The organism is Kitasatospora sp. NPDC058444, assembly GCF_042721415.1.
Lineage (GTDB): Bacteria > Actinomycetota > Actinomycetes > Streptomycetales > Streptomycetaceae > Kitasatospora.
In genome coordinates this window covers 1-57,671 of sequence record NZ_JBHXLL010000033.1, presented here as the reverse complement: position 1 = coordinate 57,671, position 57,671 = coordinate 1, and the positions used below count along the sequence as shown (strand labels likewise).

Annotated in this window: 7 protein-coding genes (1 of these 7 running past the window's edge); 1 reads left to right on the top strand and 6 read right to left on the bottom strand. The window is 76.0% G+C overall.

Going from position 1 to position 57,671, the window contains the following annotated elements; translation table 11 throughout:
* Window positions 1–2,319, bottom strand: partial view of an FHA domain-containing protein gene (locus tag ACFWP2_RS28275; RefSeq protein WP_380456493.1) — the 5' portion only. The gene continues 162 nt to the left of window position 1, outside the view; only the first 2,319 of its 2,481 coding nucleotides appear in the window; its start codon is at window positions 2,317–2,319; its stop codon lies beyond the left edge, outside the window.
* A 454-nt stretch (window positions 2,320–2,773) separates the two neighbouring features.
* Complete coding sequence (locus ACFWP2_RS28270; protein WP_380456491.1) at window positions 2,774–4,117, bottom strand: GH1 family beta-glucosidase; 1,344 nt, start codon at window positions 4,115–4,117, stop codon at window positions 2,774–2,776.
* Between the two features lie 220 nt (window positions 4,118–4,337).
* Between ACFWP2_RS28270 and ACFWP2_RS28265 the strand changes: the two genes are divergently transcribed.
* On the top strand, window positions 4,338–4,922 hold the full coding sequence (locus ACFWP2_RS28265; RefSeq protein WP_380456489.1) for an NADPH-dependent FMN reductase: 585 nt from the start codon (window positions 4,338–4,340) through the stop codon (window positions 4,920–4,922).
* 46 nt (window positions 4,923–4,968) lie between these two features.
* On the opposite strand, the gene soxR is transcribed toward ACFWP2_RS28265, so the two are convergent.
* The 4 genes from soxR to ACFWP2_RS28245 form a co-directional block, all read right to left on the bottom strand.
* Window positions 4,969–5,421 (bottom strand): redox-sensitive transcriptional activator SoxR, encoded by a 453-nt coding sequence (gene soxR, locus ACFWP2_RS28260; RefSeq protein WP_380456558.1) that lies wholly within the window; start codon window positions 5,419–5,421, stop codon window positions 4,969–4,971.
* A 170-nt stretch (window positions 5,422–5,591) separates the two neighbouring features.
* On the bottom strand, window positions 5,592–29,852 hold the full coding sequence (locus ACFWP2_RS28255; RefSeq protein ID WP_380456487.1) for a type I polyketide synthase: 24,261 nt from the start codon (window positions 29,850–29,852) through the stop codon (window positions 5,592–5,594).
* 15 nt (window positions 29,853–29,867) lie between these two features.
* A complete protein-coding gene (locus tag ACFWP2_RS28250; RefSeq protein ID WP_380456556.1) occupies window positions 29,868–40,922 on the bottom strand; it encodes a type I polyketide synthase in 11,055 nt (3,684 codons plus the stop codon).
* Window positions 40,923–40,997: 75 nt separating this feature from the next.
* On the bottom strand, window positions 40,998–57,653 hold the full coding sequence (locus ACFWP2_RS28245; RefSeq protein ID WP_380456554.1) for a type I polyketide synthase: 16,656 nt from the start codon (window positions 57,651–57,653) through the stop codon (window positions 40,998–41,000).
* Between the last annotated feature and the right edge of the window lie 18 nt (window positions 57,654–57,671).

The window sequence follows — 57,671 nt, the reverse complement described above, 5'->3', positions numbered from 1 at the left end:
GCCGGGCGAGATGGCGTGCAGATCGACGGTGGCGGCCATCGCCGCCATCGCCCAGCGGGACGGCACCAGCCAGGAGAGCTGTTCGAGTCCCGGCACCCCGTACAGGCGCAGCTGGGTGCCGGTGAAGACGACCTGCACGATGGCCAGCAGCACCAGCAGCGGCATGGTGGCCTCTTCCTTGCCGACCAGCGCCGAGACCAGCAGTCCCAGCATCATTCCGGCGAAGGCGAGCAGCGCCATCACGATGACGATCTCGGCGAGCGGCGGCAGGAAGACCCCGCTGCCGCCCTCGGGTCTGAGCCGCACTCCCGCCAACGCGACCATGGTGAGCACCACGGCCTGAACCACCGTGACCGTGCCGAGTACCACCACCTTCGAGCAGAGGTACGCCGATCGGGAGAGCCCGACGGCGCGCTCCCGCCGGTAGATCACCCGCTCCTTGACCAGCTCGCGGACCGCGTTGGCGGCACCGGTGAGCACCCCGCCGACGCAGAGGATCAACAGCGCACTGAACACACTGCTGTCGGTGAGCTTGCCGCCGGCCAACGCCCGGGCCAACACGCCCATCACGAACGGCAGCGCGATCATGATCACCACGAAGGTGCGGTCGGCGGCCAGTGCGGCGGTGTAGCGGCGCACCAGGGTGCCCAACTGGCGGTCCCAGCGCTGCGGCTGAGGGGGCGGCTCGGCCGGTACGGGCCCGGCACGGCGTCGCGCGGGCAGCGGGGGCCTCAGGCTGCGCTGCCCGGACGGTGCAGAGGGCACACCACTCCGCTCGGCCGGCCCCGACGGCGGCACCCCGTCCGACTCGGCCGGCCCCGACGGCGCGACCGGGGCTCGGGGCCGTTCCATGGGGTCGATGTACCGGCGGTACGCGGGCGAAGCCCGGTACTCGCCCATCCAGTCGCGGTCCTCCTGGGTCTCGAAGTTCTCGAACGCTTGCGGCCACTGCGAGCACCCGAAGTACTCCAGAGCGTCGCCGGGCGGTCCGTAGTACGCGGTGCGACCACCCGGGGCGAGCATCAGCAGACGGTCGCAGAGATCGAGGCTCAGCACGCTGTGCGTCACCACGACGACGGTGCGACCGTCGTCCGCCAGGTCCCGGAGCATCTGCATCACCGAGCGGTCCATCCCCGGGTCCAGGCCGGAGGTCGGCTCGTCGAGGAAGAGCAGCGACGGCTTGGTGAGCAGTTCCAGTGCCACACTGACCCGCTTGCGCTGGCCGCCGGAGAGGCTGGCGACCACCAGGTCGGCCCGCTTCTCCAGGCCCAGTTCGGCGATCACCTCGTCGACCCGGGCGTTCCGCTCGGCCGCCCCGGTGTCACCGGGGAAGCGCAGCTCGGCGGCGTAGCCGAGCGCACGCCGGACGGTCAGCTGGGTGTGCAGGATGTCGTCCTGCGGCACCAGGCCGATCCGGTGGCGCAGTTCGGCGTAGTCGCGGTAGAGGTCGCGACCGTCGTAACGCACCGTGCCACCGTCGGCGGGCCGCAGCCCGGTGAGCGCGTTCAGCAGGGTCGACTTGCCCGAGCCACTCGGACCGGTGACCGCCAGCAGGCAGTCCTGGCCGACCGGAAAGCTGATCCCGTCGAGCAGCCGGCCGTCGCCGACCGTGACCACCAGGTCGGCCACGTCGAGGGTGATGTCGCCGGTGTCGACGAACTCCTGGAGTTCGCCGTCGACCAGGCAGAACTCCGAGTGGCCGATGCCCAGCAGGTCGCCCGGGCCGATCACGGCCTCCACCACCGGTTGACCGTTGAGGTAGGTGCCGTTGTGGCTGTGCAGATCGGTGATCGCGTACCGGCCGTCGGCGGTGGTGTGCAGTTCGGCGTGGTGGCGGGAGACCTCCAGGTCGGCCAGGACCAGGTCGTTGTCGGGTGCGCGGCCGATCCGCAGGGTGCGGGCGATCAGCGGATGGATGCTGGTGGGCGGCCGGTACGAGCCGGTGATCGCAGTCAGCGCAGTGGGACGCGGGACGGCGGACTGCTGCGGGGGTGCCACGGTGAGCTCCACCTCCGGGCCGTCGCCGGGGCTGCCGAACCGGATGACACTGTCGGTGCCGAGGTCACCGAGATCGAGGCGCGAGATCCGGCGCCCCCCGGACCATGTGCCGTTGTCACTGTCCAGATCGTCCAGCATCCAGTGTCCGTCGCCGAGGTGCAGCACCGCGTGGTGCCAGGACACCCGGGGGTCACTGAGCGGGATCTCGCTGACCGGGTCGCGGCCGACGTGGTACGAGCGGCTCGGGGTGAGGACCCGCGAGTCGCCGGCAGTCGTCAGTACCAGGTCCGGCGCCATGGGTGCGACCTGTCGCTCTCCCATGTATTCGACCATAGCCCCTCCGGCCCGCGAAGGGCTTCCGCTGGTCGAGGGGCCCGCCGGGCGAACGTTCCCGGTCGGCGGCCGCACCGGGGTACTCCCGTCGTCGCCCGGATGAACCAGTGCGGTTCGCCGGGGGTGTCGACGGGGTGGGTCGGGGTAGCCACCGGGACTCGGACGTGTCGTTGCGGGTCATCCGGCGTCTCCACGGCGTGCGGCAAGACACGGCCGAGCAGGATGAGGCCGGCCACGGTGACGTCGTCCTGGCGTCTGGAACGGGCCGCCGGGGACCGGCCCTCCGCCCGCTCGGGCCACTGGCGAACCGCCGGTGAAGACCACCGGATCCGTCGAATCCCCTGCCATGGCCCCCTCGAGTACGCCGAGCGGCCATGAGCCTGATTCGCAAGGACCCCCGGACCTGCATCGAACCTGTCGGACGGCACACCCGATCCGGATCTCAACCACCGTGCCTGCCCGTCCGATGGGCGTCGATGAGGTCGCGGTACCAGGCGTAGGAGGCCCTGGGGGTGCGTTGCTGGGTCGCGAAGTCGACGTGGACGAGGCCGAAGCGCTGGTGGTAGCCCTCGGCCCATTCGAAGTTGTCGAGGAGGGACCAGGTGTAGTAGCCGCGGATGTCGACGCCCTCGGCGATGGCCCGGGCGAGGGCGTCGAGGTGGGTGGCCAGGTAGTCGATGCGGGGCTGGTCGGGGACGGTCTCCTCGGCGACGGAGCAGCCGTTCTCGGTGATGGTGACGGGCGGGAGCGCCTTGCCGTACGACTCCTTCAGCTGGACGAGGAGTCGGCGGAGGGCGTCGGGGACGACGGGCCAGCCGAAGGCGGTGTGGGGGACGTCGGGGATGTCGACGAGGTCGAAGGGGAGGCCGGGGTCGGTGGGGGCGGCGACGCGGGTGGGGTTGTAGAAGTTGAGGCCGAGGCCGTCCAGGCCGGGGGTGTGGATGAGGTCGAGGTCTCCGGGGTGGACGGCGCCGAAGATGTCGTCGGGGACGCCGAGGGCGGAGAGGTCGGGGTAGCGGCCGAGGAGGACGGGGTCGGTGAACAGGCGGTTGTGGAGGGCGTCGTAGGCCACGGCGGCGGCCGCGTCCTCGGCGGAGTCGGAGGCCGGCTCGACCGGGGTGAGGTTGTTGGAGAGCATCGCCTCCAGGCCCCGCTCGTGGAGGACCGAGGCGGCCAGGCCGTGGGCGAGGAGCTGGTGGTGGGCGGCCGGGAGGGCCTCGAACATCAGGGTGCGGCCGGGGGCGTGGGTGCCCAGGGCGTAGCCGAACACGGTGTGGACGAAGGGCTCGTTGAGGGTGATCCAGGCGGGGACGCGGTCGCCGAGGCGGTCGGCCATGAGGGCGGCGTACTCGGCGAAGCGGTACGCGGTGTCGCGGTTGAGCCAGCCGCCCTCGTCCTCCAGGGTCTGCGGGAGGTCCCAGTGGAAGAGGGTGGGCAGTGGGGTGATGCCCGCCTCCAGCAGCGCGTCCACCAGCCGGTCGTAGAAGGCGAGGCCGGCGGGGTTGACCGCGCCGCCGCCGGTGGGCAGGACGCGGGGCCAGGCGATGGAGAAGCGGTAGCCGTCCAGCCCGAGGCCCTTCATCAGGGCGATGTCCTCGGGGTACCGGTGGTAGTGGTCGCAGGCGACCGCGCCCGAGTGGCCGTCGCGGATGGCGCCGGGGCGGGCGCAGAAGGTGTCCCAGACGGACGGTCCGCGGCCGTCCTCGGCCACCGCGCCCTCGATCTGGTAGGCGGCGGTGGCGGCACCCCAGCGGAAGTCCACCGGCAGGTCGAAACGGTCCGGCATGGCAGCCTCCTGGCATGAATATGAGGGGTACTCATGTTAGTGCCGCGCCGCCGGAACACCAGAGGCACTCGACCGATCCGGCGCACCCGCCGCTGGGCGGCCGGCCGCTCGACCGGTCGGACCGGCCGAGGAAGCGGCTTGACTGTAACCCCGCTTCAACTTTGATCATTGGGACATCGCCCCGAACCGGGGTCGCGTCCACAGAAAGCCGAGGAACCCCATGTCCGCCCCCGCACTTCGCGTCGCCGTGATCAACAGCAGCGTCCGGGAGGGACGGTTCGGCCCGACCGTCGCCAACTGGATCACCTCGCTCGCCAAGGAGCGCGAGGACCTGCTGGTCGATCCGATCGACCTCGCCGACCACCCGCTGCCGCACGAACTGTCCTACGAACCCGGCGAGAAGGCGGCGCAGGCGCTCGCCAAGGTCACCCCGCGGCTGGCCGACGCCGAGGCCTTCCTGGTGGTCACCCCCGAGTACAACCACAGCTTCCCGGCCTCGCTCAAGACCCTGATCGACTGGCACCGGGCGGAGTGGGAGACCAAGCCGGTGGGCTTCGTGTCCTACGGCGGTCTCGGCGGCGGCCTGCGCTCGGTGGAGCAACTGCGGCAGGTCTTCGCCGAGTTGCACGCCGTCACGGTCCGCGACGTGGTCAGCTTCCACAACTGCTGGGGGCAGTTCGACGAGACCGGCGCGCTGAAGGAGCCCGCTGCCGCGACCGCCGCCGCCAAGACGCTCTTCGACCGGCTCTCCTGGTGGGGGCTCTCCCTGCGCGAGGCCCGTGAGAAGCGGCCTTACGGCAGCTGACCGGGGCCGACCCCGGTGGACAGGAGAAGGGCAGACCGGGGAAGCGCTAGGACTGGAGCCCGCCGGCGCCCGGTCCGGCTCCGCCGAGGACGTCGCACGGGTTGACCAGGGCGCAGCGTTCCAGCGAGAGGCAGCCGCAGCCGATGCAGTCGGTGAGCTTGTTCTGGATGCGCACCAACAGGTCGATGCGGCGGCCGAGTTCATGGCGCCACCGCTCGGAGACCTGGGCCCAGTCCTTCCCGGTGGGGGTGCGTGCCTCGGGCAGCAGGCCCATGGCCTCACGGATCTCCTGGAGCGGGATCCCGACGCGCTGCGAGGCCCGGATGAAGGCGACCCGACGGAGCGTGTCACGGGTGTAGCGCCGCTGGTTGCCGGTGGTGCGGCGGCTGTGGATCAGGCCCTCGCGGTCGTAGTAGCGCAGCGTGGAGGCGGGAACACCACTGCGGGCCGACAGCTCACCGACCGTCAGTTCCCTGGATCTCACCGCGCTGCCCGCCATCTCCGCCATGTCACTCATCGTAACCCCGGCGTCGGCCACCGCCGGCACCGGCGGGCACGTGCGGAAGGCGGTACCGCCGATCGACTCGGTGGTACCGCCTTCCGGCGCGTCCCGGGACGGGCTTTCGGACCGCCCTGAGGCCCGAGGGCCCGTCCCGGGGCGCGGGGCGCTCAGCCCAGGTCGCTGTTGCCCAGCTCCTCCCGGACCAGGTTGAGCAGTTCCTCGTCGTCCGCGGCGTCGAGGAGGTCGGCGATGGTGTCCTCCTCGGCCGGGGCCCCGGCGGACCACCGGGCCAGGAAGGCCTGGAGGCGCACCGTCACCCGGGAACGGGAGAGCTCGTCCAGCGCGTCGACGGCCATCGCCGCCTCCAGCCCGTCGAGCATCCCAAGCAGCGGCTCGACGTCCGTGGCCGACTCGGCACCGCCCGGCAGCACACCGTGCAGGTGGTCCGCCAGGGCGACGGGGGTCGGGTGGTCGAAGACGATCGTCGCCGGGAGCGGCACACCGCACTCCCGCGCCAGCCGGTTGCGGAACTCCACGGCCGTCAGCGAGTCGAAGCCGAGGTCGCGGAACGGCCTGGTCTCGTCGATCTGTTCGGCCGCGGAGTAGCGGAGCACCTCGACCAGCACGTCCCGGACCAGTTCCAGGAGGACGGCCGTCCGCTCCTTGGCGTCCAGCCCGGCCAGCCGGGAGCGCAGCGCGCCACCGTCCGTAGAGCTCTCCGCCCCGCCGTGCTCCGCCGCCGGTGCGCCGGCCGGGGCCAGGGCCTCGGCCGCCTCGGGCAGTTCGCCCAGCAGCGGGCTCGGCCGGCCCGAGGTGAAGGCGGGCGCGAACCGGGCCCAGTCCACGTCGGCTACGGTCAGCGCGCTCGCGCCGCCGTCCACGGCCGCCGCCAGGGCGGAGAGCGCGAACTGCGGGTCGAGCGGCGTCAGTCCGCGGCGGCGCAGGTACTCCTCCGCCCCGTCGGCCGCCATCCCGGCGCCCGCCCACGGGCCCCAGGCGACCGACGTCCCGGCCAGACCGCGGTCCCGCCGGTTCCTGACCAGGGCGTCCAGGTAGGCGTTGCCCGCCGCGTAGAGCGCCTGCCCACCGCTGCCCCAGGTGGCGGCGATGGAGGAGAAGACCAGGAACAGCTCCAGGTCCGCCTCCGCGGTGAGCTCGTCGAGGTGGGCGGCGCCGTCGACCTTGCCGCCGGTGATCCTCGCGATGTCCTCGACGCCGGTCTGCGCGAGCGTCGCCGCCTGGGCGACACCGGCCGCGTGCACCACCCCCAGCAGCGGGCGGTCGGCCGGGACGGCGGCCAGCGTCGCCGCCAGCGCCTCCCGGTCGGCGGCGTCGCACTCGGCCACCGTCACCCGGGCGCCGGCCGCCGTCAGTTCGGCGGTCAGCTCCTCGGCGCCCGGGGTGCGGGAGCCGCGCCGGCTGGTGAGGACCAGATCGGTGACGCCCCGGTCGACCAGCCAGCGGGCGACGACCGCGCCCAGCGCTCCGGTGCCGCCGGTGACCAGCACCGTGCCGGGCTTCGACGGACGCCAGGGCTCCGCCGGCGCCGCTCCCGCATCGGTGCGGGCCAGCCGGCGGGCAAGGACCCGCCCGCCGCGCAGGGCGAGCTGGTCCTCCCCGGTGGCCCCGCCGAGCACCGCCGCGAGCGCCGCGAGGGTGCCGGAGTCCGGCTCGGCGGGCAGGTCGACCAGCCCGCCCCAGCTCCGCGGGTGCTCCAGCGCGGCCGCCTGGCCGAAGCCCCACAGCTGCGCCTGCTCGGGGTGGGTGACCCGGTCCGAGGCGTCCACGGCCACCGCGCCCCGGGTGACCGTCCACAGCGGCGCCTCCAGCTCCGCGTCGCCGAGGGCGTGCAGGAGGGCGAGGCTGCCGGTCAGCCCGGTGGGCAGGTAGGCGATCCCGCGTGCCTTCTCGGCCAGCGCGCGCAGCCGGTCCGCCAGTTGGCTCCGGTCGAGCTCGCCGATGGCGAGTCGGACCGGGGCGGTGTCGGCGGGCAGCCGCGCGAGGAGGGCGTCCGCGAGCACGCCCTCGTCCTCGGTGTCGGTGACCACCAGCCAGCCGCCGTCGAGGCTCGCCGGGGAGACCTCGACCGGCTTCCAGTCGATCCGGTAGAGGCAGTCCTCCAGGACCGGTGCGGCACCGGAGGCCCGGCCGGCCGCCGCGAGCGGCAACCGCGGCCAGTACCGGTCCCGCTGGAAGGCGTACGTCGGCAGGTCCACCGGGCGGCCTTCCGGCAGCACGGCCGACCAGTCGGCCTCGGCGCCCGCCGTCCAGAGCCGGGCGAGCGCCTCCAGGGCGGTGCCCCGATCCTCGCGGCCCTTGCGCAGCAGCGGCGCGAACACGCCGTCCGCGACGCTCTGCTGCGCCAGCGCGCAGAGCACGCCGTCCGGGCCGAGCTCGGCGAAGCGGGTGACGCCCTGGCGGTGCAGGGCCTCCACCCCGTCGGCGAAGCGGACGGCCTCGCGGACCTGGCGCACCCAGTACTCCGGAGTGGACATCAGCCCGGGCCCGGCGAGTTCACCGGTCAGGTTGGAGACGACCGGGATGCGCGGCTCGGCGAAGGTCAAGTCACCCAGGACGGCGGCGAATTCGGCGAGCATCGGCTCCATCAGGGCCGAGTGGAAGGCGTGCGAGACGGTCAGGCGACGGGTCTTGCGACCCTCGGCCTTCCAGCGGCCCGCGAACTCCTCGACGACCTCGGTCGGACCCGAAACCACCAGCGCGGCAGGGCCGTTGACGGCGGCGACGTCCAGCCGCTCGCCGATCTCCGCCCGCACCTCGGCCTCGGAGGCCTCGACCGCCAGCATCGCGCCGCCCTCGGGCAGCGCCTGCATCAGTCGGCCGCGCGCCGCCACCAGGGCGCACGCGTCCGCCAGCGAGAACACACCCGCCACATGGGCGGCCGCCACCTCACCGATCGAGTGCCCGAGCAGGAAGTCCGGCACCACGCCCCAGGCTTCGAGCAGCCGGAACGACGCCACCTCGACCGCGAACAGCCCGGCCTGCGCCCACACCGTACGGTCCGGATCCTCCACGCCCTCGAACACCACCTCCCGGACCGGCCGGTCCAGGCGCAGGTCCAGTTCCCCGCAGACCGCGTCGAAGGCGTCCGCGAACACCGGGAACGCCTCGTACAGCCCCCGGGCCATGCCCGCCCGCTGCGCGCCCTGCCCCGTGAACAGGAACGCCGTACGGCCCGCGGCCGCGACGCCCGACACCACGGCGCCGGACGGCCGGCCCGCGGCCAGGGCGCCCAGCGGGGCGTCCCGGTCGGCGCCGAGGACCACGGCGCGGTGCTCCAGCCCGGCGCGGGAGAGCAGCGACCGGGCCACGTCCTGCGGCCGCAGCCCACCCTGCCGCGCCACGAAGGAGCGCAGCCGCTCGGCCTGGGCGGCGAGCGCCCCGGCCGAACGCCCGGACAGCAGCCAGGGCAGGGCTTCCGCCGGAGTGGCGGCCGCGGTGGCGGCCGGGGCCTCCACCGTGTCCGGCACGGGGGCGGCCTCCAGGATGACGTGGGCGTTGGTGCCGCTGATCCCGAACGAGGAGACACCCGCCCGGGCCGGCCGGTCCACGGCGGGCCAGGGCCGGCGCTCCGTCACCAGCTCCACGGCGCCCGCCGACCAGTCCACCTGCGGGGTCGGCTCGCCGACGTGCAGGGTCGGCGGCACGATGCCGTGCCGCAGGGCGAGCACCGTCTTGATCACCCCGGCGACGCCGGCGGCGGCCTGGGTGTGCCCGAGGTTGGACTTCACCGATCCCAGCAGCAGCGGGAGTTCGCGATCCTGACCGTAGGTCGCGAGCAGCGCCTGGGCCTCGATCGGGTCGCCGAGCCGGGTGCCGGTGCCGTGCGCCTCGACCACGTCCACGTCGCCGACCGACAGCCCGGCGTCCGCCAGGGCCTGCCGGATCACCCGCTCCTGCGAGGGACCGTTCGGCGCGGTGAGGCCGTTGGAGGCGCCGTCCTGGTTGACCGCGCTCCCCCGCACCACCGCCAGCACCCGGTGCCCGTTGCGGCGGGCGTCGGAGAGCCGCTCCAGCAGCAGCACGCCCACGCCCTCGCCCCAGCCCGTGCCGTCGGCGTCCGCCGAGAAGGCCTTGCAGCGGCCGTCGGCCGCCAGCCCGCCCTGCCGGTCGAACTCCGCGAACACCACCGGGGTCGACATCACCGAGACGCCGCCCGCGAAGGCCAGTTCGCACTCGCCGCGGCGCAGCGCCTGGGCCGCGAGGTGCAGGGCGACCAGCGAGGAGGAGCAGGCGGTGTCCACCGTCATCGCCGGGCCTTCGAGCCCGAAGGCGTACGCCACCCGGCCGGAGAGCACGGAGGCGGCGTTGCCGGTGGCCACGTGGCCGTCCACGTCCTCCTCCGAGGCCGCGAGCACCAGCGGGTAGTCCTGGCCGTTGGTGCCGGCGAAGACGCCGACCGGCCGGCCGCGCATCGCCCGCGGGTCCACTCCGGCGGACTCGAAGGCCTCCCAGGAGGCCTCCAGCAGCAGGCGCTGCTGCGGGTCCATCGCCAGCGCCTCGCGCGGCGAGATCCCGAACAGCCCGGCGTCGAACTCGGCCACGTCCGCCAGGAATCCGCCCCGGGCGGCCGCGTCCACGCCCGTCCAGCCGGCCTCCCAGCCGCGGTCGGTCGGGATGCCCGTCATCGCGTCGACGCCGTCGGCCAGCAGCTCCCAGAGCGCGTCCGGCGAGCCGGCGCCCGGGAAGCGGCAGGCCATGCCGACGATCACGATCGGCTCGTCCTCGGCCCGGGCGCCGTCCGTCGCCTCGACGGCCACGGCCGGCCCGGCCGTGCCGAACAGCTGCTCGGCGAGGTGGCGCGCCAGGGCGGCCGGGGTCGGCCGGTCGAAGACCAGGGTGGCCGGCAGCGCCAGCCCCGTCCGGGCGCTCGCCAGGTTCCGGAACTCCACCGCCGTCACCGAGTCGAACCCGAGGTCGCGGAACGCCTGCTCGGTGCCGACCGCGTCCGGCGAACCGTGGCCGAGCACCGCCGCGGCCCAGGACCGTACGGCGTCCAGCAGCAGCCCGGGGCGCCTGGTCTCCGGCGCCGCCGCCAGCTCGGCCCGCAGTTCCTCGGCCGGTCCGGCGCCGCGGGTGCTCTCCGTGGCCCCGGCGGCCTCCGGCAGGTCGGCCAGCAGGGCGCTGGGCCGCGGCCCGCCCACGCCGGCCGCGAACAGCGACCAGTCGACGTCGGCGACCACCAGGCCGGCCCCGTCGTGGCCGATCGCCCGGGTGAGGGCGGTGACGGCGAGCGCCGGGTCCATCGGCGGCAGGCCGCCGCGCCGCAGCCGCTGCACCAGCGCCGGATCGGCCGCCATGCCCTCGTTCGCCCACGGGCCCCAGGCCACCGAGACGCCCGGCAGGCCGCGCTCGCGCCGCCCCTCCATCCAGGCGTCCACGAAGGCGTTGGCGGCGGCGTAGTTGCCCTGGCCCGCGCTGCCGACGATGCCCGCCAGCGAGGAGAAGGCGAGGAAGAACTCCAGCTCGTGGCCCCGCGTCAGCTCGTCCAGGGCGACCAGGCCGGCCGCCTTCGCGGCCAGCACCGTGCTCAGCCGCTCCGGCGTGAGCGCGTCCAGCGCGCCGTCGTCCAGCACACCGGCGGCGTGCACCACCCCGGTCAGCGGGCGGTCGGCCGGCACCTCGGCGAGCACCCGGGCCAGGGCCGCCCGGTCGGTCACGTCGCAGGCGGCGACCACGGCTTCGGTGCCGCGCTCCGCGAGCTCCGCGACCAGCTCCGCCGTGCCCGGCGCGGCCGTCCCGCGACGGCCCGTCAGCACCACCCGGGCCACGCCGTGGTCGGCCAGCCAGCGGGCGACCGTGGCGCCCAGCGCGCCCGTCCCGCCGGTGACCAGGACGGTCCCCGGGGCGGCGGGCGACCAGGACGGCGCACCGTCACCGGCCGTCGCCCGGACCAGCCGGCGCCCGTAGGTGCCGGAGCCGCGCACGGCCACCTGGTCCTCGCCGTCGCCGGCCAGCACCGAGGCCAGCCGGGAGCCCGCCCGGGCGTCCAGCGTGGCCGGAAGGTCGATCAGACCGCCCCAGCGGTCGGGGGACTCCAGCGCCGCGACCCGGCCCAGGCCCCAGACCTGCGCCTGTCCGGCGTCGGCGGCCCGGTCCGAGCGGCCGACGGACACCGCGTGCCCGGTCAGCGCCCAGTACGGGGCGGTGACGCCCGCGTCGCCGAGCGCCTGGAACAGGGCCAGGGTGAGCTCCAGGCCCGGCGTCAGCGCCGAGTCCGGGGCCGGCTCCCCGGCGAACGCGGCCAGCGACAGCACGCCGGCGAAGGTGCCCGGGGCCGCCTCGGCGAGCTGAGCGGCCAGGGCCGCCCGGTCGGTGCCGGCGGGTTCGAAGCGGACCACCTCGGCGCCCGCCGCGCGGATCGCCGCCGCCACCTCCTCGGCCGGCTGCCGCGCGGCGTCCGACGTCGGGACGACCAGCAGCCACCGTCCGGTCAGCGCCGGCGCGGAGGCCGGGCCGGCGAGCGGGCGCCAGGTCGTGAGGTAGCGCCAGGAGTCCACCACCGAGTCGACCTTGCGCCGCTGCCGCCACGTGGAGAGCAGCGGCAGGGCCGCGCCGAGCAGTTCGGCCGGGTCCGGGGTATCCAGGAGTTCGGCCAGATCGCCGAAGTCCTCGCGCTCCACCGCGTCCCAGAACCTGGCCTCCACCGCGTCGCCGGCGGACGCCGAGGACTCGGCGGCACCGGCCTGCGGCCAGAACCGCTGCCGCTGGAAGGCGTACGTCGGCAGCTCCACCCGCCGGCCCTCGGGCAGCACCGCGGCCCAGTAGGCCTCGGCGCCGTCCGCCCAGAGCCGGGCCAGCGCCCGCAGCGCGGTCCGGGAGTCCTCCCGGCCCTTGCGCAGCAGCGGCGCGAACACGCCGTCCGCGACGCTCTGCTGCGCCAGCGCGCAGAGCACGCCGTCCGGGCCGAGCTCGGCGAAGCGGGTGACGCCCTGGCGGTGCAGGGCCTCGACGCCGTCGGCGAAGCGGACGGCCTCGCGGACCTGGCGCACCCAGTACTCCGGGGTGGACAGCTGTCCGGGCCCGGCGAGTTCGCCGGTCAGGTTGGAGACGACCGGGATCAGCGGCTCGGCGAACGTCAACCCGCCGAGCACGGCGGCGAATTCGGCGAGCATCGGCTCCATCAGCGCCGAGTGGAAGGCGTGCGAGACGGTCAGGCGGCGGGTCTTGCGGCCCTCGGAGCGCCAGCGCGCCGCGAACTCCTCGACCACCTCGGTCGGACCCGAAACCACCATCGCGGCAGGGCCGTTGACGGCGGCGACGTCCAGCCGCTCGCCGATCTCGGCCCGCACCTCGGCCTCGGAGGCCTCGACCGCCAGCATCGCGCCGCCCTCGGGCAGCGCCTCCATCAGCCGCCCGCGCGCCGCCACCAGGGCACACGCGTCCGCCAGCGAGAACACCCCGGCGACGTGCGCCGCCGCGATCTCACCGATCGAGTGGCCGAGCAGGAAGTCCGGGACCACGCCCCAGGACTCCAGCAGTCGGAACGAGGCCACCTCGACGGCGAACAGCCCGGCCTGGGCCCAGACCGTACGGTCGATGCCGATGCCCTCGAACACCGCATCGGTGAGCGGTCGGTCGAGCCGGAGGTCCAGCTCCGCGCGGACCGCGTCGAAGGCCTCCGCGAACACCGGGAAGGTCTCGTACAGCCCGCGCCCCATGGCGGCGTACTGCGAGCCCTGGCCGGTGAACAGGAAGGCGGTCCGGCGGTCGGCGACCGCGCCGCGGACCACCGCGGCGTCGGGCGCGTCACCCGCCAACGCGGCCAGGCCGCGCAGGAGTTCGGCGTGGTCCGCGCCGACGACCACGGCCCGGTGGTCGAGCGCCGCCCGGGTGCCGGCCAGCGACCAGGCGACGTCCCGGACGTCCGCACCGGCCTCGGCGAACGCCCGCAGGCGCGCCGCCTGGGCGCGCAGGCCCTCGGCCGTCCTCGCCGAGACGGCCCAGACGGGCAGCACCGGTGCCGCCTTCGGCTCCTCCACCGGGGCCGGCGGCACGCTCTCCAGGATGACGTGGGCGTTGGTGCCGCTGATGCCGAAGGAGGAGACGCCCGCGCGGCGCGGACGGTCCAGCTCGGGCCAGGGGCGCGCCTCGGTGAGCAGTTCCACCGCGCCGGCCGACCAGTCCACCTCGGCGGTGGGCTGGTCCACGTGGAGGGTGGCGGGCAGTACGCCGTGGCGCATCGCCTGCACCATCTTGATCACGCCCGCGACGCCGGCGGCGGCCTGGGTGTGGCCGATGTTGGACTTGATCGAGCCCAGCCAGAGCGGCTGGTCGGCGGGGCGGTCCTGGCCGTAGGTGGCCAGCAGGGCCTGGGCCTCGATCGGGTCGCCCAGCGTGGTGCCGGTGCCGTGCGCCTCGACGGCGTCGACCTCGGCGGCCGACAGCCCGGCGCTCGCCAGGGCCTGCCGGATCACCCGCTGCTGGGCCGGACCGTTCGGGGCGGTGAGCCCGTTGGAGGCGCCGTCCTGGTTGACGGCGCTGCCGCGCAGCACGGCCAGCACCTGGTGGCCGTTGCGGCGGGCGGTGGAGAGTCGCTCGACCAGCAGGACGCCGACGCCCTCGCCCCAGCCCGTACCGTCCGCGCCGGCCGCGAAGGACCGGCAGCGGCCGTCCGAGGACAGCCCGCCCTGGCGGTCGAACTCGGCGAAGGCGGCCGAGGACACCATCACCGTCACACCGCCGACCAGCGCCGTCTCGCAGTCGCCCTCGCGCAGGGCCTGCGCGGCCCAGTGCAGGGCCACCAGCGAGGAGGAGCAGGCCGTGTCCACGGTGACGGCCGGGCCCTCCAGCCCGAACACGTACGACACCCGGCCGGAGATCACGCTGTTCGCCGAGCCCGCCAGGACGTGGCTCTTCGCCTCCTCCAGGCCGCCGACCGCGTTGTAGCCGGAGTTGGAGGCACCGACGAAGACGCCGATCTGCCGGCCGCGCACCGAGCGCGGGTCGATTCCGGCGGACTCGAAGGCCTCCCAGGAGGCCTCCAGCAGGATCCGCTGCTGCGGGTCCATCGCCAGTGCCTCGCGCGGGGAGATCGCGAACAGCCCGGCGTCGAACTCCGTGACGCCCTCCAGGAAGCCACCGCGCGCCGCGGCGGCGGCGATGCCCTCGGCCGACCAGCCGCGGTCGGCCGGGAAGCCGGTGACCCCGTCCGTCCCGGCGGCCACCAGCTCCCACAGCCCGGCCGCCGACCGCACCCCGCCCGGGTAGCGGGCGCTCATGCCCACGATCACGACCGGGTCCTCGGTGGCGGACACCGCCGCGCGGGACACCTCGGCCGCCGCCTCGGGCACCGATTCCAGCAGGTCCTCGGCCAGTCGGCCCGCCAGCGCCAGCGGCGTCGGATAGTCGAACACCAGCGTGGCCGACAGGGAGAGCCCGGTCTCCTTCACCAGCAGGTTGCGCAGGGCCACCGCCGTCAGCGAGTCGAAGCCGAGGTCCCGGAACGCCTGCCCCGCGTCCACGGCCTCCGCCGAAGCGTGCCCGAGGACGGCGGCCGCGCAGGACCGGACCAGGTCCACCAGCATCCGCTCCCGGCGCCCCGCCGCGGCCTCGGCCAGCCGCTCCCGGAACTCCGAGGACCGCTCCAGGCCCTCAACCACCGGCGCCTGCGCGCCGACGGCCTCCGGCAGCTCCGCCAGCAGCCGACTGCCACGGACCACGGTGAAGGCCGGCGCGAACAGCTGCCAGTCCACGTCCGCGACGGTCACGCAGACCTCGTCGCCGTCCACCGCCCGCGCCAGCGCGGACACCGCCAGCCCCGGCTCCATCGTGGCCAGGCCACGGCGGCGCAGCTGCTCGGCGGCCTCCCCCTGGGCGGCCATGCCCTCACCGGCCCACGGGCCCCAGGCCACCGAGGTGCCCTTCAGACCGCGCGCACGGCGCCGCTGCACCAGGGCGTCCAGGTGGGCGTTGGCCGCCGCGTAGACGCCCTGACCGCCACTGCCCCAGGTCGCCGCGACCGAGGAGAAGACCACGAACAGATCGAGCTCCAGACCGGCCGTCAGCTCGTCCAGCAGGTCGGCGCCGCCGGCCTTGCCGTCGAGCACCCGGGCGATCTCCGCCTCGTCGGTGTCCGCCAGCGGCACGGCGCCCTGGCCGACCCCGGCCGCGTGCACCACGCCGGTCGGCCGGTGCTCGGCGAGCAGCGCGGCCAGCGCCTCCCGGTCGGTGGTCGCGCAGGCGGCCACCACGACCTCGGCGCCCGCCTCGGTCAGCTCGGCGACCAGCTCGGCGGTGCCCGGCGTGTCCGCGCCCCGACGGCTGGTCAGCACCAGCTTCGGCACCCCGCGCCCGGCCAGCCAGCGGGCCGTCTCCGCGCCCAGCGCGCCGGTTCCGCCGGTGACCAGGACCGGACCGGACGGCGTCCACGGCGCGGCGGGCGCGGCGTCGGAGGCGGCCCGGGTCAGGCGGCAGCCGTACGCCCCGGCGCCGCGCACGGCCACCTGGTCCTCGCCGGAGCCGCCGCCGAGGACGGCGACGGCACGCTTGGCCGACTGCGGGTCGAGGACGGCCGGGAGGTCGAGCAGACCGCCCCAGCGCTGCGGGTGCTCCAGCGCCGCGACCCGGCCCAGGCCCCAGAGTTCGGCCTGGACCGGATCCCGCAGCGGGTCGGAGCGGCCGATCGAGACGGCGCCGCTGGTGACCAGCCAGAGCGGGGCGTCGATTCCCGCCTCGCCCAGCGCCCGCAGCAGCCCGACCGCGCCGGACACCGGGGCGTCCGGGGGGAGCAGCGCGATGACCCCGGCGGCCTCGGGGGCCTCGGCCGGGACGGCGTCCACGTCGAACGGGAGCACCTCGGCGCCGGCCTCGCGCAGCGCGGCAGCCAACACGGCCCCGGTCTCGGAGCCGGTGGGCGCGGCCAGCAGCCACGTCCCGGAGAGGCCGGCCCCGGTGAACCCGGTGAGCGGCTTCCAGACCAGCCGGTAGCGCCAGGAGCCGATCGCCGCGTCCTGGCGGCGCGACCGCCGCCAGGCGGTGAGCACCGGCAGGACGGAGTCCAGGCCTTCGGGCGCCCGGTCGACGTCCAGGGTGTCGGCGAGGCCCTCCAGGTCCTCGCGTTCGACCGCCGCCCAGAACCGGGCCTCGGCCGGGTCGGCCGCAGCGCTCGTCGGCTGGACCGCCTCGGGCCAGTAGCGCTCGCGCTGGAAGGCGTACGTCGGCAGGGCGACGCGACGGCCGGCGGGCAGCACCACGGACCAGTCGATCGCGGTACCCGTCGCCCAGAGCCCGGCCAGGGCGGCCAGGGCGCTCTCGTGGTCGTCCCGGTCCTTGCGCAGCAGCGGCACGCCGACCGGGTCGGGGGCGCTCTGGGCGGCGAGTGCGGTCAGTACGCCGTCCGGGCCGAGCTCGACGAGCCGGCCGACGCCCTCACGGCCCAGGGCGTCCACGCCGTCGGCGAAGCGGACGGCCTCGCGGACCTGACGCACCCAGTAGTCGGGCGTGGTGAGCAGCCCGGGCTCGGCGATCTCGCCGGTCAGGTTGGAGACGACCGGGATGTCGGGCTCGACGAAGGTCAAGTCGGCCAGTACGGCGGCGAATTCGGCGAGCATCGGCTCCATCAGGGCCGAGTGGAAGGCGTGCGAGACCGTCAGGCGGCGGGTCTTGCGGCCCTCGGCCTTCCAGCGGTCCGCGAACTCCTCGACGACCTCGGACGGTCCCGAAACCACCAGCGAGGTGGGCCCGTTGACGGCGGCGACGTCCAGCCGCTCGCCGATCGCCTCGCGGACCTCGGCCTCGCCGGCCTGTACCGCGAGCATCGCGCCACCGCTCGGCAGCGCGTCCATCAGGCGGCCGCGCGCCGCGACCAGGGCGCAGGCGTCCGCCAGCGAGAGGACGCCCGCCACATGGGCGGCCGCCACCTCGCCGATCGAGTGCCCGAGCAGCACGTCCGGAACCACGCCCCAGGACTCCAGCAGCCGGAAGGACGCCACCTCGACCGCGAACAGACCGGCCTGCGCCCACACCGTACGGTCCAGGTCCTCGGCGCCCGCGAAGACGACCTCGCGCACCGACCGTCCGAGCTTTCCGTCCAGCTCCGCGCAGACCGCGTCGAAGGCCGCCGCGAACGCCGGGAACGCCTCGTACAACCCGCGTCCCATGCCGACCCGTTGGGCGCCCTGCCCCGTGAACAGGAACGCCGTCCGGCCCTCGGCGGCGACACCGGTGACGACCCCGCCCGAGGGGCGGCCGTCCGCCAGCGCGGCCAGGCCGTCCAGCAGGGCCGCCCGGTCACCGCCGAGCACCACCGCACGGTGGGCCAGCCCGGCCCGCCCGGTCGCCAGCGACCACGCCACGTCCTGCGGACGGGCGCCGGACTCCAACTCCTCGGCCAGCCGCGCCGCCTGGGCCTTCAAGGCGCCGGCACTCTGCGCCGACACCACCCACGGCAGCGGCCCGGCGGCCTCCTCCAGCGGCGCCGCGTCCTCGACCGGCGCCTGCTCCAGCACCACATGGGCGTTGGTGCCGCTGATCCCGAAGGACGAGACACCGGCCCGGCGCGGACGGTCCGCCTCGGGCCACGGCCGGGCCTCGGTGAGCAGCTCCACCGCACCCGTCGACCAGTCCACCTGCGGCGTCGGCTCGTCCACGTGCAGGGTCGCGGGCAGCACACCGTGCCGCATCGCCTGCACCATCTTGATGACACCCGCCACGCCGGCCGCCGCCTGGGTGTGGCCGATGTTGGACTTCACCGAGCCCAGCAGCAGCGGGAGTTCACGGTCCTGGCCGTAGGTGGCCAGCAGGGCCTGCGCCTCGATCGGGTCACCCAGCCGGGTGCCCGTCCCGTGCGCCTCCACCGCGTCCACCTCGGCGGCCTCCAGGCGGGCGTTGGCCAGCGCCTGCCGGATCACCCGCTCCTGCGAGGGACCGTTCGGCGCCGTCAGACCGTTGGACGCGCCGTCCTGGTTGACGGCGCTCCCCCGGACGATGCCGAGCACCTGGTGCCCGTTGCGGCGCGCGTCCGCCAGCCGCTCGACCAGCAGCAGGCCGACGCCCTCGGACATCCCGGTGCCGTCGGCCTCGGCCGCGAAGGCCTTGCAGCGGCCGTCCGAGGCCAGCCCGCCCTGGCGGTCGAACTCCGTGATCACGCCCGGCGTGGCGAGGGTGGTCACACCACCGGCCAGCGCCAGGTCGCAGTCGCCCGTCCGCAGCGCCTGCACCGCGAGGTGCAGGGCGACCAGCGAGGAGGAACAGGCGGTGTCCACCGTGACGGCCGGGCCCTCAAGACCGAACACGTAGGCCAGCCGGCCGGAGGCGATGCTGGTCGCGCTGCCGGTCATCAGGTGGCCGAGCGCGCTGTCCGGGATCTGCATGCCGAGGCCGTAGTGGGACGCCGCCGCGCCGACGAAGACGCCGGTGGACCGGCTGCCGAGGTCGGCGGCGACGATGCCGGCGTCCTCGAAGGCCTCCCAGGCGGTCTCCAGCAGCAGGCGCTGCTGCGGGTCCATCGCCAGCGCCTCGCGCGGCGAGATCCCGAACAGTCCGGCGTCGAACTCGGTGGCGCCGTCGACGAACCCACCGCGGGCGGCCTGGCCGTGCACCACGTCGAGGGGCCAGCCGCGGTCGGTCGGGAAGGCGGCGGTGCCGTCCTCCCCGGCGGCCACCAGCCGCCAGAGGTCGGCCGGGGAGGCCACGCCGCCGGGCAGGCGGCAGGCCATGCCGACGATCGCGATCGGCTCGTCCGGCCCGGCCGTCGGCGCCGGTGCGGCGACGGCGGGGGCCGGTGCGCTCTCGCCCAGCAGCCTGGTGGCCAGGTGGTCGGCGAGCGCGGTCGGGTTGGGGTGGTCGAACACCGTGGTGGCGGGCAGCCGCAGGCCGGTCGCGGCGTTGAGCCGGTTGCGCAGCTCGACGGCGGTCAGCGAGTCGAAGCCGAGGTCGCGGAAGGCCTGCCGGGCGCCGATCGACTCGGCGTCGGTGTGGCCGAGCACGGTGACGGCGTTGCCGCGGACCAGGTCGAGCAGGATCTGCCGGCGCCGGCTCGCGGAGGCGTTGCGCAGCCGACCGGCCAGGGTGCCGGTGTCGCCGGCCTCCCGCTCGGCGGCGCGGCGCACGGTGGGCCGGATCAGGCCGCGCAGCAGGGCCGGGACCTCGCCGCCGCCGGTGCGGTCCAGGGCGACCGGCACCAGGTGCGGGGCGGGCAGGGCGGTGGCCGCGTCGAAGAGGGCGAGCCCCTGCCCGCTCTCCAGGGCCGTACCGAGCTTGTCGGTCCGCGCCTCGGTTCCCGGGTTCAGGTGCCGGGTCATCTCGCTGGCTTCCTGCCACAGGCCCCAGGCGAGCGCCTGCGCGGGCAGCCCGAGTGCGCGCCGGTGGGAGGCGAGGGCGTCCAGGAAGGCGTTGGCGGCCGCGTAGTTGGCCTGGCCGCCGGTGCCGAAGGTGGCCGAGGCCGAGGAGTAGAGCACGAACAGGGCGAGGTCGGTGCCGAGGGTGAGTTCGTGCAGGTTGACGGCGGCGTCGACCTTGGGCCGCAGGACGGCCTCGACCCGTTCGGGGGTCATCGCGTCGAACACGCCGTCGTCCAGGGTGCCGGCCGCGTGCACCACGCCGGTGAGCGGGTGTTCGGCGGGGATCGCGGCGAGGACCGCGGCCAGCGCCTCGCGGTCGGCGGCGTCGCAGGCCGCGACCGTCGCCTCGGCGCCCAAGTCGCCCAGCTCCGCGACCAGTTCGGCCGCGCCCGGGCTGTCGGCGCCGCGCCGGCTGAGCAGCAGCAGGTGCCGCACGCCGCGCTCGGCCACCAGGTGGCGGGCCAGCAGACCGCCCAGGGTGCCGGTGCCGCCGGTGATCAGCACGGTGCCCTCGGGATCGAGCGGCACCGGCACGGTCACCACGTTCTTGCCGACGTGCTTGGCCTGGCTGATGTGCCGGAACACGGCGGGCGCCTCACGGACGTCCCAGGCGGTGATCGGCAGCAGCCGCAGCGCACCCGACTCGAACAGGGAGAGGACCTCCGCCGTGATCTCCCGGACGCGCTCCGGGCCCGCCTCGGCGGGATTGAACGCCCGGTAGCGCGCACCCGCGTGGTCGGCGGCGACCCGCTCGGGGTCGCGCGGGTCGGCCTTGCCCATGTCGGCGAAGCGCCCGCCCTCCGCGAGCAGCCGCAGCGAGGCGTCCACGAACTCGCCGGCCAGCGAGTTCAGCACGATGTCCACCCCGCGCCCACCGGTGGCCGTACGGAAGGACGCCTCGAAGCCGAGGTCACGCGAGGAGGCCAGGTGGGCGTCGTCCAGTCCGGCCGAACGCAGCACCCCCCACTTGCCGGGGCCGGCGGTGCCGAACACCTCCAGGCCCAGATGACGGGCCAGTTGGACGGCGGCCATGCCGACACCACCGGCCGCCGCGTGCACCAGCACCGACTCACCCGGCCGCGCACCGGCCACATCGACCAGACCGTAGTAGGCCGTCAGGAAGGCCACCGGCATCGAGGCGGCCTCCGCGAAGGACCAGCCCGACGGGATCCGGGCCAGCAGCCGCCGGTCGGTGACCGCCCGGTTGGCGAGGCCGCCGCCGTCGAAGTGGCCGAACACCCGGTCGCCGACGGACAGATCGGTGACGTCCGCGCCGACCTCGGCCACCACGCCGGCGGCCTCGGCGCCCATCACGGCCCGGTCGGGGTACATGCCGAGCGCGAGCAGCACGTCACGGAAGTTCACCCCGGCCGCGCGGACGGCGACCCGCACCTCGCGGGTGCCGAGCGGGGCGTCGGCCTCGGCGGCGGGCACCAGGGCGAGGTTCTCCAGGGTGCCTTCCTCGGTGACGTCCAGGCGCCAGGCGCCGGGCCCGTCGGGGGCGGTGAGGTCGTCGGCGGCGCCCTGCCGGACGAGCCGGGGGACGCGGGCCCCGCCCGCGCGCAGGGCGAGCTGCGGCTCGTCCTCGACGGTGGCCCAGGCCTGCCAGTCGGCGTCCTCGCCGGCCGGGTCGCGGTCCACCAGCAGCAGCCGGCCGGGGTGCTCCGACTGCGCGGCGCGCAGCAGGCCCCACACGGCCGCGCCGGCCAGGTCGGTCACCGGCTGCCCGGGGGCGGCCGGGACGGCGCCGCGGGTGAGGACCACCAGCCGGGTGTCGGCGAAGCGGTCGGCGGCCAGGAACTCCTGGACGGTGCGCAGGACTTCGGTGGTGGCCCGGCGCACGGCCCGGGCCGTCCCGCCGTCGGACGCGGCGGACTCGGCGGACTCGGCGGACTCGGCGGACGGCACGGTCAGCACGACCACCGGAGGCGTCGCGCCGGCCTCGACGGCGTCGATTCCCCGCCAGCCCGAGGTGTCGGGCCGGGCCGGGACCTGCCGCGTCAGCGGGGTCCAGTCGACGGTGAACAGGGCCTCGTGGACGGCGCGTTCGCCGGCCCGCCGCAGCGCCGCGGCGGCGACCTCGCGCAGGGTCAGCGAGGCGATGCCGATCACCGGTGCGCCGGTGGGGTCGGCGGCGTGCAGCGCGACGCCCTCCGGACGGACGGTCATCGCCACCCGGAGCACGGTGGCCCCGGTGGCCCGGAGGTGGACGCCGTCGAAGGAGAACGGCAGCCTCGTGCCGGCGTCGGGGTCGGCGGCGAGGGCGATGGCGTGCAGGGCGGCGTCCAGCAGCGCGGGGTGAACGCCGAAGCCGTCGGCCTGGACGTCCTGCGGCAGGGCGACCTCGGCGTAGACCCGGTCGCCGTCCCGCCAGGCGGCGCGCAGCCCCTGGAAGGCGGGGCCGTAGCCGTAGCCGGCCGCCGCCATCGCCGGGTAGAAGCCTTCGACCTCGACCGGCGTGGCCCCGACCGGCGGCCAGACCGCGAGGTCGGGCCCGTCCTGCGGGGCGGTGGCGGCCGGGGCGAGGACGCCGGCGGCGTGGCAGACCAGCTCGGTGCCGGCGGCGTCCGGGCGGGAGTACACCTCGAAGGCGCGGCCGCCGGTGCCGTCGGCGGCGCCCACGTTCACCTGGACCGCGACGCCGCCCCCGGCGGCCAGCACCAGCGGTGCCCGCAGCACCAGTTCAGACAGCACGGCGCAGCCGGCCTGCTCGCCGGCGGTCAGCGCCATCTCGACGAAGGCGGTGCCCGGCACCAGCACGTCGCCGTGCACCGCGTGGTCGGCCAGCCAGCCGTGGCCGGCCGTGCTCAGCCGCCCGGTCAGGACCAGGGCCCCGCCGGGCAGCGGGACGGCGGCGCCCAGCAGGGCGTGCTCGGTGACGACCTGGCCGACCGTGCTCAGGTCGCCGGCGGCGACCAGGGCCCGCGGCCAGTACCGCTCGCGCTGGAAGGCGTAGGTGGGCAGCTCGACCCGGCGGCCCGCGGGCACGACCGGGGTGAAGTCGACGGGCGCGCCCGCGGTCCAGGCCTCGGCCAGCGCCGCCAGCAGCTGCCCGGGGCCGCCCTGGCCGCGCCGCAGCGTGCCCAGCGCGGCCGCGTCGGCGCCGACGGCGTCGGCGGTCTCCAGCACGCCGACGGTCAGCACCGGGTGGGGGCTGCACTCGACGAACACCGTGCGGCCGTCGGCCAGCAGGGCGCGGGTGGCCTGCTCGAACAGGACGGTGGACCGCAGGTTGTCGTACCAGTACCCGGCGTCCATCCGCGCGGTGTCGATCGGCTCGCCGGTCAGCGTCGAGTACAGCGGAACCCGGGAGGTCGTCGGACTGATCCCCGCCAGGTCCGCCAGCACCCGCTCACGCACCCGCTCCACCTGGACCGAGTGCGAGGCGTAGTCCACCGGAATCCGCCGGGCCCGCACCCCGCTCGCCTCACACAGCGCCATCAGCTCGTCCAACGCGCCCGGCTCACCGGAAACCACCGTGGACGAAGGCCCGTTGAACGCCGCCACCGACACCCGGCCGTCGAAGGAAGCGATCAGCTCCTCGACCACCGCACTCCCGGCGGCCACCGACACCATCCCGCCGTCACCGGCGAGTTCGATCAGCGCCCGGCTGCGCAGCGCGACCACCCGGGCCCCGTCCTCCACGGACAGCGCACCCGCGACCACCGCCGCGGCGATCTCACCCTGCGAGTGCCCGACCACCGCCGAGGGCTGGACGCCGTGCGCCCGCCACACCTCCGCCAGCGACACCATCACCGCCCACAGCACCGGCTGGACCACGTCCACCCGGGACAGCAGCTCCTCGTCGTCCAGGGCCTCGGTCAGCGACCAGTCCGTGTACGGGGCGAGCGCCGCCCCGCACGCGGCCAGCCGCTCGGCGAACACCGGGACGGCGGCGGCGAGTTCGCGCGCCATGCCGAGCCACTGGGAGCCCTGGCCGGGGAAGACGAACGCCACGTCACCGGGGACGGCCCGGCCCTTCACCACGCCCTCGCCGTCTAGGGTGCCCAGGCCGGCCAGCAGGGCGGCCCGCTCCGCGCCGAGCACCACGGCGCGGTGCTCCAGGGCGGCCCGGGAGAGCAGCGAGCGGGCCACGTCCGGCACCGCGAGGTCCGGGTGCCCGGCCGCGAACTCCCGCAGCCGCTCGGCCTGCGCGGTGAGCGCGGCCGGGGTGCGGCCCGACAGCAGCCAGGGCTGCGGGCCCTCGGTGGCCGCGGACTCCGCGGCCACCTCGGCCGGGACGGACTCCAGGATGATGTGGGCGTTGGTGCCGCTGATGCCGAAGGAGGAGACGCCCGCGCGGCGCGGACGGTCCGCGGCGGGCCACGGCCGCGCCTCGGTGAGCAGTTCCACCGCGCCGGCCGACCAGTCCACGTGCGGGGACGGCTGGTCCACGTGCAGCGTGGCGGGCAGCAGGCCGTGCCGCAGCGCCTGCACCATCTTGATCACGCCGGCCACGCCGGCGGCGGCCTGGGCGTGGCCGATGTTGGTCTTCACCGAACCGAGCCAGAGCGGCTCGCCGGCCCGCTCCCGGCCGTAGGTCGCCAGCAGCGCCTGGGCCTCGATCGGGTCGCCCAGCTTCGTCCCGGTGCCGTGCGCCTCGACCGCGTCCACCTCGGCGGCCGACAGCCCGGCGTTGGCCAGCGCCTGCCGGATCACCCGCTGCTGGGCCGGGCCGTTGGGCGCGGCGAGGCCGTTGGAGGCGCCGTCCTGGTTGATCGCGCTGCCCCGGACCACCGCGAGCACCTGGTGCCCGTTGCGGCGGGCGGTCGACAGCCGCTCCAGGACGACGATGCCGACGCCCTCCGCCCAGGAGGTGCCGTCGGCGGCGGCCGCGAAGGCCTTGCACCGGCCGTCGGCCGCCAGGCCGTTCTGCTTGTCGAACTCGGCGAACACGCCCGGGGAGACCATCACGGCGACACCGCCGGCCAGGGCCAGCTCGCACTCGCCGCGGCGCAGCGCCTGCGCCGCCAGGTGCAGGGCCACCAGCGAGGAGGAGCAGGCCGTGTCCACGGTGACCGCGGGGCCCTCCAGGCCGAAGGTGTACGCGATCCGGCCCGACAGCACGCTGCTGACGGTGCCGGTGAGCAGGTGGCCCTCGACGTTGGCGGGCATCTCCATGCCGAGGCCGTAGCCGGAGGCGGAGGCGCCGATCACCACGCCGGTGGACGAGTGCGCGAGGGAGTACGGGTCGATGCCGGCGTTCTCGAACGCCTCCCAGACCGTCTCCAGCAGCAGCCGCTGCTGCGGGTCCATCGCGAGGGCCTCGCGCGGCGAGATGCCGAACATGCCGGCGTCGAAGTCGGTCGCGCCCTCGACGAAGCCGCCGCGGCGCACATAACCGCCGCCCTCGGGCCAGCCGCGGTCGGTGGGGAAGCCGGTGACGCCGTCCCGGCCCTCGGTGACCATCGCCCACAGCTGCTCGGCCGAACGGACACCGCCCGGGTAGCGGCAGCTCATGCCGACGATCGCGATCGGCTCGTCGTCCGCCACGGCCACCACCGGACGCGGCGCCGGGGCCTGCTCGGCCGTGTCGAACAGCTCGCCGAGCAGGTACTCGGTCAGCGCGGCCGGCGTCGGGTGGTCGAAGACCAGCGTCGCCGCCAGCTTCAGGCCGGTCTCCGCGCCGAGCCGGTTGCGCAGCTCCACGGCGGTCAGCGAGTCGAAGCCCAGGTCGCGGAAGGCCCGGCGCGGCTCGACCGCCTCGGTCGTCGGGCGTCCCAGCACCAGCGCGGTGCGGTCCCGGACCACCTCCAGCAGCAGCCGCGAGCGCTCGCCCTCGGGCGCGGCGGCGAGTGAGTCCCGCAGCTCCGAGGAGACGGCGGACGGGCCGGTGCCCGCGGCGGGTGCCGCCTGGTCGACCAGGGCGGCCAGCAGCGGGCTGGGCCGGCCGGAGACGAAGGCCGGTCCGAACCGCTCCCAGTCGACGTCCGCGACGGCCACGCAGCCCTCGTCCCGGTCGACGATCCCGGCCAGCGCCCCGATCGCCGCAGTGCGGTCCAGCGCGGACAGGCCGCGGCGGCGCAGGAAGTCCTCGAAGTCGGAGTCCGCGGCCATGCCGGCCTCGGCCCACGGACCCCAGGCGACCGAGGTCCCGGCCAGACCGCGGGCCCGCCGGTCCTCCACCAGCGCGTCCAGGAACGCGTTCCCGGCCGCGTAGGCGCCCTGGCCGCCGCTGCCCCAGACCGCGGCGATCGAGGAGAAGACCACGAACAGGTCGAGGCCGTCGGTCAGTTCGTCCAGGAGCGCGGCCCCGGCGGCCTTGCCGCCGATCACCTCGGCGACGGCCTCGGCACCGGTCTCCATCAGCGGGCCGGGCGCGCCGACCCCGGCGGTGTGCACCACACCGCGCAGCGGGTGCTCGGCCGGGATCCCGGCCAGCAGGCCGGCCAGCGACTCCCGGTCGGTCACGTCGCAGGCGGCGACGGTCACCCGGGCGCCCAGCGCGGTCAGTTCGGCCACCAGCTCGTCCGCCCCCGGCGCGGCCGGGCCCCGGCGGCTGGTCAGCAGCAGGTGCGGCACGCCCCGGCCGGCCAGCCAGCGCGCGACGTCCCCGCCGAGGGCGCCCGTGCCCCCGGTGATCAGGACGGTGCCGTCGGTGGTCCACTCCCCCGCCGGCGCCCCGGTCAGCGGCGCCCGGACCACCCGGCGGCCGAGCACCCGCGCCCCGCGCAGGGCCAGCTGGTCCTCGCCGCCCGCGCCCGCGAGCAGGGCCGCCAGTCGAGGGCCGTCCTCGGCGGTGACGGCCGGCGGCAGGTCGATCAACCCGCCCCAGCGGCCGGGGTGTTCCAGCGCGGCGACCCGGCCGAGGCCCCACAGCAGCGACTGCTCGGGCGTCCGCGACCGGTCCTCGTCCTCGTCCCCGGTCGACACGGCGCCCCGGGTCAGGCACCAGAGCGGAGCCCGCGAGCCCGCGTCGCCGAGGGCCTGGAACAGCAGCAGGAGGGCGGCGAGGTCGGCGGGCACCGGCAGGCCCGCGGCGGTCGAACCCGCCACGAACACCACGCCGTCGAAGTCCTCGGCGGCCAGGCGGCCGGCGAGGGCGGGGCGGTCCCCGGTCAGCGCCAGTCGGGTGACCTGCGCGCCGGCGGCCAGCAGGGCGGCGGCCACGTCCTCGGCGGGCGCGTGCTCGGCGGCCACGTCCTCGGCGGGCGCGTGCTCGCCAACGGTGTGCCCGTCCGCGATGACGAGCAGCCAGGTGCCGCTCAGGCCGGCGGTGTCCGGCAGCGTCAGCGGCTTCCACTCCACCCGGTAGCGCCAGGAGTCGACCACCGCCTCCTGCCGGCGCGAGCGACGCCACGCGGAGAGCGCCGGAACGACGCCGTCCAGGACCTCCGGGGTGTCCGACAGCCGCAGCGTGGCGGCCAGCTCCGGGACGTCCGCACGCTCCACGGCCGCCCAGAACCGGGCGTCCTCGGCCGAGCCGGGCGCGTCGAGCGGGGCGTCGGGCCAGTAGCGCTCGCGCTGGAAGGCGTAGGTCGGCAGGTCGAGCCGGCGGCCCTCCGGCAGCACGGACCGCCAGTCGAGTTCGGCGCCGGTGGTCCACAGGGCGGCGAGCGCGGTCAGCGCGGTCTCGGACTCGGAGCGGTCGCGGCGCATCAGCGGGGCGAACACACCGTCCGCGGCCTGCTGCCCGGCCAGGCCCGACAGCACGGCGTCCGGGCCCAACTCGACGTAGCGGGTGACGCCCTGGCGGCCCAGGGCCTGGACGCCGTCGGCGAAGCGGACGGCCTCACGGACCTGGCGCAGCCAGTAGCCGGGCGTGGTGAGCAGCCCGGGCTCGGCGATCTCGCCGGTCAGGTTGGAGACGAGCGGCAGCTGCGGCTCGGCGAAGGTCAACTCCTCCAGGACAGAGGCGAATTCGGCGAGCATCGGCTCCATCAGCACCGAGTGGAACGCGTGCGAGACGCTCAGGCGACGGGTCTTGCGGCCCTCGGCCGACCAGCGCGCCGCGAACTCCTCGACGGTTTCCGTCAGACCCGAAACCACCACCGAGGCAGGACCGTTGACGGCGGCGACGTCCAGCCGCTCGCCGATCTCCGCCCGCACCTCGGCCTCGGTGGCCTCGACCGCCAGCATCGCCCCGCCGCTCGGGAGCGCCTGCATCAACCGACCGCGCGCCGCCACCAGGGCACACGCGTCCGCCAGCGAGAGGACGCCCGCGCAGTGCGCCGCCGCCACCTCACCGATCGAGTGCCCGAGCAGGAAGTCCGGCAGCACGCCCCAGGATTCGAGCAGCCGGAACGAGGCTACCTCGACCGCGAACAGCCCCGCCTGCGCCCAGACCGTACGGTCCAGATCCTCGATGCCCGCGAAGACGACCTCGCGCACCGACCGCTCCAGCAGCCGGTCCAGCTCCGCGCACACCGCGTCGAAGGCCTCGGCGAACACCGGAAAAGCCTCGTACAAGCCTCGGCCCATGCCGGCCCGCTGCGCACCCTGCCCCGTGAACAGGAACGCCGTCCGCCCCTCCACCGCGACACCCGAGACCACCCGCGCCGACGGCTCGCCCGCCGCCAGCGCGCCCAGGCCCTCCAGCAGCGCCGCCCGGCCGTCGCCGAGCACCACCGCACGGTGCGCCAGCCCGGCCCGGGTCGTCGCCAGTGACCACGCCGCGTCGCCCGCGTCCACGTCCGGCCCGAGCCATCCGGCCAGCCGCGCCGCCTGGCCCCGCAGGGCCTGCGCGGTCTGTGCCGACACCGGCCACGCCACCGGGCCGGTGCCCCGCGCGGGCGCCTCCGGCTGCGGCTGCGGCTCGGCGCCGACCGGGCTCTCCTCGATGAGCACATGGGCGTTGGTGCCGCCGACACCGAACGCGGAGACACCGATCCGCCGGGTCCGCTCGGCCTGCGGCCAGGACCGGGCCTCGGTCAGCAGCTCGACGCCGCCGCCCGTCCACTCGACGTGCGGGGTCGGCGCGTCCACGTGCAGGGTGGCGGGCAGCACGCCGTTGCGCAGCGCCAGCACGCTCTTGATCACGCCGACCGCGCCGGCGGCGGCCTGGGTGTGGCCGATGTTGGACTTCAGCGAGCCGAGCAGCAGCGGCCGGTCGGCCGTGCGGCCCCGGCCGTAGACGGTCTGCAGCGCCTCGGCCTCGATCGGGTCGCCGAGCCGGGTGCCGGTGCCGTGCGCCTCGACCGCGTCGACGTCGGCGGCCTCCAGGCGGGCGTTGGCCAGCGCCTGCCGGATCACCCGCTCCTGCGAAGGGCCGTTGGGTGCCGTCAGACCGTTGGACGCGCCGTCCTGGTTGACCGCGCTGCCCCGCACCACGGCCAGGACCTCGTGCCCGTTGCGGCGCGCGTCGGAGAGCCGCTCCAGCAGCAGGACGCCGACGCCCTCGGACCAGCCGGTGCCGTCCGCCGCCGCCGCGAAGGACTTGCAGCGGCCGTCGGCGGCCAGGCCGCCCTGCTTGCCGAACTCGGCGAAGGCCGCCGGGGTGCTGATCACCGCGACGCCGCCGACCAGGGCCAGGCCGCACTCGCCCTGGCGCAGCGACTGGACGGCCAGGTGCAGCGCCACCAGCGAGGAGGAGCAGGCGGTGTCCACCGTGACGGCCGGGCCCTCCAGCCCGAACACGTACGAGAGCCGGCCGGAGAGCACGCCGTTCGCGGTGCCGGTCAGGTGGTAGCCGGCGGTGTTCTCCGGCAGTCGGCCGGCGCCGTCGTAGCCGGACGGGGAGGCGCCGACGAAGACGCCGGTCGCCGTGCCGGCCACGGAGTGCGGATCGATGCCCGCGCGTTCGAAGGTCTCCCAGGCGACCTCCAGCAGCAGCCGCTGCTGCGGGTCCATCGCCAGGGCCTCGCGCGGGTTGATGCCGAACAGCTCGGCGTCGAACTCGGTCGCGTCGCCGAGGAAGCCGCCCCGGCGGGCGTAGGAGCGGCTGCCGGGGAAGGACTCCTCCCAGCCGCGGTCGGTCGGGAACCCGCCGATCGCGTCGGTGCCGTCCGCGACCAGCTTCCACAGGTCGTCCGGACCGGTCACGCCGCCGGGCAGCCGGCAGCCCAGCGCGACGATCGCGATCGGCTCGCGGGCCGCCGCCTGGATCTCCCGGTTCTGCCGGCGCAGCCGCTCGACCTCCTTGAGCGAGGCCCGGAGCGCTTCGACCGCCTTGTCACCGCGGGTGTTCATCGATTTCTCCATGGCTCAGGCGTCGTCCCGTTCGGTGTTCAGTGCGATTTCGATCAATGCGTCGGCGTCGAGGTCGTCCAGGTCGTCCAGCCCGTCGAGGCCTTCCAGCCCGCCCAACCCGTCCAGCCCGTCGGGGTCGTCCGGGTCGTCGTGCCGCTCCGGTGTGCCCGACGCACCGGACGACGCCGGAGCCGCCAGGCTCAGCAGGGTGTCCATCAGTCCGGCCTCCCGCAGCCGTTCGAGCGGGATGGCCGCCAGGGCCGCGCGGACCGCCGCCTCGTCCGGCCCGGCGGGCCGCTCCTCGGCCAGGACTCCCAGCTCCTCGCCGAGGAAGGCGGCCACCCGCTGGGGGGTGCGGTGGTTGAACACCAGGCTCGGCGGCAGGCGCAGGCCGGTCACCCGGCTCAGCCGGTTGCGCAGCTCGACCGCGGTCAGCGAGTCGAAGCCGAGGTCCTTGAACGCCTGGCCGGCCGCGACGGTGCGGCCGTCCTGGTAGCGCAGCACGGTGGCCGCCTCGGCGCGCACCACGTCGACCAGGATCTGCGGGCGCTGGCGCGGCGGCGCCGCCGCCAGCCGGGCGGCGAGGGCTGACGCCTCGTCGGCGTCCTCCGCGGCGCTCGGCTCGGTGGTCCCGGCCTCGGGTTCGGCCAGCAGCTCGCGCAGCAGCGGGCTGGGCCGGCCGGAGGTGAACGCCGCGCCGAAGACCTCCCAGTCCACGTCGGCCACGGTCAGCCCGCTCTCCGCCCGGTCGACGGCCCGGGCGAGGGCCTGGACGCCGAGTTCGGGGTCCATCGGGGTGACGCCGCGCCTGAGCAGGCCGGCGGTGTCCCCGCTGACGGCCAGTCCGGCGCCCGCCCACGCTCCCCAGGCCACCGAGGTACCGGCCAGGCCGCGGGCCCGGCGGTGCTCCACGAGCGCGTCCAGGAAGGCGTTGCCCGCCGCGTACGCGCCCTGCCCGCCGCCGCCCCAGACCGCGGCGATCGAGGAGAAGACGACGAACTGCTCCAGGTCGAGCCCGTCGGTCAGTTCGTGCAGGTGCACCGCTCCGGCGGTCTTCACGGCCAGCACCGCGTCGAGCCGGTCGGGGTCCGTCTCGTCCAGCCGGCCCGGGGCGTCCACTCCGGCGGCGTGCAGCACGGCGGTCAGCGGCAGGTCCCGCGGTACGGCGGCCAGCACGCCGGCCAGGGCGTCGCGGTCGGCCACGTCGCAGGCGGCGAGGGTGACCCGGCTGCCGTACCCGGCCAGTTCGGCCGCGAGCTCCCGCGCACCGGGGGTGTCCTCCCCGCGACGGCCGAGCAGCACCAGGTGCGGGGCGCCGCGGCGGGCCAGCCACCGGGCGGACTCGGCGCCGAGCGCGCCCAGCCCGCCGGTCACCAGGACCGTGCCGGTGGGCCGCCAGCCGGCGGGCACCGGAAGGGCGGTGTCCTGCGGTGCGCGCACCAGCCGGCGGGCCAGCAGGCCCGTCCCGCGGATCGCGACCTGGTCCTCGCCGAGGTCCTCGCCGAGCAGGACCGTCAGCAGGTCGCCGGCGCGGGTGTCCACGGTGGCCGGCAGGTCGACCAGGCCGCCCCACCGTTCCGGGTTCTCCAGCGCGGCCACCCGGCCGAGGCCCCAGACCGCCGCCTGGGCCGGGCTGTCCAGCGGCTCCTCCGGCCCACCGGTGTGGACGGCGCCCCGGGTGACCACCCAGAGCGGCGCCTCGATCCCCGCCCGGCCGAGCGCCTGGAGCAGCGCCACGGTGGCGGCGGCACCCTCGGGCAGGGCCGAGCCGGGCAGCGCGGCTCCGACGGCGGCGGTCAGCGACAGGACGCCGGACACCGCGCCCGGCGCTCCGGCCGCCTCGGCGAGCCGGGCGGCCAGCGCGTCCGGGCCGGTGCCGGGGTCGACCAGGACGGTCACCTCGGCCCCCGCGGCGCGGAGCGCGGTGGTCGCCCACTCGGTGAGCTCGGAGTCCCGCGGGGCCACCACCAGCCAGCCGCCGTCCAGCAGCCCCGTGGCGGGCAGGCCGGTCAGCGGCGTCCAGTCGACGCGGTAGCGCCAGCCGTCGATCGTCTCGTCCCGGCGGCGCCGGGTGCGCCACGCGGCGAGCGCGGGCACGACCGGGTCCAGCGCCTGCTCGCCGAGGTCCAGGGTGTCGGCCAGCTCCGCCAGGTCGCCGCGCTCCACGGCGGCCCAGAACCCGGCCTCCGCCGGGTCCGCCGAGCCGGCGGCCTGGGGTGTGCCGGCCGGGGCCTGGGCCGGGTCCGGCCAGTAGCGGTCCCGCTGGAAGGCGTAGGTCGGCAGGGGAAGGTGCCGGGCCGCGGGCAGCAGCGCGGACCAGTCGACTCCGGCGCCCGCCGTCCAGAGCACGGCCAGGGCGGTCAGGGCGGTTTCGCGGCCGTCCCGGTCCTTGCGCTGCAGCGGCACGCCGACCGCGTCGGGAGCGCTCTGGGCGGCGAGTGCGGTCAGCACGCCGTCCGGGCCGAGTTCGGCGAAGCGGGTGACGCCCTCGCGGTGCAGAACCTCGACGCCGTCGGCGAAGCGGACGGCCTCGCGGACCTGCCGGACCCAGTAGTCGGGGGTGGTGAGCAGCCCGGGCCCGGCGAGTTCGCCGGTCAGGTTGGAGACGACCGGGATGCGCGGCTCGGCGAAGGTCAAGTCAGCGAGCACGTCGGCGAATTCGGCGAGCATCGGCTCCATCAGCGCCGAGTGGAAGGCGTGCGAGACGGTCAGGCGGCGGATCTTGCGGCCCTCGGCCCGCCAGCGCTCCGCGAGTTCGTCGACGGCTTCCGCGGGACCGGAGACCACCAGCGATTCCGGCCCGTTGACGGCGGCGACGTCCAGTCGGCCGCCGGTCGCCTCGCGCACCTCGGCCTCGGTGGCCTGCACCGCCAGCATCGCCCCGCCGCTCGGCAGCGCCTCCATCAGCCGGCCGCGCGCCGCCACCAGGGCACACGCGTCGGCCAGCGAGAACACCCCGGCCACGTGCGCGGCGGCGATCTCACCGATCGAGTGCCCGAGCAGGAACTCCGGGACCACGCCCCAGGATTCGAGCAGCCGGAAGGAGGCCACCTCGACGGCGAACAGCCCGGCCTGGGTCCAGACCGTACGGTCCAGATCCTCGGCGCCCTCGAAGACGACCTCCCGGACCGGACGGTCCAGGCGCAGGTCCAGCTCCGCGCAGACCGCGTCGAACGCCGACGCGAAGGTGGGGAAGGCCTCGTACAGGTCCCGGCCCATGCCCGTCCGCTGCGCGCCCTGCCCCGTGAACAGGAACGCCGTCCGCCCCTCGGCCGTGGCGCCCGAGACCACCCGCGCCGACGGCTCGCCCGCCGACAGTGCGGCCAGGCCGTCCAGCAGTTCCTCCCGGCCGTCGCCGAGCACCACGGCACGGTGCTCCAGCGCGGCCCGGGAGAGCAAGGTCCCCGCCACGTCCACAGGCGCGAACTCCGGCTCGCCGCCGAGGAATTCGGCCAGCCGCCCGGCCTGCGCGGCCAGCGCGCCGGCCGACCGGCCCGACACCGGCCACGGCAGTACGCCCTGGACCTCCGCCGTCTCCTCGGCCTCGACCGCCGGGGCGGCCTCGAGGATCACATGGGCGTTGGTGCCGCTGATCCCGAAGGAGGAGACACCCGCCCGGCGCGGACGGTCCGCCTCCGGCCACGGCCGGGCCTCCGTCAGCAGCTCCACCGCGCCCGCCGACCAGTCCACCTGCGGGGACGGCTCGTCCACGTGCAGCGTCGCCGGGAGCACGCCGTGGCGCATCGCCTGCACCATCTTGATCACGCCCGCCACACCGGCCGCCGCCTGGGTGTGCCCCAGGTTGGACTTCACCGAGCCCAGCAGCAGCGGGAGTTCACGATCCTGGCCGTAGGTGGCCAGCAGCGCGTGCGCCTCGATCGGGTCGCCCAGCCGGGTGCCCGTCCCGTGCGCCTCCACCGCGTCCACGTCGGCCGCCGAGAGACCGGCGTTCGCCAGCGCCTGGCGGATCACCCGCTGCTGGGCCGGACCGTTGGGCGCCGTCAGACCGTTGGAGGCGCCGTCCTGGTTGACCGCGCTGCCCCGCACCACGGCGAGCACCCGGTGCCCCTTGCGGCGCGCGTCCGACAGCCGCTCGACCAGCAGCACGCCCACGCCCTCGCCCCAACCCGTGCCGTCCGCACCGGCCGCGAAGGCCTTACAGCGGCCGTCCGCCGCCAGCCCGCCCTGCCGGGCGAACTCGGTGAACACCCCGGAGCCGGTCATCACCGTCACACCGCCCGCGAGCGCCAGCTCGCACTCGCCGGAGCGCAGCGCCTGCGCCGCGAGGTGCAGGGCGACCAGCGAGGAGGAGCAGGCGGTGTCGACCGTCATCGCCGGGCCTTCGAGGCCGAAGGCGTACGCCACCCGGCCGGACAGGACGCTGGTCGCGCCGCCGGTCAGCCGGTGGCCCTCGGTGTCCTGGGGCAGGTCGACGTCGACGCCGTAGTACGAGGGCGCGGCGCCGGCGAAGACGCCGACCGACTCGCCCTTGAGCGACCGGGGGTCGAGGCCCGCGTCCTCGAAGGCCTCCCAGGCGGCCTCCAGCAGGATCCGCTGCTGGGGGTCCATCGCCAGCGCCTCGCGCGGGGAGATCCCGAACAGGCCGGCGTCGAAGTCCGCGGCGTGGTCGACGAAACCGCCCAGGGGGGCGTAGGCGCCGGACTGTCCCGTGAGGTCCCAGCCGCGGTCGGCCGGGAAGTCCACGATCCCGTCCTGGCCCGTGGCGACCAGTCGCCACAGGTCGGCCGGGGAGGACACGTGGCCGGGGAAGCGGCAGGCCATGCCGACGATCGCGATCGCCTCGCCGGGGTCGGCCGGGGCGGCCGTCGCGCGGGGCCGGTCGGCCTCCTCGGCCGCGCCGAGCAGGCGGGTGGCGAGGAAGTCCGCGAGGGCCGCGGCCGTCGGGTAGTCGAACACCAGGGTCGCGGGCAGCCGCCGGCCGGTGGCGGCGTTCAGCCGGTTGCGCAGCTCCACCGCGGCCAGCGAGTCGACGCCGAGGTCCTTGAACGCCTGCCGCGGGCCGACCGCCTCGGCGCTCGCGTGGCCGAGCACGGTCGCCGTGTTCGTCCGGACCAGGTCGAGCAGCACCTGCCGCCGCTCACCGTCCGCCAGGCCCTGGAGCCGGCGTTCCAGCGCGGCCTGCCCGCCCGTCACCGGGCCGCCGGCGGCCTGCCGCAGGGCGGAGCGGACCAGGCCGCGCAGCAGGGACGGCGGTTCGGCGGCCGAGGTGCGGGCGGCGGCGAGGTCGAGCGGGATCGGCAGCAGGTGCGCGGCGGGCAGGGCGGCCGCGCGGTCGTAGAGGGCCAGTCCGAGCTCGGCGGTCAGGGTGCCGCCGAGCCGGTCGCCGCTGGTCACGGTGGAGCCCTCGGCGAGGTGCCCGGTGAGGGCGCTGGCGTCCTGCCACAGGCCCCAGCCGAGCGACTGGGCGGGCAGGCCGTGCGCCCGGCGGTGCGCGGCGAGGGCGTCCAGGAAGGCGTTGGCGGCCGCGTAGTTGGCCTGGCCGCCGGTGCCGAAGGTGCCCGCGGCGGAGGAGTAGAGCACGAACAGGGCGAGGTCGGCGTCGGCGGTGAGCTCGTGCAGGTTGACCGCCGCGTCCACCTTGGGGCGCAGCACCGCGTCGAGCCGGGCCGGGGTGAGCGCGTCGAACACGCCGTCGTCCAGGACGCCCGCGGTGTGCACCACGCCGGTGAGGGGGTGCTCGGCGGGGATCGCGGCGAGCACCGCGGCCAGCGCCTCGCGGTCGGCGGCGTCGCAGGCCACGGCCGTGGCCTCGGCGCCCAAGTCGCCTAGCTCGGCGACGAGTTCGGCCGCGCCCGGGCTGTCGGCGCCGCGCCGGCTGAGCAGCAGCAGGTGCCGCACGCCGTACTCGGTGACCAGGTGGCGGGCCAGCAGGCCGGCCAGGGTTCCGGTGCCGCCGGTGATCAGGACGGTGCCCTCGGGGTCGAGCGGCGCCGGGACGGTGAGGACGTTCTTGCCGATGTGCCGGGCCTGGCCGATGTGCCGGAAGGCTTCGACGGCGTTGCGCACGTCCCAGGCCGTGGTGGGCAGGGCGCGCAGCGCGCCGGCGTCGAACAGGGCGATGACCTCGGCGAGGATCTCGCCCATCCGCCGCGGTCCGGCCTCACCGAGGTCGAAGGCTCGGTAGCGGACGTCCTCGCGCGGGACGTGGGTGCGGATGTCGGCCTTGCCCATCTCCAGGAACCGCCCGCCCGGCGCGAGCAGGCGCAGCGAGGCGTCGACGAACTCGCCGGCCAGCGCGTTGAGCACGACGTCCACGCCGCGTCCGCCGGTGGCCGTGCGGAAGGACTCCTCGAAGTCCAGGTCGCGGGAGGAGGCGATGCGGCTGTCGTCGAGGCCCTGGGCCCGCAGCACGTCCCACTTGCCGGCGCTGGCCGTGCCGTAGACGTCGAGGCCCAGGTGCCGGCCGAGCTGGACGGCGGCCATGCCGACGCCACCGGCGGCGGCGTGCACCAGCACCGACTCGCCCGGCTGGACGTCGGCCAGGTCGCGCAGCCCGTAGTAGGCCGTGGCGAACACCAGCGGGACGGCGGCGGCCTGGCCGAAGGTCCAGCCGCCGGGGACGCGGGCCAGCAGCCGCCTGTCGGTGACCGCGGTGGTGGCGATGCCGCCGGAGAAGAAGCCGAACACCCGCTCCCCGGGGGCGAGATCGGCGACGCCGGGGCCGGTTTCGACCACCACGCCGGCCGCCTCGGCGCCCATCGGCGCGCGCTCCGGGTACATGCCGAGCGCGATCAGGACGTCGCGGAAGTTCACGCCGGCGGCGCGGACGGCGACCCGCACCTCACCGGGGCCCAGCGGCCGGTCGGCGTCCGGGGCGACGACCAGGGCGAGGTTCTCCAGCGTCCCCGGGCCGAGGGTGTCCAGGCGCCAGGCCTCCCGGCCGGCGGGCACGGCGAGCGCGTCCGCGGGCCAGGCCAGCCGGGCGGCGAGGAGGACGCCGTCGCGGACGGCCAGCACCGGCTCGGCGCCGTGGGCGGCGACCGCGCACCAGTCGCCGGCCGAGCCCTCGCCGTCCAGGTCGACCAGCACGATCCGGTCGGGGTTCTCGGTCTGCGCGGACCGGACCAGGCCCCGGGCCGCGGCGGCGACCGGGTCGACGGGCTCCTGGCCGACGGCGACGGCGCCACGGGTCACGACCACCAGCCGGCTCTCCGTCAGCCGCTCCTCGGCCAGCCAGGCCTGGAGGACCGACAGCAGGCGGCCGGTCGTCTCCCGCACCCGGGCGGGTAGGTCGGCGGCCTCGGCGGCGGTGGCAGGGGCGGTGGCGGTGGCAGGGGCGGTGGCGGGGACGGGCAGCACGACGGCCTGCGGCGCCGGGCGGCCGCCGTCGAGCGCGGCGGCCAGCTCGGCCGGGCCGGTGTACCGGGGCGCGTCGAACGGCAGGGTGGCGAGCGGCGGGTTGTCCGCGTCTCCCGGGCCGGCAGCCGGGTCGAGCACCGCCCAGGTCGTGGGCTCGACGGTGGCGCCCACCCCCGTGAGCGGCGTCCAGTCGAGCGCGAACAGCGCCTTGGCGACCTCGGGATCGACGGCGGGGCGCAGCTGCTCGGCCTCGACCTCGCGCAGCACGAGCGAGTCGATGGTCATCACGGGGGCCCCGGTGCCGTCGGCGACGCTCAGCGCCACGCCGTCGGCGGTCACGGTCAGGGTCACCCGCAGCGCGGCGGCACCGGCCGCGTGCAGCCGGACGCCGGTCCAGGCGAACGGCATCCGGGCGGCGCGGTGGGCGTCCATGGCAGCGGAGAAACCGACCGCGTGCAGCGCGGCGTCCAGCAGCGCGGGGTGCAGTCCGTAGGCCTGCGCCTGGCCGGCGGCGGCCTCGGGGAGCAGGACCTCGGCGTGGACGCTGTCACCGGTCCTCCAGGCCGCGTGCAGGCCCTGGAAGGCCGGTCCGTAGCCGTAACCGACATCCGACAGCCGGTCGTAGAAGCCGGTGAGGTCGACGGGCTCGGCCCCCACCGGCGGCCAGGCCACGGGAACGGCGGGGGTGGCGGCGGCCGATGCGGCAGCGGCGCTCGCCGGGGAGAGCGTCCCGGTCGCGTGGCACACCCACGCGGAGTCCTCGGCCTCGGCGCGCGACAGCACCTCCACGGTGCGGTCCCCGGCCTCGTCGGCCTCGGAGACGCTCACCTGGACGGCGACGCCGCCCTGCTGCGGCAGCACCAGCGGCGACTGGATCACCAGCTCGCGCAGCACCTCGCAGCCGGCCTCGCGGCCCGCCCTCAGCGAGAGCTCCACCAGGGCCGTCCCGGGCACCAGCACGGTGTCCAGCACGGCGTGATCGGCGAGCCAGGGATGGACCGCCAGGCTCAGCCGCCCGGTCAGCACCAGCCCCCCGCCGTGCAGGGCGACCACCGCGCCCAGCAGCGGGTGCCGGGCACCGGTCTGGCCGAGGGCCTTCACGTCGCCCGCCCCGGTGGTGGGCTTCGGCCAGTACCGCCGCCGCTGGAAGGCGTAGGTCGGCAGGTCGAGCCGGCGTCCACCGGGGACGACCTGGGACCAGTCGAGTTCGGCGCCGGTGGTCCACAGGGCGGCGAGCGCGGTCAGCGCGGTCTCGGACTCGGAGCGGTCACGGCGCATCAACGGGGCGAACACGCCGTCGGCGGCCTGCTGCCCGGCCAGGCCCGACAGCACGGTGTCCGGGCCCAACTCGACGTAGCGGGTGACGCCCTGGCGGCCCAGGGCCTGGACGCCGTCGGCGAAGCGGACGGCCTCACGGACCTGGCGCAGCCAGTAGTCCGGCGTGGTGAGCAGCCCGGGCTCGGCGATCTCGCCGGTCAGGTTGGAGACGAGCGGCAGCTGCGGCTCGGCGAAGGTCAACTTCGCCAGCACGGAGGAGAATTCGGCAAGCATCGGCTCCATCAGGGCCGAGTGGAAGGCATGCGAGACGGTCAGGCGACGGGTCTTCCGGCCCTGGGCGGCCCACTCGGCCGCGAACTCCTCAATCACCTCGACCGGACCCGAAACCACCAGCGATTCCGGCCCGTTGACGGCGGCGACGTCCAGCCGCTTACCGATCGCCTCCCGCACCTCGGCCTCGGTCGCCTCGACCGCCAGCATCGCGCCACCGCTCGGCAGCGCATCCATCAGCCGACCGCGCGCCGCCACCAGGGCACACGCGTCCGCCAGCGAGAACACCCCGGCGACGTGCGCCGCCGCCACCTCACCGATCGAATGACCGAGCAGCACGTCCGGGACCACGCCCCAGGACTCCAGCAGCCGGAACGACGCCACCTCGACCGCGAACAGCCCGGCCTGCGCCCACACCGTACGGTCCAGATCCTCGGTGCCCTCGAAGACGACGTCCTTCACCGGCCGGTCCAGCAGCAGGTCCAGCTCCGCGCAGACCGCGTCGAAGGCCTCGGCGAACACCGGGAACGCCTCGTACAGCCCTGCGCCCATGCCCGTCCGCTGCGCGCCCTGACCGGTGAACAGGAACGCCGTCCGGCCCTCGGCCGTGACGCCCGAGACCACCCGCGCCGACGGCTCGCCCGCCGCCAGCGCGCCCAGACCCTCCAGCAGCGCCGCCCGGCCGTCACCGAGCACCACCGCACGGTGCGCCAGCCCGGCCCGGGACAGCAAGGTCCCCGCCACGTCCACCGGAGCGAACTCCGGCTCGCTGCCGAGGAATTCGGCCAGCCGCCCGGCCTGCGCGGCCAGCGCCTCGGCCGACCGGCCCGACACCGGCCACGGCAGCACGCCCTGGACCGCCGCCGTCTCCTCGGCCTCGACCGCCGGAGCGCCCTCGAGGATCACATGGGCGTTGGTGCCGCTGATCCCGAAGGATGACACACCCGCCCGGCGCGGACGGTCCGCCTCCGGCCAGGGCCGGGACTCGCTCAGCAGCCTGACCGCACCCGCCGCCCAGTCGACGTGCGGCGTCGGCTCGTCCGCGTGCAGGGTGGCCGGCAGCACGCCCTGCCGCATCGCCTGCACCATCTTGATCACACCGGCCACACCGGCCGCCGCCTGGGTGTGGCCCAGGTTCGACTTGATCGACCCCAGCCACAACGGCTGTTCCGCCGTCCGCTCCTGGCCGTAGGTGGCCAGCAGCGCCTGCGCCTCGATCGGGTCGCCCAGCCGGGTGCCCGTCCCGTGCGCCTCGACCGCGTCGACGTCGGCGGCCTCCAGGCGGGCGTTGGCCAGCGCCTGCCGGATCACCCGCTCCTGCGAGGGACCGTTCGGCGCCGTCAGACCGTTGGACGCGCCGTCCTGGTTGACCGCGCTCCCCCGCACCACCGCCAGCACCTCGTGCCCGAGCCGCTGCGCGTCGGAGAGCCGCTCCAGCACCAGCACGCCGACACCCTCGCCCCAGCCCGTACCGTCCGCACCGGCCGCGAAGGCCTTGCAGCGGCCGTCCGAGGCCAGCCCGCCCTGCCGGTTGAAGGAGGCGTACCCGCCGGGGGTCGACATCACGGTGGCGCCGCCCGCGAGGGCCAGGTCGCACTCGCCGGAGCGCAGCGCCTGCGCCGCGAGGTGCAGGGCGACCAGCGAGGAGGAGCAGGCGGTGTCGACGGTGACGGCCGGGCCCTCCAGCCCGAAGACGTACGAGAGCCGGCCGGACATCACGCTGGCGGTGGTACCGGTGGCGATGTGCCCTTCCAGACCCTCCGGGGAGGCGAGCGCGACCAGGCCGTAGTCCTGGCCGTTGGTGCCCGCGAACACGCCGGTGCGGCTGCCGCGCAGCGCGCGCGGGTTCAGGCCGGCGGCTTCGAAGGCCTCCCAGGAGGCCTCGAGGAGCAGCCGCTGCTGCGGGTCCATCGCGGTGGCCTCGCGCGGGCTGATGCCGAAGAGCTCGGCGTCGAACTCGTCGGCGTCGTGGATGAAGCCGCCCTGCCGCGCGTAGTCCTCGTCCTCGTCCTCGGCCCAGCCCCGGTTGGTCGGGAAGTCGCCGACCGCGTCGGTGCGTTCGGCCACCAGCCGCCACAGCTCGGCGGGCGTCCGGACGCCGCCGGGGAAGCGGCAGCCCATGCCGACGATCGCGATCGGCTCCTGCGCGCGGTCCTCGATGGTGCGGATCCGGCGGTGCGCCTGACGGAGCTCGGTCGTCACCCACTTCAGATGGTCGAGCAGCTTCTGGTCATCCGCCATGGATCTTCCCCTTCACGAGCTGTGCCCCGACGCCGGTCATGCCGGGCCCCCGAATTCCTTCCGGATGAGGTCGAGGACCTCATCCGCGCTGGCGTCGTCCAGCGCGTCGTCCGTCTTCTTCTCTCCCGTGTCCGCCAGGCGGGCCAGCAGGCCCTGGAGCCGGGCGGCGACGTCCGCCCGTTCCCGCTCGTCGGCGTCGAGCCGCAGCAGCCTGGCCTCCAGCCGGTCCAGGTCCGCCGCCAGGTCGACCGTCCGGTCGGCCTCCTCGGGCAGCAGCAGGCTGCCGAGGTGGGCGCCGAGCGCGAGGGGCGTCGGGTGGTCGAACACCAGCGTGGCCGGCAGGTTGAGGCCGGTCTCGTGGTGCAGCAGGTTGCGGAACTCCACCGCGATCAGCGAGTCGAAGCCGATCGAGCGGAACGCCTGGTCCGGTGCGACGGCCTCGGCACTGTCGCGGCCGAGGACCGCGGCGGCCCGGGCGCGGACCAGGTCGAGCAGCATCCGCTGCCGCTGCGGCGCGGGCAGCGCCGCCAGCTCCTGGCGCAGCCCGGCGGCCCCGTCGGCGGTGACCGCCTCCGGCACCAGCGGGACCAGCGCCGCGAACTCCGCCAGGTCGCGCATCAGCGGGTTCGGCCGCGTCCCGGCGAACCGGGGCGCGAAGGTGGGCCAGTCGATGTCCGCGACCACCAGGTTGGGCCGGTCCTCGCCGATCGCCCTGGCCAGCGCCCGGACCGCCGAGCCGGGGTCCATCGCCGGGACGCCGCTGCGGCGCAGTCGGTCCGTCACCACCTGGCCGGTGGCCATGCCGTCCTGCGCCCACGGGCCCCAGGCCACCGACACGCCGGGCAGGCCCCGGTCGTGCCGGTGCTCCATCCAGGCGTCCAGGAAGGCGTTGGCCGCGGCGTAGTTGCCCTGCCCGGTGCTGCCGATGGTGCCGGCGAGCGAGGAGAACGCGACGAAGAAGTCCAGGTCGCCGGTGAGTTCGTCCAGGTGCACCAGGCCGGACGCCTTCGCCGCCAGGACGGTCGCGAACCGCTCCGGGGTGAGGGAGTCGAGCGTGCCGTCGTCCAGGACGCCGGCGGCGTGCACGACGCCGATCAGCGGGGCGTCGGACGGCACCCGGGCCAGCACCGCCGCCAGCGCGTCCCGGTCGGCGGCGTCGCAGGCCGCGACGGTCGCCTCGGCGCCCAGTTCGGCGAGTTCGGCGACCAGTTCGGCGGCGCCGGGCGCCTCCGGACCCCGGCGGCCGGTCAGCAGCAGCCGGGTGACGCCGGACGCGGCGAGCCAGCGGGCGACCACCGCGCCCAGCGCGCCGGTTCCGCCGGTCACCAGCACCGTGCCGGGGCGGGACGGCGCCCACGAGGGTTCCGCCGCCCCGTCGGTGGCGTCGACCCGGACGAGGCGCCGGACGAGGGCCTCGCCCGTACCGCGCACCGCGACCTGGTCCTCGCCGGGCGTTCCGCCCAGCACCGCGGCCAGCGTCCGGCCGGCCGCGGCGTCCACGGTCTCCGGCAGGTCGACCAGACCGCCCCAGCGCTGCGGGTGCTCCAGCGCGGCCACCCGGCCGAGGCCCCACACCTGCGCCTGCACCGGGTCGGCGAGCACGTCGCCGGGGCCGGTCCGGACGGCGCCGCGGGTGAGCGTCCACAGCGGCGCCTTCAGGTTGGCCTCGCCGAGTGCCTGCACCGTCACCAGGGTGGCGGCCACGGCCGGCGGGACGGCGGGGCCGTCGGCGTCCGGGCCGTCGTGGGCGGCGGCCAGCAGCACCGTGCCGGCCACGTCGGGCACGCCCTCGACCGCGTCCAGGAGGCGGGCCGCGAGGGCGGCCCGGTCGAGGTCCGCCGGGTCCAGCGCGAGGTCGACGGTGCCCGCCCCGGCGGAGCGGATCGCCGTGCGCACGCCCTCGGCCAGTTCCCGGTCGGTCCCGTCGAGGACGACGACCAGCCAGTTGCCGTCCAGCTCGGGCTCGGCGGCCGGGGCCGGCAGCGGCTTCCAGGTGACCTGGTAGCGCCAGGAGTCGAGCACCGAGTCCCGGCGGCGCAGCCGGCGCCAGGAGGAGAGCGCGGGCAGGATCTCGCCGAGCACCTCGGAACGCCCGTCGAGGCGCAGCGTGTCCGCCAGCTCGTCCAGGTCCTCGCGCTCGACGGCCTCCCAGAACCGGGACTCCACGGCGTCCCCGGCGGGCACCGGCGCGGGCGCCGGGGTCGGCCAGAACCGCTCGTGGTGGAAGGCGTAGGCGGGCAGGTCGATCCGCCGGCCGTACGGCAGGACCGCCGGCCAGTCGACCTCGACGCCGGCCGTCCAGAGCCGGGCCGGCGCGTGCAGCGCCGTCACGGCCTCGTTCCGGTCGCGCCGCATCACGGGGGTGAAAACGGCCTCGGAGACGGACTGCTGGGCCATCGCGCAGAGCACGCCGTCCGGGCCGAGCTCCACGAAGCGGGTGACGCCCTCGCGGTGCAGCGCCTCGACGCCGTCGGCGAAGCGGACCGCCTCGCGGACGTGGCGCACCCAGTATTCCGGGGTGGACAGCTGTCCGGGCCCGGCGAGTTCGCCGGTCAGGTTGGAGACGACCGGGATCAGCGGCTCGGCGAAGGTCAACCCGCCGAGCACGGCGGCGAATTCGGCGAGCATCGGCTCCATCAGCGCCGAGTGGAAGGCGTGCGAGACCGTCAGGCGACGGGTCTTGCGACCCTCGGCCTTCCAGCGCTCCGCGAACTCCTCGATCGCCTCGGTCAGGCCCGAAACCACCACCGAGGAAGGCCCGTTGACGGCGGCGACGTCCAGCCGCTCGCCGATCTCCGCCCGCACCTCCGCCTCGGTCGCCTCGACCGCCAGCATCGCGCCACCGCTCGGCAGCGCATCCATCAGCCGGCCGCGCGCCGCCACCAGGGCGCAGGCATCCGCCAGCGAGAACACCCCGGCCACGTGCGCCGCCGCCACCTCACCGATCGAGTGCCCGAGCAGGAACTCCGGTGCGATGCCCCAGGATTCGAGCAGTCGGAAGGTCGCCACCTCGACGGCGAACAGCCCGGCCTGGGCCCAGACCGTCCGGTCCAGGTCCTCCGCGCCCTCGAACACGACATCCTTGACCGGCCGGTCGAGGAGCAGGTCGAGCTCCGCGCAGACCGCGTCGAAGGCCTCGGCGAACACCGGCTGCGCCTCGTACAGTTCGCGGCCCATGCCGGCCCGCTGGGCGCCCTGCCCGGTGAACAGGAAGGCCGTCCGGCCCTCCTGCACGGTGCCGGTGACCACGGCCGCCGAGAAGGCCGCCGAGGCGAGGGCCCCGGTGCCCGAGCGCAGCGCGTCCCGGTCGCCGCCGAGCACGACCGCGCGGTGGGCCAGCCCGGCCCGTCCGGTCGCCAGCGACCAGGCCGCGTCGACCGGGTCGACCGGGTCGTGCTCGGGTCGGGCGTCCAGGTACTCGGCCAGTCGTCCCGCCTGGGCGCGCAGCGACTCGGCGCTCTGCCCGGACAGCAGCCAGGGCAGGCCGCCGGCCGGAACGGTCGCCGGGGGCCGCGCCGGGTCCGCTGCCGGTTCCACCGCCGGGGCGGACTCCAGGATGACGTGGGCGTTGGTGCCGCTGATCCCGAAGGAGGAGACACCCGCGCGGCGCGGACGGTCCACCTCGGGCCACGGCCGTGCCTCGGTCACCAGCTCGACCGCACCCGCCGACCAGTCCACCTGCGGGGACGGCTCGTCCACGTGCAGGGTCGCCGGGAGCACGCCGTGCCGCATCGCCAGCACCATCTTGATGATGCCCGCGACGCCGGCGGCGGCCTGGGTGTGGCCGATGTTGGACTTGATCGAGCCCAGCCAGAGCGGCTCGCCCGCCCGCTCCCGGCCGTAGGTCGCGAGCAGCGCCTGGGCCTCGATCGGGTCGCCCAGCGAGGTGCCGGTGCCGTGCGCCTCGACGGCGTCCACCTCGGCGGCCGACAGGCGGGCGTTCGCCAGCGCCTGGCGGATCACCCGCTGCTGGGCCGGGCCGTTGGGGGCGGTGAGTCCGTTGGACGCGCCGTCCTGGTTGACCGCGCTGCCCCGCACCACGGCCAGCACCCGGTGCCCGTTGCGGCGCGCGTCCGACAGCCGCTCGACCAGCAGCACGCCCACGCCCTCGCCCCAGCCCGTACCGTCCGCACCGGCCGCGAAGGCCTTGCAGCGGCCGTCCGCCGCCAGCCCGCCCTGCCGGGCGAACTCGCCGAACACACCGGGCGTGGACATCACGGTGACACCGCCGGCCAGCGCCAGCTCGCACTCCCCGCGCCGCAGCGCCTGCGCCGCGAGGTGCAGGGCGACCAGCGAGGCGGAGCACGCGGTGTCCACCGTCATCGCCGGGCCTTCGAGGCCGAAGGCGTACGCCACCCGGCCGGAGAGCACCGCCGCCGCGTTGCCGGTGGCGACGTGGCCCTCGACCTTGTCCGCCGAGGCGGCGAGCAGCGTCGGGTAGTCCTGGCCGTTGGTGCCCGCGAAGACGCCCACGGACCGGCCCCGCGCCGACCGCGGGTCCATCCCGGCGGACTCGAAGGTCTCCCAGACCGTCTCCAGCAGCAGGCGCTGCTGGGGGTCCATCGCCAGCGCCTCGCGCGGCGAGATCCCGAACAGCGTCGCGTCGAACTCCGCGACACCGTCGAGGAATCCGCCCACGGCCGCGTACGAGTCCGAACGGTCGGCGAGGTCCCAGCCGCGGTCGGCGGGAAAGCCGGTCATCGCGTCGCCGTCGCCGGCGAGCAGCGCCCACAGGGCCTCCGGGGTCCGGGCGCCGCCCGGGAACCGGCAGGCCATGCCGACGATCGCGATCGGCTCGTCCTCGGCGGCGACGGTGCCGGTGCCCGGTGCCGTGACGGGCTCGGCCGAGCCGTACAGCTCGCCGAGCAGGAACGCGCCCAGCGCGGTCGGCGTCGGGTGGTCGAAGACCAGCGTGGCCGGCAGCCGGAGACCGGTGCGGGCACCGATCAGGTTCCGGAAGGCCACCGCGGTCAGCGAGTCGAAGCCGATGTCGCGGAAGGCCCGGCCCGGCTCCACGCTCGCGCCGGAGGCGTGTCCGAGCACAGCGGCGGCACTGCCGCGGATCAGATCCAGCAGGGCCCGCTCGCGCTGGGCGGCGGGCAGTTCCGCCAGGCCCTGCGGTCCGGTCTGTTCCGCCTCGGCCCGGTCGGACCGGTCCGACCGCCCGGTCGGCGCCGCTTCGGGCAGCTCGGCCAGCAGCGGGCTGGTCCTGGCCCCGGCGAAGGCGGGCAGCATCCGCGCCCAGTCGACGTCGGCGATCGCCACGAAGTCCTCGCCGTCGTCGACGGCCCTGGCCATCGCCTCCATCGCCAACCGGGCGTCCATCGGCGTCAGTCCGGCGCGCCGGACCCGGTCGGCCACCACCTGCTCGGTGGCCATGCCCTGCTCCGCCCAGGCGCCCCAGGCGATCGAGAGTCCGGCGAGGCCGCGGTCGCGGCGCCGCTGGATCCAGGCGTCCAGGAAGGCGTTGGCCGCGGCGTAGTTGCCCTGCCCGGCACTGCCCAGGGTGCCCGCCAGCGAGGAGAACACCACGAACAGGTCGAGGTCCAGACCGGCGGTCAGCTCGTCCAGGTGCAGCAGACCGCCGACCTTGCCGGCGTAGACCGTCGCGAAGCGCTCGGCGCTCTGGGCGGTCAGCACGCCGTCGTCCACCACGCCCGCGGTGTGCACCACCCCGGTCAGCGGCAGGTCGACGGGGATCTCCGACAGCAGGGCGGCGACCGCGTCGCGGTCCGCCACATCACAGGCCGCGACCGTCACCCGGGCACCCAGACCGGTCAGTTCGGCCACCAGGGCATCCGCGCCCGGCGTGTCCGCGCCCCGACGGCCGGTCAGCACCAGGTGCGGCACCCCGCGCCCGGCCAGCCAGCGCGCCACCGACGCACCCAGCGCACCGAGGCCACCCGTGACCAGCACCGTGCCGGACGGAGTCCAGGCACCGGACCGACCGGCAGGCTGCGGCGCATGCGCGAACCTGCGGCCGTAGACGCCGGAGGAACGCACCGCGACCTGGTCCTCGGCACCGCCGAGCACCGCCACCAGCCGGCGCCCGGCCCGCTCGTCCAGCACCGGCGGAAGATCGACCAACCCGCCCCAGACTTCCGGCAGTTCCAGCGCCGCCACCCGACCCAGACCCCAGACCTGCGCCTGCGCCGGGTCCGCCGGCCGGTCCGCCCGGCCCACCGACACCGCACCGGCCGTCACCGACCACACCTTGGCCCGCACACCGGCGTCGGCGAGGGCGTGCAGCAGGGTCAGCGTGGCGATCACCCCGGCCGGGACCACCGCGCCCTCGGCCTGCGGCGCGTCCTCGACGGCGAGCAGCGAGAGCACACCCGCGAACTCGCCCGTCAACTCACCGATGCGAGAAGCAAGTTCCTCGCGTCCAGCGCCGTCGACGGCCAGCGGCACGACCTCGGCCCCGGCCGCGACCAGCGCCGCCTCCACACCGTCCACCGCCGCGCCCGTGGCCGTCACCAGCAGCCAGCGACCGGACAGCCGCCCGTCCGCCAGACCACCCAGCGGCTTCCACGCCACCCGGTACCGCCAGGAATCCACCACCGAGTCCACCCGGCGCCGCTGCCGCCACGAGGACAGCACCGGCAGGACGGACTCCAACTCCCCGGGTGCCTCGGCGAGTTCCAGGGCCGCGGCGAGTTCGCCGAGGTCCTGGCTCTCGACGGCGTCCCAGAAGCGGGCCTCGTCCGGGTCGGCCACGACGGCCGCGCCGAGCGCGGCCTTCGGCCAGTAGCGGTCCCGCTGGAAGGCATAGGTCGGCAGCGGGACCGGGTGGTCGGCGGGCAGCAGCCCGGACCAGTCGATCTCCGCCCCGGCCGTCCAGAGCGTGGCGAGCGCCCGCAGCGCCGTCTCCTGGTCGTCCCGGTCCTTGCGCAGCAGCGGCGCGCAGACCGCGTCGGGGAGGATCCGGCCGGCCAGCGCGGCCAGCACGCCGTCCGGGCCGAGCTCCACGAAGCGGGTGACGCCCTCGCGGTGCAGCACCTCGACGCCGTCGGCGAAGCGGACCGCCTCGCGCACGTGGCGCACCCAGTAGTCGGGCGTGGACAGCTGTCCGGGCCCGGCGAGTTCGCCGGTCAGGTTGGAGACGACCGGGATCAGCGGCTCGGCGAACGTCAACCCGCCGAGCACGGCGGCGAATTCGGCGAGCATCGGCTCCATCAGCGCCGAGTGGAAGGCGTGCGAGACCGTCAGGCGACGGATCTTGCGACCCTCCGCCTTCCAGCGCTCCGCGAACTCCTCGACGGCTTCCGTCAGGCCCGAAACCACCACCGAGGAAGGCCCGTTGACGGCCGCGACGTCCAGCCGCTCGCCGATCTCCGCCCGCACCTCCGCCTCGGTCGCCTCGACCGCCAGCATCGCGCCACCGCTCGGCAGCGCCTGCATCAACCGACCGCGCGCCGCCACCAGGGCGCAGGCATCCGCCAGCGAGAACACCCCGGCCACGTGCGCCGCCGCGATCTCACCGATCGAGTGCCCGAGCAGGAAGTCGGCCGTGACGCCCAGGGATTCGAGCAGCCGGTACGAGGCGACCTCGACGGCGAACAGCCCGGCCTGGGTCCAGACCGTACGGTCCAGATCCTCGACGCCCTCGAACACGACGTCCTTCACCGGACGGTCCAGCAGCAGGTCGAACTCCGCGCAGACCGCGTCGAAGGCCTCGGCGAACACCGGGAACGCCTCGTACAACCCGCGGCCCATGCCCGCCCGCTGCGCGCCCTGACCGGTGAACAGGAAGGCCGTCCGCCCCTCGGCCGTGACGCCCGAGACCACCCGGGCCGACGGCTCGCCCGCCGCCAGCGCGCCCAGGCCGTCCAGCAGCGCCGCCCGGTCACCGCCGAGCACCACCGCACGGTGGTCCAGCGCGGCACGGGACACCAGCTCCCTGGCCACCCGCGTCGGCGCGAACTCCGGCTCACCCGTGAGGAACGCGGCCAGTCGCCCGGCCTGTGCCGACAGCGCGGAAGCCGTCCGCCCCGACACCGGCCACGGCAGCACACCGTCGATGTCCGCGGGCTCCTGCGCCGGCGCCGGGGGCGCGGCCTCCAGGATGACGTGGGCGTTGGTGCCGCTGATCCCGAAGGAGGAGACGCCCGCGCGGCGCGGCCGGTCCACCTCGGGCCACGGCCGGGACTCGCTCAGCAGCTCGACCGCACCGGTCGACCAGTCCACCTGCGAGGTCCGCCGCTCCGCGTACAGGGTGGCGGGCAGCACGCCGTGCCGCATCGCCTGCACCATCTTGATGATGCCCGCGACACCGGCGGCGGCCTGGGTGTGCCCGATGTTGGACTTGATCGAGCCCAGCCAGAGCGGCTCACCGGCGCGCTCCTGGCCATAGGTGGCCAGCAGCGCCTGGGCCTCGATCGGGTCGCCGAGCGAGGTGCCGGTGCCGTGCGCCTCGACCGCGTCCACGTCGGCCGGCTCCAGGCGGGCATCGGCGAGCGCCTGACGGATCACCCGCTCCTGCGAAGGACCGTTCGGCGCCGTCAGACCGTTCGAGGCGCCGTCCTGGTTGACCGCGCTCCCCCGCACCACCGCGAGCACCCGGTGCCCGTTGCGCTGCGCGTCCGAGAGCCGCTCCAGCACCAGCAGGCCCACACCCTCCGACCAGCCGGTGCCGTCCGCCTCGGCCGAGAAGGCCTTGCAGCGGCCGTCGGAGGCCAGTCCGCCCTGCCGGGCGAACTCGGCGAAGGCCGTGTTGGTGGACATCACGGTGACACCGCCGGCCAGCGCCAGCTCGCACTCCCCTCGGCGCAGCGCCTGCGCCGCGAGGTGAAGGGCGACCAGCGAGGCGGAGCAGGCGGTGTCCACCGTCATCGCCGGGCCTTCGAGCCCGAAGGCGTACGCCACCCGGCCGGAGAGCACGGAGGCGGCGTTGCCGGTCAGCACGTGCCCCTCGACCTCCTCGTCCGAGGCGGCGAGCAGGGTGCCGTAGTCCTGGCCGTTGGTGCCGACGAAGACGCCGACGGGCGCGCCGTGGACGGACAGCGGGTCGGTGCCCGCCGATTCGAAGGCCTCCCAGGACGCCTCGAGGAGCAGGCGCTGTTGGGGGTCCATCGCCAGCGCCTCGCGCGGCGAGATGCCGAACAGCGTCGCGTCGAAGTCGGTCGCGTGCCGGAGGAAGCCGCCCTCCGGCGCGTACGTCCCGGCGGCGCGGTCGAGGTCCCAGCCGCGGTCGGTCGGGAACGGGCCGACGCCGTCCACGCCGTCGGCCAGCAGCTGCCACAGTTCGGCGGGCGTGCCGACGTCGCCGGGGAAGCGGCAGCTCATGCCGACGATCACGACCGGCTCGTCGGTCCCGGCCGGTGCGGGCGCCATCGCCTCGGTCAGCAGGGTCCGGTCGCCGAGCATCAGGCCGAGCAGGTGGTCGGCGAGCCGGGTGGGCGTCGGGTGGTCGAACACGAGCGTCGTCGGCAGCCGCAGTTCGGTCTCAGCGCTGAGCCGGTTGCGCAGTTCGACGGCGGTCAGCGAGTCGAAGCCCAGCTCCCGGAAGGCCCGGGCGGGCGCCACGGCGTCGACCGAGGCGTGGCCGAGGACGGACGCGGCCTGGGCCCGGACGACGTCGAGCAGCAGCTGCCGGCGCCGGCCGGCGGGAGCGGAGGCCAGCTCGGAGCGCATCGGCGCGGGAGTGTCCGCCCCGGCGGGCGCGGTCCGTACGGCGGCCTCCGGCAGGTCCGCGAGCAGGGTGCTCGGGCGGGAGCCGGTGAAGCCGCCGAGGAACTGCGGCCAGTCGATGTCCGCGACGCTGATGTCGGTCTCGTCGTGGTCGACGGCCTTGGCCAGGGCCTGGATCGCGGGCTCCGGGTCCATCGGCACCACGCCGCCGCGCCGGAGCCGCTCGACGACCACCTCGCCGGTGGCGAGGCCGTCCTGCGCCCAGGCGCCCCAGGCGATCGAGAGTCCGGCGAGGCCGCGGTCGCGGCGCTGCTGGATCCAGGCGTCCAGGAAGGCGTTGGCCGCGGCGTAGTTGCCCTGCCCGGCACTGCCCAGGGTGCCCGCCAGCGAGGAGAACACCACGAACAGGTCGAGCTCCAGACCGGCGGTCAGCTCGTCCAGGTGCAGCAGACCGCCGACCTTGCCGGCGAAGACGGTCGCGAAGCGCTCGGGCGACTGCGCGTCCAGCATGCCGTCGTCCACCACGCCCGCGGTGTGCACCACCCCGGTCAGCGGCAGGTCGACGGGTACCGCGGCCAGGACGGCGGCGACCGCATCGCGGTCCGCCACGTCACAGGCCGCGACCGTCACCCGGGCACCCAGACCGGTCAGTTCGGCCACCAGGGCATCCGCGCCCGGCGTGTCCGCGCCCCGACGGCCGGTCAGCACCAGGTGCGGCACCCCGCGCCCGGCCAGCCAGCGCGCCACCGACGCACCCAGCGCACCAAGGCCACCCGTGACCAGCACCGTCCCGGACGGAGTCCAGGCACCGGACCGCCCGGTGGGCGGTACGGCCCGGACGAACCTGCGGCCGTAGACGCCCGAGGAACGCACCGCGACCTGGTCCTCGGCACCACCGAGCACCGCCACCAGCCGACGCCCGGCCCGCTCGTCCACCACCGGCGGAAGATCGACCAACCCGCCCCACAGATCCGGCAGTTCCAGCGCCGCCACCCGACCCAGACCCCAGACCTGCGCCTGCCACGGGCTCGCCAGCCGGTCCGCCCGACCCACCGACACCGCACCGGCGGTCGCCGACCACACCTTGGCCCGCACACCGGCGTCACCGAGCGCCTGCAACAGCGCCAGCGTGGCCGGCGCTCCGGCCGACACCGGAGAGCGCTCGCCCTGCGGCTCCTCGACGGCGAGCAGCGAGAGCACACCCGCGAACTCGCCCGTCAACTCACCGATCCGAGAAGCAAGTTCCTCGCGTCCAGCGCCGTCGACGGCCAGCGGCACGACCTCGGCCCCGGCCGCGACCAGCGCCGCCTCCACACCGTCCACCGCCGCGCCCGTGGCCGTCACCAGCAGCCAGCGACCGGACAGCCGCCCGTCCGCCAGACCACCCAGCGGCTTCCACGTCACCCGATACCGCCAGGAATCCACCACCGAATCCACCCGGCGCCGCTGCCGCCACGAGGACAGCACCGGCAGGAGCGAGCGCAGCGCGCCGTCCTCGTCCAGTTCCAGGGACTGCGACAGCTCGGCCAGGTCCCCGCGCTCGACGGCGTCCCAGAACCGGGCCTCGGTCGGGTCGCCCTCGGCCGTCAGGACGGCCTGCTCCAGCCAGTAGTGCTCGCGCTGGAAGGCGTAGGTGGGCAGCTCGACGTGTCCGGCGGCGGGCAGCAGGGAGGCGAAGTCGACGGGCGCGCCCGCGGTCCACGCCTCGGCCAGCGCCACCAGCACCTGCTCGGGGCCGCCCTGGCCGCGCCGCAGCGTACCCAGCACCGCCGCCTCGGCCTCCACCGCATCGGCGGTCTCCTGGACGCCGACGGTCAGCACCGGGTGCGGGCTGCACTCCACGAACACCGACCGGCCGCTGCCCAGCAGAGCGCGGGTGGCCTCCTCGAAGCGCACCGGGGAACGCAGGTTGTCGAACCAGTACCCGGCGTCCATCCGCGCCGTGTCGATCGGGGTGCCGGTCAGCGTGGAGTACAGCGGCACACCGGAGGTCACCGGAACGACCTCGGCCAGCTCGGCCAGGATGCGCTCACGCAGGCGGTCGACCTGCGCCGAGTGCGAGGCGTAGTCCACCGGAATCCGGCGGGCCCGCACCTCTCGCGCCTCACACAGCGCCATCAGCTCGTCCAGCGCGCCCGGCTCACCCGAAACCACCGTGGACGAAGGCCCGTTGAACGCCGCCACCGACACCCGGCCGTCGAACGAGCCGATCAGCTCCTCGACCACCGCACTGCCCGCCGCCACCGACACCATCCCGCCGCCACCGGCGAGTTCAGTGATCGCCAGGCTGCGCAGCGCCACCACCCGGGCGCCGTCCGCCACGGACAGCGCACCCGCCACCACCGCCGCCGCGATCTCACCCTGCGAGTGCCCGACCACGGCCGAGGGCTGGACGCCGTGCGCCCGCCACACCTCGGCCAGCGACACCATCACCGCCCACAGCACCGGCTGGACCACGTCCACCCGGTCCAACTCCGCACCCTCACGCAGCACTTCGGTCAGCGACCAGTCCACGAACGGCGCCAGCGCCGCCTCGCACTCCGCCAACCGCCCGGCGAACACCGGCGAAGCCCGCACCAGCTCCCACGCCATACCGACCCACTGCGAGCCCTGACCCGGGAACACGAACACCACGTCACCCGGAACCACCCGGCCCCGGACCACACCCTCACCACCGAGCACCGACAGCCCGTCCAACAGCCCGGCCCGGTCCCCACCCAGCACCACGGCCCGCTGCTCCAGACCCGCCCGGGACAGCAGGGCCGACGCCACGTCCGCCACCGCCACCCCGGGCCGCCCGGCCACGAACTCCCGCAACCGCTCGGCCTGCGCCACCAGCGCCGCCGGCGTCCGACCCGACAGCAGCCACGGCACCGGCCCGTCCACGGCCACGGCCGGCTCCACCGCACGCGGGGCGGGTGCGGATTCCAGGATGACGTGGGCGTTGGTGCCGCTGATCCCGAAGGACGACACACCGGCCCGGCGCGGCCGGTCCGCCTCGGGCCACGGGCGGGCCTCCGTGAGCAGCTCGACCGCGCCCGCCGACCAGTCGACGTGCGGGGACGGCTCGTCCACGTGGAGGGTGGCGGGCAGCACGCCGTGCCGCATCGCCAGCACCATCTTGATCACACCGGCCACACCGGCCGCGGCCTGGGTGTGCCCGATGTTCGACTTGATCGAGCCCAGCCAGAGCGGACGGTCCGCGAACCGCTCCTGGCCGTAGGTGGCCAGCAGCGCCTGGGCCTCGATCGGGTCGCCCAGCTTCGTCCCGGTGCCGTGCGCCTCGACGGCGTCCACCTCGGCGGCCGACAGCCCGGCGTTGGCCAGCGCCTGCCGGATCACCCGCTCCTGCGAAGGACCGTTCGGCGCGGTGAGGCCATTGGAGGCGCCGTCCTGGTTGACCGCGCTCCCCCGCACCACCGCGAGCACCCGGTGCCCGTTGCGCTGCGCGTCGGAGAGCCGCTCCAGCACCAGCAGGCCCACGCCCTCGGACCAGCCGCTGCCGTCCGCCGCCGCCGAGAAGGCCTTGCAGCGGCCGTCGGAGGCGAGGCCGCCCTGCCGGGCGAACTCGGTGAACACCGCGGGCGTGGCGAGCACGGTGACGCCGCCGGCCAGTGCCAGGTCGCAGTCTCCGGAGCGCAGTGCCTGGGCCGCCTGGTGCATCGCCACCAGGGAGGAGGAGCAGGCGGTGTCGACGGTGACGGCCGGGCCCTCCAGCCCGAAGGTGTACGACACCCGGCCGGAGGCGACGCTGCCCGCGTTGCCGGTGCCCAGGAAGCCCTGGACCTCGTCCGGGACGGCTCCGCCGCCGGTCGCGTAGTCGTGGTACATCAGGCCGGCGTAGACGCCCGTCCGGCTGCCGCGCAGCGCGGTCGGGTCCAGGCCCGCGCTCTCGAAGGCCTCCCAGGACGCCTCGAGGAGCAGGCGCTGCTGCGGGTCCATGGCCAGCGCCTCGCGCGGCGAGATCCCGAACAGTCCGGCGTCGAAGCGTGCGGCGTCGTGCAGGAAGCCGCCCTCGAAGACGGTCGCGGAGCCCGCGTTCTCGCCCGCGTACACCGCGGCGACGTCCCAGCCGCGGTCGGTCGGGAAGGAGGAGATGCCGTCCCCGCCGGCGGCCAGCAGCGCCCACAGGCGGTCCGGGTCGGTGACGCCGCCGGGGTAGCGGCAGCTCATGCCGACGATGGCGATCGGCTCGTCGAGGGCGACCGCGGTCGCGGCGGGCTTCGCCGCGGCGGCCGGTTCCGCCGGCTGCCGGCCGAGCAGCTGTCCGCGGACGAACTCGGCCAGCACGGCCGGGGTCGGGTGGTCGAAGACCAGGGTCGCGGGCAGCCGCAGGCCGGTGACCTCCTGGAGCCGGTTGCGCAGCCGGACGGCGAGCAGCGAGTCGAAGCCGAGGTCCTTGAAGGCCCGGCCGGGCTCGACGGCGGCCGCTCCGGTGTGGCCGAGGACGGCGGCGACCTCGGTGGCGAGCAGTTCGGTGACCGTCCTGGCGCGCTCGGCCTCGGTGAGGCCGGCCAGCCGCTGGGCGAGCCCGCCGGTGCCGGTCGCGGCGGCGGCGGCGCGGCGCGGGGCCGGGCGGACCAGGGCGCGCAGCAGCGGCGGCACCTCGCCGTCCCGGCCCGCGGCCGGCCGCAGCCGGATCGGCAGCAGGGACGGTCGGGCGGAGCCGAGGGCCGCGTCGAACAGGGCGAGTCCGTCGGCGTCGCTCAGCGACTCGGCGGTGCGCGAGGCCCGGGCGACCTGGTCGGTGGACAGGTGTCCGGTCATCCCGCTGGCGCTGGCCCACAGGCCCCAGCCGAGCGAGAGGGCGGGCAGGCCGGCGGCGGCCCGGCGGGCGGCCAGCGCGTCCAGGGCGGCGTTGGCGGCCGCGTAGCCGGCCTGGCCCTCGGGGCCGAAGGTGCCGGCGGCGGAGGAGAACAGCACGAACATCGTGAGGTCGCGGTCGGCGGTCAGCTCGTGCAGGTTCAGCGCCGCGACCGCCTTGGGGCGCAGCACCGCGGCCAGCCGGTCGGCGTCGTACGAGGTGACGGTGCCGTCGTCGATGACGCCGGCGGCGTGGACGACGCCGGTGACGGGGTGTTCGTCCAGCACGGCGGCGAGCGCCTCGCGGTCGGCGGCGTCGCAGGCGACGACGGTCGCCTCGGCGCCCAGCGCCCGCAGCTCCTCGACCAGTTCGGCCGCGCCGGGGCTGTCGGCGCCCCGGCGGGCGAGCAGCACCAGGTGGCGCACCCGGTGACGGGCGGCCAGGTGGCGGGCGACCAGGCCGCCCAGGGTTCCGGTGCCGCCGGTGATCAGTACCGTCCCGGGCAGCTCGGGCGTGTCCGTCGCGGGGGTGCGGACCAGGCGCGGGACGAGCGGGGCGCCGTCGCGCAGCGCGGTCCTGGGCTCGGTGTCGGCGGCGGCCGGCCAGCCTCCGCCGTCCCCGGCCGGGTCGCGGTCGACCAGGACGAAGCTGCCGGGGTGCTCGGCCTGGGCCGAGGCCACCAGGCCGTGCACGGCCGCGCCGGCGAGGTCGGCGCCCTCGCCGACGGCGCCGCGGGTCAGCAGGACCAGCCGGGAGGAGCCGAGCCGCTCCTCGGCGAGCCAGGCGCGGAGCAGGCCGAGGACGTCGGAGCCGGTGCGCAGCACGGCCTCGGCATCGCTGCCCGCCGGGACGGGCAGGGCGACGACGGCCGGGGCGGGCGCGCCCGCGTCGAGGGCGGCGGTCAGTGCGGCGAGGTCGGCGTGGCGGACGGCCTGCGGCAGTCCGGCGTCGTCGGGGCCGAGCACCGCCCAGTCGGTGGTGTCGGGGGCCGCGGCCGGGTCGGTCGCGGGCACCCAGTCCAGGGCGAACAGGGCGTCGTGGACGCCGCGCGCGCCGCCGCCGTCCAAGGCCTCGGGGGTGACCTCCCGGGCGGTCAGCGCGTCGACGGCGAACACGGGTGCGCCGGTGGGGTCGGCGGCCCGCACGGTGGTTCCGCCGGGGCCGTGGGTCAGGGCGACGCGCAGCGAGGTGGCGCCGACGGCCTGGAGCGAGACGCCGGTCCAGGCGAAGGGCAGCCTGGTCCCCGCCTCGGCGTCGAGGGCGGCGGCGTGCAGGGCGGCGTCCAGCAGGGCGGGGTGCACGCCGTAGCCGTCGGCCTGGACGTCCCGGGGCAGGGCGACCTCGGCGTAGACGGTGGCGCCGTCCCGCCAGGCGGCCCGCAGGCCCTGGAAGGCGGGGCCGTAGCCGTAGCCGGCCTCGGTGAGCGCGGTGTAGAAGCCGGCCAGGTCGACGGGCCGGGCGCCGGCGGGCGGCCACTGGGCGTGGTCGAAGCCGGCGGCGGGCGCGTCGGCGCCGAGCAGGCCGGTGGCGTGGCAGGTCCACGGCGCGTCCTCGCCGGGGCGGGAGGACACCTCCACGGTGCGGTCGCCCGCGCCGTCCGCCGGGCCGACGGCGACCTGGACGGCCACCCCGTCCGCCGCGGTCAGCACCAGCGGGGCCTGGAGGACCAGTTCCCGCAGCAGGGCGGAGCCGGCCTGTTCGCCGGCCCGCAGGGCCATCTCGACGAAGGCGGCGCCGGGCACCAGGGTGCGGCCGAGCACGGTGTGGTCGGCCAGCCACGGGTGGCCGGCCGTGGAGAGCCGTCCGGTCAGGACGACGCCGTCGTGGGCGAGCGGCACGGCGGCCCGCAGCAGCGGGTGGCCGGCGGTGACCTGGCCGACGGCGGCGGCGTCGTGCGCCGCGAGGGGCCTGGGCCAGTAGCGCTCGCGCTGGAAGGCGTACGTGGGCAGGGCGACGGGCCTGGCGGCGGGCAGCACGCCGGTGGCGTCCACCGGCACGCCGGCCGTCCAGAGTTCGGCGAGGACGGTCAGGAAGCGCTCGGCGCCGCCGTCCTCGCGCCGGAGGGTGCCGACCACGGTGAGCGGGGTGCCGGTGTCCTCGGCGGTCTCCTGGAGGGCGACCGAGACGACGGGGTGGGGGCTGCACTCGACGAACACCGTGCGGCCGTCGGCCAGCAGGGCACGGGTGGCCTGCTCGAACAGGACGGTGGACCGCAGGTTGTCGTACCAGTACCCGGCGTCCATCCGCGCGGTGTCGATCGGCTCGCCGGTCAGCGT

What these genes read in the sequence shown, in the direction of transcription:
- ACFWP2_RS28265 (WP_380456489.1), top strand. Translation starts at nt 4,338, where the DNA reads ATGTCCGCCCCCGCACTTCGCGTCGCCGTGATCAACAGCAGCGTCCGG.
- ACFWP2_RS28255 (WP_380456487.1), bottom strand. Translation starts at nt 29,852, where the DNA reads ATGAACACCCGCGGTGACAAGGCGGTCGAAGCGCTCCGGGCCTCGCTC.
- ACFWP2_RS28270 (WP_380456491.1), bottom strand. Translation starts at nt 4,117, where the DNA reads ATGCCGGACCGTTTCGACCTGCCGGTGGACTTCCGCTGGGGTGCCGCC.
- soxR (WP_380456558.1), bottom strand. Translation starts at nt 5,421, where the DNA reads ATGGCGGGCAGCGCGGTGAGATCCAGGGAACTGACGGTCGGTGAGCTG.